The sequence below is a fragment of the Pseudomonas sp. ANT_J12 genome (genome assembly GCF_008370045.1).
In the GTDB taxonomy this organism is placed as follows: domain Bacteria; phylum Pseudomonadota; class Gammaproteobacteria; order Pseudomonadales; family Pseudomonadaceae; genus Aquipseudomonas.
Genome location: NZ_VOBN01000006.1, coordinates 1 through 56903, shown reverse-complemented (window position 1 = coordinate 56903; position 56903 = coordinate 1). Strand labels below are relative to the sequence as shown.

General features: G+C 60.8%; 53 protein-coding genes and 1 pseudogene (1 of these 54 running past the window's edge). 29 read left to right on the top strand and 25 right to left on the bottom strand.

What is annotated here, in order from left to right:
- The 4 genes in view from trkA to def are tightly spaced (at most 57 nt apart) and all read right to left on the bottom strand, a layout consistent with a single transcriptional unit that may run on beyond the window.
- On the bottom strand, positions 1-300 hold the beginning of the coding sequence (trkA, locus tag FQ192_RS15135) for a Trk system potassium transporter TrkA (RefSeq protein ID WP_149659324.1). The gene continues 1074 nt to the left of window position 1, outside the view; the window shows 300 of its 1374 coding nt (coding positions 1-300); its start codon is at positions 298-300; the stop codon falls past the left edge of the window.
- A 24-nt stretch (positions 301-324) separates the two neighbouring features.
- Positions 325-1635: a 16S rRNA (cytosine(967)-C(5))-methyltransferase RsmB gene (gene rsmB / locus FQ192_RS15130; protein ID WP_149659323.1), complete on the bottom strand. Its 1311-nt coding sequence runs from the start codon at positions 1633-1635 to the stop codon at positions 325-327.
- On the bottom strand, positions 1632-2591 hold the full coding sequence (gene fmt, locus FQ192_RS15125) for a methionyl-tRNA formyltransferase (RefSeq protein ID WP_149659322.1): 960 nt from the start codon (positions 2589-2591) through the stop codon (positions 1632-1634). The genes rsmB and fmt overlap by 4 nt, the downstream gene beginning before the upstream one ends.
- 57 nt (positions 2592-2648) lie before the next feature.
- Positions 2649-3155: a peptide deformylase gene (def, locus tag FQ192_RS15120; RefSeq protein ID WP_074872237.1), complete on the bottom strand. Its 507-nt coding sequence runs from the start codon at positions 3153-3155 to the stop codon at positions 2649-2651.
- 167 nt (positions 3156-3322) lie between these two features.
- Here def and FQ192_RS15115 point away from each other — a divergent pair, with 167 nt between their 5' ends.
- From FQ192_RS15115 to FQ192_RS15105, 3 genes are all read left to right on the top strand, one after another.
- Entirely contained in the window at positions 3323-4348 is a 1026-nt protein-coding gene (locus tag FQ192_RS15115) for a LysM peptidoglycan-binding domain-containing protein (protein ID WP_149659321.1), read from the top strand.
- Positions 4349-4427: 79 nt separating this feature from the next.
- Positions 4428-5528, top strand: a complete 1101-nt coding sequence (dprA, locus tag FQ192_RS15110; RefSeq protein WP_149659320.1) for a DNA-processing protein DprA — start codon at positions 4428-4430, stop codon at positions 5526-5528.
- Positions 5529-5583: 55 nt separating this feature from the next.
- On the top strand, positions 5584-6141 hold the full coding sequence (locus FQ192_RS15105) for an L-threonylcarbamoyladenylate synthase (RefSeq protein WP_149659319.1): 558 nt from the start codon (positions 5584-5586) through the stop codon (positions 6139-6141).
- A 126-nt stretch (positions 6142-6267) separates the two neighbouring features.
- Here the strand turns inward: FQ192_RS15105 and FQ192_RS15100 are convergent, their stop codons facing one another.
- Entirely contained in the window at positions 6268-7245 is a 978-nt protein-coding gene (locus tag FQ192_RS15100) for an NADPH:quinone reductase (protein WP_149659318.1), read from the bottom strand.
- Positions 7246-7409: 164 nt separating this feature from the next.
- Here FQ192_RS15100 and hemF point away from each other — a divergent pair, with 164 nt between their 5' ends.
- Together hemF and aroE are read left to right on the top strand one after the other, a co-directional pair.
- A complete protein-coding gene (hemF, locus tag FQ192_RS15095) occupies positions 7410-8324 on the top strand; it encodes an oxygen-dependent coproporphyrinogen oxidase (protein WP_149659317.1) in 915 nt (304 codons plus the stop codon).
- Positions 8325-8337: 13 nt separating this feature from the next.
- On the top strand, positions 8338-9159 hold the full coding sequence (aroE, locus tag FQ192_RS15090) for a shikimate dehydrogenase (RefSeq protein WP_149659316.1): 822 nt from the start codon (positions 8338-8340) through the stop codon (positions 9157-9159).
- A gap of 95 nt (positions 9160-9254) precedes the next feature.
- Here aroE and FQ192_RS15085 read toward each other — a convergent pair whose 3' ends face one another.
- The 3 genes from FQ192_RS15085 to betC form a co-directional block, all read right to left on the bottom strand.
- Entirely contained in the window at positions 9255-10823 is a 1569-nt protein-coding gene (locus FQ192_RS15085) for a SulP family inorganic anion transporter (RefSeq protein WP_149659315.1), read from the bottom strand.
- Positions 10824-10993: 170 nt separating this feature from the next.
- Positions 10994-11911: a choline ABC transporter substrate-binding protein gene (gene choX / locus FQ192_RS15080; RefSeq protein WP_149659314.1), complete on the bottom strand. Its 918-nt coding sequence runs from the start codon at positions 11909-11911 to the stop codon at positions 10994-10996.
- Positions 11912-11927: 16 nt separating this feature from the next.
- Positions 11928-13442 (bottom strand): choline-sulfatase, encoded by a 1515-nt coding sequence (betC, locus tag FQ192_RS15075; RefSeq protein WP_149659313.1) that lies wholly within the window; start codon positions 13440-13442, stop codon positions 11928-11930.
- A gap of 114 nt (positions 13443-13556) precedes the next feature.
- Between betC and FQ192_RS15070 the strand changes: the two genes are divergently transcribed.
- Positions 13557-14507, top strand: coding sequence for a LysR family transcriptional regulator (locus tag FQ192_RS15070; protein ID WP_149659312.1), 951 nt, complete (start codon positions 13557-13559; stop codon positions 14505-14507).
- Between the two features lie 13 nt (positions 14508-14520).
- Here the strand turns inward: FQ192_RS15070 and FQ192_RS15065 are convergent, their stop codons facing one another.
- Positions 14521-15186, bottom strand: a complete 666-nt coding sequence (locus tag FQ192_RS15065; RefSeq protein WP_149659311.1) for an NAD(P)-dependent oxidoreductase — start codon at positions 15184-15186, stop codon at positions 14521-14523.
- An 84-nt stretch (positions 15187-15270) separates the two neighbouring features.
- Between FQ192_RS15065 and FQ192_RS15060 the strand changes: the two genes are divergently transcribed.
- Positions 15271-15597 (top strand): DOPA 4,5-dioxygenase family protein, encoded by a 327-nt coding sequence (locus FQ192_RS15060; RefSeq protein ID WP_149659310.1) that lies wholly within the window; start codon positions 15271-15273, stop codon positions 15595-15597.
- Here the strand turns inward: FQ192_RS15060 and FQ192_RS15055 are convergent, their stop codons facing one another.
- Positions 15598-15999: a GFA family protein gene (locus tag FQ192_RS15055; protein ID WP_149659309.1), complete on the bottom strand. Its 402-nt coding sequence runs from the start codon at positions 15997-15999 to the stop codon at positions 15598-15600. It abuts the gene before it with no gap.
- Between the two features lie 319 nt (positions 16000-16318).
- On the opposite strand from FQ192_RS15055, the gene FQ192_RS15050 reads away from it, so the two are divergent.
- The 10 genes and pseudogenes from FQ192_RS15050 to FQ192_RS35035 all read left to right on the top strand — a co-directional run.
- On the top strand, positions 16319-17626 hold the full coding sequence (locus FQ192_RS15050; RefSeq protein WP_149659308.1) for a CitMHS family transporter: 1308 nt from the start codon (positions 16319-16321) through the stop codon (positions 17624-17626).
- Positions 17627-17710: 84 nt separating this feature from the next.
- Positions 17711-18478 (top strand): TerC family protein, encoded by a 768-nt coding sequence (locus tag FQ192_RS15045; protein WP_149659307.1) that lies wholly within the window; start codon positions 17711-17713, stop codon positions 18476-18478.
- Positions 18479-18865: 387 nt separating this feature from the next.
- Complete coding sequence (locus FQ192_RS15035) at positions 18866-20524, top strand: Na/Pi cotransporter family protein (protein ID WP_149659306.1); 1659 nt, start codon at positions 18866-18868, stop codon at positions 20522-20524.
- Between the two features lie 52 nt (positions 20525-20576).
- Positions 20577-21953, top strand: a complete 1377-nt coding sequence (locus FQ192_RS15030) for a pitrilysin family protein (protein WP_149659305.1) — start codon at positions 20577-20579, stop codon at positions 21951-21953.
- Positions 21954-22198: 245 nt separating this feature from the next.
- On the top strand, positions 22199-23227 hold the full coding sequence (locus FQ192_RS15025; RefSeq protein ID WP_149659304.1) for a DUF5924 family protein: 1029 nt from the start codon (positions 22199-22201) through the stop codon (positions 23225-23227).
- A gap of 55 nt (positions 23228-23282) precedes the next feature.
- Complete coding sequence (locus FQ192_RS15020; RefSeq protein WP_149659303.1) at positions 23283-24431, top strand: ABC transporter permease; 1149 nt, start codon at positions 23283-23285, stop codon at positions 24429-24431.
- Positions 24428-25231 (top strand): ABC transporter ATP-binding protein, encoded by an 804-nt coding sequence (locus FQ192_RS15015; protein WP_123515405.1) that lies wholly within the window; start codon positions 24428-24430, stop codon positions 25229-25231. Before FQ192_RS15020 ends, FQ192_RS15015 begins: the two co-directional genes overlap by 4 nt.
- A 1-nt stretch (position 25232) precedes the next feature.
- On the top strand, positions 25233-26171 hold the full coding sequence (locus tag FQ192_RS15010; RefSeq protein ID WP_149659302.1) for an MlaD family protein: 939 nt from the start codon (positions 25233-25235) through the stop codon (positions 26169-26171).
- Positions 26168-26794 carry an ABC-type transport auxiliary lipoprotein family protein gene (locus FQ192_RS15005; RefSeq protein WP_149659301.1) on the top strand — a complete coding sequence of 209 codons (627 nt, stop codon included), beginning with the start codon at positions 26168-26170 and terminating at the stop codon, positions 26792-26794. The genes FQ192_RS15010 and FQ192_RS15005 overlap by 4 nt, the downstream gene beginning before the upstream one ends.
- 15 nt (positions 26795-26809) lie before the next feature.
- Positions 26810-26902: pseudogene (locus FQ192_RS35035) on the top strand (N-acetyltransferase); the annotation flags it as partial.
- Positions 26903-26930: 28 nt separating this feature from the next.
- On the opposite strand, the gene FQ192_RS15000 reads toward FQ192_RS35035, so the two are convergent.
- The 5 genes from FQ192_RS15000 to FQ192_RS14975 all read right to left on the bottom strand — a co-directional run bounded on the left by FQ192_RS15000 (position 26931) and on the right by FQ192_RS14975 (position 31407).
- On the bottom strand, positions 26931-28160 hold the full coding sequence (locus FQ192_RS15000; protein ID WP_149659300.1) for a nucleoside recognition domain-containing protein: 1230 nt from the start codon (positions 28158-28160) through the stop codon (positions 26931-26933).
- A 213-nt stretch (positions 28161-28373) separates the two neighbouring features.
- Positions 28374-29705 carry a glutamate/aspartate:proton symporter GltP gene (gltP, locus tag FQ192_RS14995; protein WP_123408509.1) on the bottom strand — a complete coding sequence of 444 codons (1332 nt, stop codon included), beginning with the start codon at positions 29703-29705 and terminating at the stop codon, positions 28374-28376.
- 701 nt (positions 29706-30406) lie between these two features.
- Positions 30407-30871, bottom strand: coding sequence for an inhibitor of vertebrate lysozyme family protein (locus tag FQ192_RS14985; RefSeq protein ID WP_149659299.1), 465 nt, complete (start codon positions 30869-30871; stop codon positions 30407-30409).
- Positions 30872-30873: 2 nt separating this feature from the next.
- Complete coding sequence (locus FQ192_RS14980; protein WP_003177151.1) at positions 30874-31038, bottom strand: DUF1328 domain-containing protein; 165 nt, start codon at positions 31036-31038, stop codon at positions 30874-30876.
- An 81-nt stretch (positions 31039-31119) separates the two neighbouring features.
- A complete protein-coding gene (locus FQ192_RS14975) occupies positions 31120-31407 on the bottom strand; it encodes a hypothetical protein (protein ID WP_149659298.1) in 288 nt (95 codons plus the stop codon).
- 439 nt (positions 31408-31846) lie between these two features.
- On the opposite strand from FQ192_RS14975, the gene algB reads away from it, so the two are divergent.
- Entirely contained in the window at positions 31847-33193 is a 1347-nt protein-coding gene (gene algB / locus FQ192_RS14970; protein ID WP_149659297.1) for a sigma-54-dependent response regulator transcription factor AlgB, read from the top strand.
- 7 nt (positions 33194-33200) lie between these two features.
- Positions 33201-34991 carry a KinB sensor domain-containing domain gene (locus tag FQ192_RS14965; protein WP_149659296.1) on the top strand — a complete coding sequence of 597 codons (1791 nt, stop codon included), beginning with the start codon at positions 33201-33203 and terminating at the stop codon, positions 34989-34991.
- A 7-nt stretch (positions 34992-34998) separates the two neighbouring features.
- Here the strand turns inward: FQ192_RS14965 and FQ192_RS14960 are convergent, their stop codons facing one another.
- The 7 genes from FQ192_RS14960 to FQ192_RS14930 form a co-directional block, all read right to left on the bottom strand.
- Positions 34999-36612, bottom strand: a complete 1614-nt coding sequence (locus FQ192_RS14960) for an EAL domain-containing protein (protein ID WP_149659295.1) — start codon at positions 36610-36612, stop codon at positions 34999-35001.
- A gap of 75 nt (positions 36613-36687) precedes the next feature.
- Positions 36688-37470: an N-acetylmuramoyl-L-alanine amidase gene (locus tag FQ192_RS14955; protein ID WP_149659294.1), complete on the bottom strand. Its 783-nt coding sequence runs from the start codon at positions 37468-37470 to the stop codon at positions 36688-36690.
- Positions 37471-37573: 103 nt separating this feature from the next.
- Positions 37574-39679, bottom strand: a complete 2106-nt coding sequence (locus tag FQ192_RS14950; protein ID WP_149659293.1) for a diguanylate cyclase — start codon at positions 39677-39679, stop codon at positions 37574-37576.
- Positions 39676-40554 (bottom strand): endonuclease/exonuclease/phosphatase family protein, encoded by an 879-nt coding sequence (locus tag FQ192_RS14945; protein ID WP_149659292.1) that lies wholly within the window; start codon positions 40552-40554, stop codon positions 39676-39678. The genes FQ192_RS14950 and FQ192_RS14945 overlap by 4 nt, the downstream gene beginning before the upstream one ends.
- 14 nt (positions 40555-40568) lie before the next feature.
- Entirely contained in the window at positions 40569-41213 is a 645-nt protein-coding gene (locus tag FQ192_RS14940) for a thiol:disulfide interchange protein DsbA/DsbL (protein WP_149659291.1), read from the bottom strand.
- A 200-nt stretch (positions 41214-41413) separates the two neighbouring features.
- Positions 41414-42025: a cytochrome c4 gene (locus tag FQ192_RS14935; protein WP_054617181.1), complete on the bottom strand. Its 612-nt coding sequence runs from the start codon at positions 42023-42025 to the stop codon at positions 41414-41416.
- 46 nt (positions 42026-42071) lie between these two features.
- Entirely contained in the window at positions 42072-42362 is a 291-nt protein-coding gene (locus tag FQ192_RS14930) for a cytochrome c5 family protein (protein WP_149659290.1), read from the bottom strand.
- A gap of 191 nt (positions 42363-42553) precedes the next feature.
- Here FQ192_RS14930 and yihA point away from each other — a divergent pair, with 191 nt between their 5' ends.
- A complete protein-coding gene (yihA, locus tag FQ192_RS14925; protein WP_149659289.1) occupies positions 42554-43204 on the top strand; it encodes a ribosome biogenesis GTP-binding protein YihA/YsxC in 651 nt (216 codons plus the stop codon).
- Between the two features lie 293 nt (positions 43205-43497).
- On the opposite strand, the gene polA is transcribed toward yihA, so the two are convergent.
- The gene (gene polA / locus FQ192_RS14920) at positions 43498-46272 is read right to left on the bottom strand and encodes a DNA polymerase I (protein WP_149659288.1); all 2775 of its coding nucleotides are present in this window, start codon (positions 46270-46272) and stop codon (positions 43498-43500) included.
- 74 nt (positions 46273-46346) lie between these two features.
- Here polA and FQ192_RS14915 point away from each other — a divergent pair, with 74 nt between their 5' ends.
- Positions 46347-46643 carry a DUF2782 domain-containing protein gene (locus tag FQ192_RS14915; RefSeq protein WP_123513297.1) on the top strand — a complete coding sequence of 99 codons (297 nt, stop codon included), beginning with the start codon at positions 46347-46349 and terminating at the stop codon, positions 46641-46643.
- Between the two features lie 60 nt (positions 46644-46703).
- Positions 46704-47654, top strand: a complete 951-nt coding sequence (locus FQ192_RS14910; RefSeq protein ID WP_149659287.1) for a homoserine kinase — start codon at positions 46704-46706, stop codon at positions 47652-47654.
- A 126-nt stretch (positions 47655-47780) separates the two neighbouring features.
- Here FQ192_RS14910 and znuA read toward each other — a convergent pair whose 3' ends face one another.
- Positions 47781-48701 (bottom strand): zinc ABC transporter substrate-binding protein ZnuA, encoded by a 921-nt coding sequence (gene znuA, locus FQ192_RS14905; protein WP_149659286.1) that lies wholly within the window; start codon positions 48699-48701, stop codon positions 47781-47783.
- Positions 48702-48767: 66 nt separating this feature from the next.
- Here znuA and zur point away from each other — a divergent pair, with 66 nt between their 5' ends.
- The 4 genes from zur to FQ192_RS14885 are packed head-to-tail and all read left to right on the top strand — an operon-like array spanning position 48768 to position 51570.
- Complete coding sequence (zur, locus tag FQ192_RS14900) at positions 48768-49250, top strand: zinc uptake transcriptional repressor Zur (protein ID WP_149659285.1); 483 nt, start codon at positions 48768-48770, stop codon at positions 49248-49250.
- Positions 49250-50035, top strand: coding sequence for a zinc ABC transporter ATP-binding protein ZnuC (znuC, locus tag FQ192_RS14895; RefSeq protein ID WP_149659284.1), 786 nt, complete (start codon positions 49250-49252; stop codon positions 50033-50035). Before zur ends, znuC begins: the two co-directional genes overlap by 1 nt.
- Positions 50028-50816 (top strand): zinc ABC transporter permease subunit ZnuB, encoded by a 789-nt coding sequence (znuB, locus tag FQ192_RS14890; protein ID WP_149659283.1) that lies wholly within the window; start codon positions 50028-50030, stop codon positions 50814-50816. Before znuC ends, znuB begins: the two co-directional genes overlap by 8 nt.
- Before the next feature lie 37 nt (positions 50817-50853).
- Positions 50854-51570, top strand: a complete 717-nt coding sequence (locus FQ192_RS14885; RefSeq protein WP_149659282.1) for a PA5502 family lipoprotein — start codon at positions 50854-50856, stop codon at positions 51568-51570.
- 129 nt (positions 51571-51699) lie between these two features.
- On the opposite strand, the gene katE is transcribed toward FQ192_RS14885, so the two are convergent.
- Positions 51700-53838: a catalase HPII gene (katE, locus tag FQ192_RS14880; RefSeq protein ID WP_149659281.1), complete on the bottom strand. Its 2139-nt coding sequence runs from the start codon at positions 53836-53838 to the stop codon at positions 51700-51702.
- A gap of 264 nt (positions 53839-54102) precedes the next feature.
- Between katE and FQ192_RS14875 the strand changes: the two genes are divergently transcribed.
- The 3 genes from FQ192_RS14875 (at position 54103) to FQ192_RS14865 (ending at position 56632) form a co-directional block, all read left to right on the top strand.
- Positions 54103-55110 carry a methionine ABC transporter ATP-binding protein gene (locus FQ192_RS14875; protein WP_133835171.1) on the top strand — a complete coding sequence of 336 codons (1008 nt, stop codon included), beginning with the start codon at positions 54103-54105 and terminating at the stop codon, positions 55108-55110.
- The gene (locus FQ192_RS14870) at positions 55110-55784 is read left to right on the top strand and encodes a methionine ABC transporter permease (RefSeq protein WP_149659280.1); all 675 of its coding nucleotides are present in this window, start codon (positions 55110-55112) and stop codon (positions 55782-55784) included. Before FQ192_RS14875 ends, FQ192_RS14870 begins: the two co-directional genes overlap by 1 nt.
- Before the next feature lie 77 nt (positions 55785-55861).
- A complete protein-coding gene (locus tag FQ192_RS14865) occupies positions 55862-56632 on the top strand; it encodes a MetQ/NlpA family ABC transporter substrate-binding protein (RefSeq protein ID WP_149659279.1) in 771 nt (256 codons plus the stop codon).
- Positions 56633-56903 lie beyond the last annotated feature (271 nt).

Below are 56903 nucleotides of genomic sequence, written 5' to 3'. Positions count from 1 at the left end.
GCGAACCCGAGCGATTTTGGTCGGGGTGTGGAACAGGGTGTGGGCGACCTGGCAGGCGACCATGTTGGTTTCGTCGCTGTTGGTCACGGCGACCAGCATGTCCGCGTCGTCGGCGCCGGCCTGACGCAGCACCGTCGGAAACGACGCGCGGCCCTGCACGGTGCGGATGTCGAGACGATCACCGAGGTCGCGCAGGCGTTCGCCATCGGTGTCGACCACGGTGATGTCGTTAGCTTCGCTGGCCAAGTGTTCCGCCAGCGAACCGCCGACCTGCCCCGCGCCGAGGATGATGATCTTCATCCAGTCACTCCCTTGAAAATCCGGTTAACCGCGTGCGGCGGCAATCTTGATCAGCTTGGCGTAGTAGAACCCGTCGTGACCGCCCTGCTGGGCCAGCAATTGGCGACCATGGGGCTGCTTGATCCCGGCTGTGGTGGCGAGGTCCAGTTCACGGGCACCCGGCGTGCGGGCGAGGAAGGCTTCGATGACTTCGGTGTTCTCGGTCGGCAGCGTCGAGCAGGTGGCGTAAAGCAGAATCCCGCCCACTTCCAGAGTTATCCACATGGCGTCGAGCAATTCGCCTTGCAGCACCGCGAGTGCGGCGATGTCGTCCGGTTGGCGGGTCAGCTTGATGTCCGGGTGGCGACGGATCACGCCGGTGGCCGAGCACGGCGCGTCGAGCAGGATGCGCTGGAATGGCTTGCCGTCCCACCAGGTCGCGGTGTCGCGGCCGTCGGCGGCGATCAGTTCGGCGCTCAGGCCCAGACGCGCGAGGTTTTCCCTCACCCGCACCAGACGCTTGGCTTCCAGGTCCACCGCCACCACGCCGGCCAGTGCCGGCTCGGCTTCGAGGATGTGGCAGGTCTTGCCGCCGGGGGCGCAGCAGGCGTCGAGTACCCGTTGGCCCGGCGCCAAGTCAAGTAGATCGGCGGCCAGTTGCGCGGCTTCGTCCTGCACGCTAATCCAGCCTTCGGCGAAACCCGGCAGGCTGCGTACGTCGGCGGCGGCGTCGAGAATGATGCCGTCGCGGCTGTAAACGCATGGCGTGGCGGCGATGCCCGCGTCACTCAGCAAGCCGAGGTACGCATCGCGCGTCTGATGGCGACGGTTGACCCGCAGAATCATCGGCGGATGCGCGTTGTTCGCCGCGCAGATGGCTTCCCACTGCTCAGGCCAGAACGCTTTCAGGGATTTTTGCAGCCAGCGAGGATGGGCGGTGCGCACTACCGGGTCGTGTTCCAGCTCGGCCAGCAGCGCTTCGCTTTCCCGTTGGGCGCGGCGCAGCACGGCGTTGAGCAAGGCCTTGGCCCAGGGCTTCTTGAGCTTGTCGGCACAACCGACGGTTTCGCCAATGGCGGCGTGGGCCGGGACGCGGGTGTAAAGCAATTGATAGAGGCCGACCAGCAACAACGCCTCGACATCGGCATCCGCCGCTTTGAACGGCTTCTGCAACAACTTGGCCGCCAGCGCCGACAAGCGTGGCTGCCAGCGCGCAGTGCCGAACGCCAGGTCCTGGGTGAAGCCACGATCGCGGTCTTCGACCTTGTCCATCTGCGTCGGCAGGGAACTGTTGAGCGAAGCTTTTCCGTTCAGGACAGCGGCAAGTGCCTTGGCGGCGGCCAGACGCGGGTTCATTGAGCGTCCACCACTTGGCCGAGCACGGTGCCGACGGCGAATTTCTCACGGCGGCTGTTGAACAAGTCGCTGAAGTTCAGCGCCTTGCCGCCGGGCAATTGCAGACGGGTCAGGCACAGCGCCTGTTCACCGCAGGCGACGATCAGGCCGTCCTTGCTGGCGCCGAGGATTTCCCCCGGATTGCCCTGCCCTTCGGCGAGATTGGCGGCCAATACTTTCAGCGCTTCGCCATTCAGCGTGCTGTGGGTGATCGGCCACGGGTTGAAGGCGCGGACCAGGCGTTCCAGCTCAACCGCCGGACGGCTCCAGTCGATGCGTGCTTCGTCTTTGTTCAATTTGTGAGCATAAGTGGCGAGGCTGTCGTCCTGCACTTCGCCTTCCAGCGTTCCGGCAGCGAGGCCGGCAATCGCTTGAATCACGGCGGGCGGGCCCATTTCGGCCAGACGGTCGTGGAGGCTGCCGCCGGTGTCTTCGCCAGTGATCGGCGTGGTGACTTTCAGCAGCATCGGGCCGGTATCCAGGCCCAGTTCCATGCGCATCACCGTCACGCCGCTTTCGGCATCGCCCGCTTCAACGGCGCGCTGGATCGGCGCCGCCCCACGCCAGCGTGGCAGCAGCGAGGCGTGGCTGTTGATGCAACCCAGGCGCGGAATATCCAGCACCACTTGCGGCAGGATAAGACCGTAGGCGACCACCACCAGCAAGTCGGGCTTGAGTGCGGCCAGTTCAGCCTGGGCGTCTTCGTTGCGCAGGGTCGGCGGTTGCAGCACCGGGATGTTGTTTTCCAGAGCCAGCTGCTTGACCGGGCTCGGCATCAGTTTTTGCCCGCGGCCCGCCGGACGGTCCGGTTGGGTGTAGACCGCGACGATCTCGTAAGGGCTGGCGAGCAGGGCCTTGAGGTGTTCGGCGGCGAATTCCGGGGTGCCGGCAAAGACGATGCGCAGTGGCTCAGTCATGGGAGCAATCTCTGAAAAGAAAAAGGCTTGCCGCAGCAAGCCTTTGAAAGGAGGGCATCAAGCGTTCTGGCGATGGAGCTTTTCCAGTTTCTTCTTGATTCGGTCGCGTTTGAGGTTCGACAGGTAATCGACGAACAACTTGCCGTTGAGGTGGTCGCATTCATGCTGGATGCACACGGCGAGCAGGCCTTCGGCGATCAGTTCGTAGGGTTGGCCATCGCGGTCCAGGGCTTTGATCCTGACCTTTTGCGGGCGATCGACGTTTTCGTAGAAGCCCGGCACCGAGAGGCAGCCTTCCTGGTATTGCTCCATCTCGTCGGTCAGGGTTTCGAACTCGGGGTTGATGAACACCCGCGGTTCGCTGCGGTCTTCGGAGAGGTCCATCACGACGATACGTTTGTGCACGTTGACCTGGGTCGCGGCGAGGCCGATGCCTGGCGCTTCATACATTGTTTCAAACATGTCATCGACCAACTGACGCACTTCGTCGTCCACTACGGCCACGGGTTTGGCGATAGTGCGCAGGCGCGAGTCGGGAAATTCGAGGATGTCTAAAATGGCCATAAGCTTAATTGCTGCACATGTGAGGTAAAGTCGGGTCGATGGCCTGGCGGGTCCGAAGATGCAGGCTACCGTTGTAAAACGTAGCTCCTTTCTTTGTGAAGAGCCAGGAGCGAGCCACGGGGGCTCTGGCGTTTTACGCGAACGCACATAATAAAGGGATTCACCGCATGAGGAAATCACTACTCGCCTTGCTCCTTCTGGCCTCGGCCGGTTTGGCGCACGGGCAAGTGCAGCTCAAGGAAGGTTTTCCGCAGCAATACACAGTGGTAAGGGGCGACACACTTTGGGACATCTCCGGCAAATTCCTGCGTGAGCCGTGGAAATGGCCCGAACTCTGGCAGGTCAATCCGCAAATCCAGAATCCCAATCTGATCTATCCCGGCGACTTGCTGACGCTCACTTACGTCAACGGCCAGCCGCGCCTGACCCTTAATCGCGGCGAGTCCCGCGGCACCATCAAGCTCTCGCCACGGATCCGCAGCAGCCCGGTGGCCGACGCGATACCGAGCATTCCGCTGCAATCGATCAACAGCTTTCTGTTGAGCAACCGCATCGTCGACAAGGCCGAGGACTTCGACAAGGCGCCTTACATCGTCGCCGGCGATGCCGAACGCGTCCTCAGCGGCACCGGCGACCGCATCTTCGCCCGCGGCCACTTCGACCCGAACCAGCCGGTGTACGGCATCTTCCGCCAGGGCAAGGTCTACACCGATCCGCAGAGCAAGGAGTTCCTGGGGATCAACGCCGACGACATCGGCGGCGGCGAGATTGTCGCGACCGAGGGCGATGTCGCCACCCTGGCGCTGCAACGCACCACCCAGGAAGTGCGCCTCGGCGACCGCTTGTTCAGCGGCGAAGAACGGGCGATCAATTCGACCTTCATGCCCAGCGCGCCGAAGAACGACATCAACGGCTTGATCATCGATGTGCCGCGCGGGGTCACGCAGATTGGCGCGATGGACGTGGTCACGCTGAACAAGGGGCAACGGGACGGCCTGGTCGAAGGCAATGTGCTGGTGGTGATGAAAACCGGCGAAACCGTGCGTGATCGCGTGACCGGCCAACCGCTGAAAATTCCCGATGAACGCGCCGGTTTGCTGATGGTTTTCCGCACCTACGACAAACTTAGTTACGGGTTGGTCCTTAATGCATCGCGCTCGCTGGCGGTGATGGATAAGGTGCGAAATCCTTAGCCTGCTCCACAAGTTACCAACAGAGTTATCCACAGCTTATTCCCGATTAAACGGGGCTCATAACGATCAAGGATGATCCATGTCGCTCACTGCTTTTACCCCGGTTTCTCCTGCGGAACTGGAAGCCCGACTACGCCTGCATCGCCTTCCCGAACTCGGACCGGCGCGATTTAAAAAACTCCTCGAAGCCTTTGGTTCGGCCTCAAAAGCCATTAGCGCGCCCGCCAGTGCCTGGCGTGCGTTGGGGTTGCCGGCGGCCAGCGCCGAGGCTCGACGCTCCAGTGAAATCCGCGACGGCGCCAGCCACGCATTGGCCTGGCTAGAGCGTCCGGCCCAGCATTTACTGATGTGGGACCAACCCGAGTACCCGGCGTTACTGGCGGAAATCAGCGATGCACCGCCGCTGTTATTTGTCGCCGGCGATCCGGGCATCCTCGAAAAACCGCAACTGGCGATGGTCGGCAGCCGCCGTGCTTCACGGCCGGGGATGGACACGGCCGCTGCGTTTTCCCGCAGCCTGGCCGGTGCCGGATTCGTCATCACCAGCGGCCTGGCTCTGGGCATCGATGCTGCCGCACATCAGGCGGCTTTGGACGTGGGCGGGCGAACGGTCGGGGTACTTGGCACGGGACTTGAAAAGTTTTATCCACAGCGCAACCGTCGACTGGCGGACGCCATGATTGCCTCGGGCAGCGCGGTGCTTTCCGAGTTCCCGCTGGACGCCGGCCCGAGCGCCAGCAACTTCCCCCGGCGCAACCGGATCATCAGCGGTTTATCCCTCGGCGTGTTGGTGGTCGAGGCCAGTGTCGCCAGCGGTTCGTTGATTACGGCCAGGCTTGCGGCGGAACAGGGGCGCGAGGTGTATGCGATTCCGGGATCGATTCATCACCCCGGCGCCAAGGGCTGCCATCAACTGATCCGCGACGGCGCGATGCTGGTGGAAACCATCGACCACATTCTCGAAGCCCTACGCGGCTGGCAACAATTGCCGTTATCCACAGAAACTCCGCAGGCGACCCATCCGTTGCTGATGTTGCTGCACGCGGCGCCGCACACCAGTGAAGCGTTGGCCCACAGTAGCGGGTGGGCCCTGCCCAAAGTGCTGGCGGCGTTGACGGAACTGGAAATGGACGGCCGGGCCGTGTGCGAAAGCGGACGCTGGTTTGCGCGGGTGAGCTAGGTTTTATAAGGAAGATCGGTAAACTGCGCAGAGCCTTATTCCGGAGAGTTTTTTCATGGTCAACAGTTGGCGTGTGCAACAAGCCGCGCAAGCCGTTCGCGCAGGGGCGGTGATTGCCTATCCAACCGAAGCCGTCTGGGGCCTGGGTTGTGATCCGTGGAACGAAGAAGCGGTCAGCCGTTTGTTGATGATCAAGGGCCGGGCCATGGGTAAAGGCCTGATCCTGGTGGCCGACAATATTCGGCAGTTCGACTTCCTGTTCGAAGATTTCCCTGAACTGTGGATGGACCGTATGGCCAGCACTTGGCCGGGGCCAAACACTTGGTTGGTGCCACACCAGAATCTGTTGCCGCAATGGATTACCGGCGTGCATGAAACCGTGGCGCTGCGGGTCAGCGATCACCCGTTGGTGCGGGATTTGTGCGCAGCAGTGGGGCCGCTGGTGTCGACGTCTGCCAACCCGCAGGGCCGGCCGGCGGCGCGCACGCGGATTCGCGTCGAGCAGTATTTCCGTGGGCAAATCGATGGCGTGCTGGGCGGTAATCTCGGTGGGCGCAAGAACCCGAGTGTGATTCGGGATGTGGCGACCGGGCATGTGGTGCGCCCGGGCTAACACCTGAGTGACTTGTGGCGAGGGAGCTTGCTCCCGTTGGACTGCGCAGCAGTCCCCTTCTTTTTAGGGAGAAGCGGGGCCGCTTCGCAGCCCAGCGGGAGCAAGCTCCCTCGCCACAGTGCGGCGTTACGGCAACAACACCGTAGAACCCGTCGTGCGCCGCGCCGACAACTCGGTCTGCGCCTTCGCCGCTTGCGCCAATGGGTACTTCTGGCTGATATCGACCTTCAACTTGCCGCTGATGATCATCTCGAACAGTTCATCGGCCATGCGCTGCAAGTTCTCGGCGTTGTTGGCGTAAGTCGCCAGGGTTGGCCGGGTCACGTACAGCGAACCCTTCGCCGACAGAATCCCCAGGTTCACCCCGTCCACCGCGCCCGACGCATTGCCGAAGCTCACCACCAATCCCCTAGGCTGCACGCTATCGAGCGACGTCAGCCAAGTGTCCTTGCCCACGCCGTCGTACACCACCGGGACTTTTTTCCCGTCAGTCAATTCCAGCACGCGTTTTGCGACATCTTCGTGGCTGTAATCGATCGTCGCCCAGGCGCCGTTGGCCTTGGCCAGCGCGGCTTTCTCCGCTGAGCTGACGGTGCCGATCAGCTTCACGCCCAGAGCCTTGGCCCACTGGCAGGCCAGGGAACCGACACCACCCGCTGCTGCATGGAACAGGATGGTTTCGCCACCCTTGAGTTCATACGTCTGACGCAACAGGTACTGCACGGTGAGGCCCTTGAGCATCACGCCGGCGGCCTGCTCGAAGCTGATCGCATCCGGCAGGCTCACCAGATTGGCTTCCGGCAGCACATGGACTTCGCTATATGCACCCAGCGGTCCGCTGCCATACGCCACGCGATCACCGACTTTGAAGCGGGTGACTTCACTGCCCACGGCTTCGACGATGCCGGCGCCTTCCGAACCCAGACCGGACGGCAACGCTGGCAGCGGATAGAGGCCGCTGCGGTAGTAGGTGTCGATGAAGTTCAGGCCGATCGCCTTGTTGGTGACGCGCACTTGCTGCGGGCCGGGCTCGGCGGGCTGGTAATCGACATACTCAAGCACTTCGGGGCCGCCATGGGCGCGGAATTGAATACGCTTTGCCATCAGAACTCTCCTTAGGTCGCATTACGAAGCTCCCTATCGGACTCCTATGCTTGATCTTCGTCAACTGCGGCAGGTGTATCGGCGATGTTATGCTACGCGCCCATTTGCGCCGGCCCCCGCTCCCGTGGCGCGCCGCGTAGTTTTGCCCGATTCAAGGTGATGACATGACGACCCGCACCGAGGCCGTAAAAGCCTACCTGCTCGACCTGCAAGACCGCATTTGCGCCGCCCTGGAAACCGAGGACGGCGGCACGCGCTTCGTCGAAGACGCCTGGACCCGCCCGGCCGGCGGTGGCGGTCGCACCCGGGTGATCGAAAACGGCGCCGTGATCGAAAAGGGCGGCGTCAACTTTTCCCACGTCTTTGGCAGCGGTCTCCCACCGTCCGCCAGCGCTCATCGGCCGGAACTGGCCGGGCGCGGCTTCGAAGCACTGGGCGTGTCGTTGGTGATTCACCCGCACAACCCCCATGTGCCGACGTCCCACGCCAATGTGCGCTTTTTCATCGCCGAAAAAGAAGGCGAAGAACCGGTCTGGTGGTTCGGCGGCGGCTTCGACCTGACCCCTTACTACGGCAATGAAGAAGACTGCGTGCACTGGCACCGCATCGCCGAGCAGGCCTGCGCGCCGTTCGGGGCGGACGTCTACCCGCGCTACAAGGCCTGGTGCGACACGTACTTCCACATCAAGCATCGTCACGAACCTCGGGGCATCGGCGGTCTGTTTTTTGATGACCTGAACGAATGGGACTTCGACACCAGTTTCGCCTTCATGCGCGCCATCGGTGATGCGTTCATCGACGCCTACCTGCCGATCGTGCAGCGGCGCAAGAACGATGCGTTCACTGAGAAACAGCGTGAGTTCCAGGAATTCCGCCGGGGTCGTTATGTCGAGTTCAACCTGGTTTACGACCGTGGCACGTTGTTCGGCCTGCAATCGGGTGGGCGTACCGAATCGATCCTCATGTCTCTGCCGCCGCAAGTGCGCTGGGGCTATGACTGGAAGGTCGAACCGGGCAGCGAGGAAGCGCGGTTGACCGAGTATTTCCTGCAAGATCGTGATTGGTTGGCCAAGGCTTGAACGAGGAATCCTGATGGATCGTTATGTCGTATTCGGTAACCCGATTGGCCACAGCAAGTCGCCGTTGATCCATCGCCTGTTTGCCGAGCAGACCGGTGAGCAATTGGACTACAGCACGTCGCTGGCGCCACTCGACGACTTTTCCGACTTTGCCCGGGCATTTTTCGCTGAAGGGCGTGGGGCGAATGTCACCGTGCCGTTCAAGGAAGACGCCTTTCGCCTGGCCGACAGCCTGACCGAGCGTGCGCAACGGGCCGGTGCGGTGAACACCCTGTGCAAACTGGCTGACGGCACGTTGTTGGGCGACAACACCGACGGCGCCGGGCTGGTGCGGGACCTGACGGTCAACGCCGGTTTCAGCCTCAAGGGCAAACGCATCCTGCTGCTGGGTGCTGGCGGCGCGGTGCGCGGTGCGCTGGAGCCTTTGCTGGCCGAGCAACCGGCGTCGCTGATCATCGCCAACCGCACCGTGGAAAAAGCCGAGTTGCTGGCGCATTTGTTTGCCGATTTGGGGCCGGTATCCGCCAGTGGTTTCGACTGGTTGCAAGAGCCGGTGGACCTGATCATCAACGCCACCTCCGCCAGCCTGTCAGGCGATGTACCACCGGTTGCCGCAAGTTTGATCGAACCGGGCAGGACGCTGTGCTACGACATGATGTACGGCAAGGAACCGACCTCGTTCTGCCGCTGGGCCAGCGAACACGGCGCGGCAATGGCGATGGACGGCTTGGGGATGCTGGCCGAGCAGGCGGCGGAAGCCTTCTACCTGTGGCGCGGCGTGCGGCCGGATACGGCGCCAGTGTTGGCCGAACTACGCCGCCAACTCGGCGCCTAACCCCGCCCTTGTAGGAGCGAGGCTTGCCCGCGAAGCTTTTGGCGTACCTGAGGACGCCTTCGCGGGCAAGCCTCGCTCCTACAGGGGGTCGTGTTTCAATCTTCGAATCGGATCGGGCATTTCTCCGCCCCTTCGAGTTTCCGCAACTCCTCCACCACCGGTGGCCGCGCCCCGCGCAACGTCAGGCTGCGATCCTGTTTAAGCAACCGCCGCGCCTCCTGGTGCAGCATCTCCACGCCTGAATAGTCGATGAAGTTTATGTGCTGCGCCTCGATCACCACCCGCGCACCATGCATCCGTTGCAGACGCACTTGCAGGTAATGGCTGGCGCCAAAGAAGATCGAGCCGCCGACCCGCAGGATGTCTTCATCGCCATCACGCCAATGCTGCACCCGCGGTTGCGAGGTGCGTTTGAGGTAGAAGAACAGCGAGGCCAGCACCCCGGCATAGATTGCGGTTTGCAATTCCAGCAGCAAAGTCGCGACACAGGTCAGGGCCATGACCACGAATTCGGCACGACTGACCCGCAGCAACGCACGAATACCGCGATGGTCCACCAGCCCCCAGGCGATCAACAAAATGCTGCCGGCCATGGCCGGGATCGGAATGTGCGCGATCAACCCGGCACCGAAGATCGCGAACAACGCCACCCACAACGCCGAGAACACCCCGGCCAGCGGTGAGCAGGCGCCCGCTTCATAACTCAGCCCCGAGCGAGTGAATGAACCGGCGGACAGCGACCCGGAAAAAAACGCCCCGACGATGTTGGATAACCCTTGGGCGCGGACTTCCTGGTTGGCGTCGAGCAATTGCTGCGAACGTGCCGACAGGGAACGGGCGATCGACAGGCTCGTCACCAACCCGAGCATGCCCACGGCGACCGCGCTCGGCAGCAGACGCAGGATCAATTCGAGGTCCAACGGCAGCGCGCTGAAGGGCGGCAACCGTCCGAAAAACGCACTGACCAATTTCACATGGCCGAACATCGACGGCCACAGCCACACCAGCAAACCGCTCAGGACCAGGGCGATCAGCAGCGTCGGCCAGCGCGGCAGTAACAGTTTCAACACGATACCGACCACCACCGTGGCCAGGCCCAGCACCAGCGAAGGTTTATCCACAGCCCCGAGATGCGTGATCAAGGTCATCAGGCTGTTGAGCGCCGTGGCCTGATTGGGCAATTCCAATCCCAGCAGGTTCGGCATCTGCCCGATGGCAATCACCACTGCCGCACCGAGGGTGAACCCCAGCACCACCGAGTGCGAGACGAAATTCACCAGCGCGCCGAAACGCAGCATCCCCAGCAACCACTGGAAAATCCCGGCCAGGAGTGTCAGAAGCAGGATCAGCGTGATGTAGTCCTGGGACGCGGGCACGGCCAGAGGACTGACGCTGGCGTACAGGACGATGGAAATGGCCGCCGTAGGACCGCAGATCAAATGCCACGACGAACCCCACAAACAGGCGATCAGCACCGGGATGATCGCGGCATACAAGCCGTATTCCGGTGGGAGACCGGCAATCAGCGCGTAGGCAATGGATTGCGGCAGCGCGAGAATCGCACCGCTGAGGCCGACGATCAGGTCACGCCCGACGCTGGCGCGGGTCTGCCGGGGCAGCCAACTGAGAAACGGGAAGAGTGAATGGCGGCTGGGGAAGGCCATGGGTCCTCTCGGGTGGGAGTTTGCGCAAAGGGTAACAGGACAGACGCTGATCGTTCCCACGCTCTGCGTGGGAATGCCGCCATGGACGCTCCGCGTCCGCTTCGGGAGGTGACGCGGAGCGTCACGGGGTGCATTCCCACGCAGAGCGTGGGAACGATCAGTGGAGAGTGTTAAAGCTTGGCTTTGACCGCCCCCAACGCCTCCTTGCCATCCACGGTCTTCACCCCATCCAGCCACTTATCCAGCACCGCCGGATTGGCCTTGATCCACGCCTTCACCGCCTCGGCATTGCTGACTTTCTTGTTCACCACCTCAGCCATGATGCTGTTTTCCATTTCCTGGGTAAAACTCAGGTTGGTCAGCAGCTTGCCCACGTTCGGGCAGGCCTGTGCATAACCTTTGCGGGTCAGTGTATAAACCGCGCCGGTGTCGCCGAAGTACTTCTCGCCGCCCTTGAGGTAATGCATTTTCAGCTGCACGTTCATCGGGTGCGGGGTCCAGCCGAGGAAGGTCACGAACTTCTGTTTCTTCACTGCGCGGGACACTTCGGCCAGCATCGCCTGCTCGCTGGACTCGATCAGCTTCCACTGACCCAGCTCAAAGTCGTTCTTCTTGATGATGTCCTGCAACGAGATGTTCGCCGGGGCGCCGGAGCCGATGCCGTAGATCTTTTTCTCGAACTTGTCGGCGTATTTGTTCAGGTCGGCAAAGTTATGCACACCCGCGTCCCACACATAGTCCGGGACCGCCAACGTGAATTCGGTGCCATCAAGGTTTTTCGCCAGTTGCGTGACATCGCCCGTGGCTACGAACTTGTCATAGAAGCCCTGCTGCGCTGGCATCCAGTTACCCAGGAACACATCCACCTGGCCGTCCTTCAAACCGCCAAAGGTAATCGGCACCGCGAGGGTGTCGACCTTGGCCTTGTAGCCCATGCCGTCCAGCAGAAACCCGGTGATGGCGTTAGTGGCGGCGATGTCGCTCCAGCCAGGATCGGCCATTTTCACCGTGTCGCATTGATCGGCGTAAACCGATGCACTGCCCAGAGCCAGAAGCCCGACCGTCAGTACTGTGGATAACCTTTGCATGGACTTCCCCTTCACATTATTGGTTTTGGCAGGGTTGTGGATAACGTGCTTTGCGCTCCAGATCATCGAGGTCGATGTGGTTGCGCATGTACTGCTGACTGGCGTCCACCAGCGGCTGGTGATCCCAGCTCTTCAGCTTGCCGATGGTCAGGGCGTCGGCGACGAAACGCCGGCGCCGTTGGCTGTCGAGCACCTGTTGGTGGATCGCCGGAATATTCCATTTGGCCCGGGCTTCGGCGAGAAAATCGTCGAACAGCTGGCGATGTTGCGGCGATTTGCTCAGTTCTTCCTGCTCGCGCGGGTCGTTGTGTACGTCGAAGAGTAGACAAGGGTCGTCTTCGCTGTAGATGAATTTGTAGGCGCCACGGCGGATCATCATCAACGGACTGATGGTGCCTTCGGCCATGTATTCGCCGAACACTTCGTCGTGACCGCCCTGCCCTTGCAGATGTGAAACCAGCGAGCGGCCGTCCAGCGGCAGATTGGCTTCCAGCGTTCCGCCCGCCAGTTCGACGAAGGTTGGCAGTAGATCCGCCGTGGAAACCGCCGCGCTGACCCGACCTGCCCCGAATTGTCCCGGCGCACTGATCAACAGTGGCACGCGGGCGGCCATTTCGAACCAGTGCATTTTGTACCAGAGGCCACGCTCGCCGAGCATGTCGCCATGGTCGCCGGAGAACACGATGATGGTGTCATCGATCAGGCCGGTTTCTTCGAGTGTTTGCAGGAGTTTGCCGACGTTGCTGTCGATATAGCTGCATGCTCCGAAGTACGCCCGACGTGCGTCGCGAATCTTATCCACAGGCAAAGGCTTGTTCCACAGGTCGTAGACCTTGAGCAAACGCTGGGAATGCGGGTCGAGTTCAGTCTGGGCCGGCGTTGTAGGCAACGGGATGTCGGCGTCGTCGTACATATCCCAAAACGCCTTGGGAATGGTGTACGGGTCGTGTGGGTGAGTCATCGACACGGTCAGGCAGAACGGCTGGTCGCCATCCTCGCGGATGTGGTCGAACAGGTATTGCTGGGCCTTGAACACCACCTCTTCGTCGAAATCCAGCTGATTGGTACGCACGCATGGCCCGGCTTGCAGCACCGACGACATGTTGTGATACCAGGTCGGGCGCACGTCCGGTTCGTCCCAGTTCACTGACCAGCCGTAATCGGCCGGATAGATGTCGCTGGTCAGGCGTTCTTCATAACCATGAAGCTGGTCCGGGCCGCAGAAATGCATCTTGCCCGACAGCGCCGTGCGGTAACCGAGACGCCGCAGGTAGTGGGCGTAGGTCGGAACATCGGCGGGGAAATCGGCCGCGTTGTCGTAGGCGCCGATCTTGCTCGGCAACTGACCGCTGACCAGGGTAAACCGCGACGGCGCGCACAACGGGCTGTTGCAATACGCGGCGTCGAACACCACGCCTTCGGCGGCGAGGCGGCTCAGATTCGGGAGTTTGATCGGCGAAGGCCCGTAGAACGGCAACATTGGCGCGGCCATCTGATCGGCCATGATGAAAAGAATATTCTTGCGCTTCATGTGATCGCGGCATTCCATAGTGAATATTTATGCGAGAGTGCTGCGATCGAGCATGGAGTCCATGCGTTTTACGGTAAAGCCCATGCACGGCAATGACTAGGATAAGCACAGCTTATGTATGACGCCCTTGGTGATTTGTCTCTGGACCTGCTGCGCGCCTTCGAGTCAGCGGCCCGTCAGCACAGCTTTACCGCGGCTGCGGTTGAGCTCGGCACCACGCAGCCTGCGATCAGTCAGCAGATCAAGCGGTTGGAGGAACAGCTCGGCACGCGGCTGTTCGATCGCATCTATCGCGGTATCGAATTGACCGAAACCGGGATGATCCTTTTCGAGCAGGTTCAGCTCGGTTTGCAGAATATCGATGCAGGGTTGACCGCAATCAGCGCTCAGCAATCACATGAAGTGCTGCAAGTCGCCACCGATTTCGCCTTCGCGGCGTATTGGCTGATGCCGCGCCTGCACCGCTTCCATGAAGCCAATCCGCAGGTCGATGTCAGCCTGGTTACCAGCGAGCGCAATCACAACATGCTGCGCACCGATATCGACGTGGCGATCCTGTTTGGCGATGGCCGCTTTAAACAGGGCGAAAGCCATTGGCTGTTCAGCGAGGAAGTGTTCCCGGTGTGCAGTCCGCTGTTGTTGAAGGAGCGCGCCCTGCCCTTGCCGATCCAGTCGCTGCTGGAGTTGCCGCTGCTGCACCTTCGCGGTGAAAACAGCGCCAATTGGTTCGACTGGAGCGGCGTATTCCGTGAGCTGGGGTTAACGTCCGCACCGGCACCGGGGCAGCTGCGTTTCGACAATTACACCTTGTTGATCCAGGCGGCGATCGGCGGCCAGGGCGTGGCCATCGGTTGGCGGCACCTTGTGGATAACTTGCTGGCCCAGGGTTTGTTGTGCCGGCCGATTGCCGACACGATTATTTCCCGGTTGGGTTATTACGTGGTGTTGCCCCAGCGCAAACGCCGTGGGGTGTTGATTAAACAGTTTGTGGATTGGTTGATGGCGGAGCAGGCCAGCAGTGCGCAGTCGTTGAACGGTTTGCCGTTACCGTCGATTGCGGTGTGAAAGGCTGGAATCTTTACGGTCCGGAAGCCGCCACAAAACTCACATGCTCCCCTAGGTGCAGGTTCAACCGCAGCTCATCGGCAATACCGACGGCCACCCGATTCAATCGCTCAAGCGCTTCGCCCAACCCCGGCTCCAGGCTGCTGCTGACCTGGCTGAAATGCTCGATGGTCAGCCCGGCAGCCCCGCGCGGCGCATCCACCAATGTCCAGTGCAGGCCGCTGCTTTGCAGGGCTTCGAGGATTTCTTCGGCGGCATGATGCTGAAGGTCGTCCTCGACTTCCGCTTCATCGAGTTCGGCAAAATCCCCCACTACGAACAACCGGCCAATGCCGGCGGCTTGCATGCCGTCAATCAGCGCATCCACCGCCAGCACCTGCTCGACCGGACCCGGCACGATGGTTTTTTCCACATGTTCGCTGTTGATCGGCAGGCCCGTTGCGTCCAGCAGACAGATCACCGCCGAACACCCGGCCACGCTTTGCTTGACCCGCTCGGCGTCGAACAGATCACCGTTCTTGGTGCGCAGGCCCGGACGTGGCGCCAGCGCGGTCAGGTCATCGAGAATCGCGATCACTTCATGCTGGCGCCGCAGCATTTCAGCCATCAGCGCACTGCCCAGGCTACTCATGGCACCATAGAGCACCACTTTCACCACCGGGGTTTCGGCATTTTTCATGGCTGAGTTCCTTGTTTCCTAACTATATGGTGTGTGACCTGTAGGAAACGGCAACGGTTCGACCGGGTTTTTCGAGAGGTTCAAATGCAGCAAATCACGGGCTATCACGCCCACGTCTATTTCGACGCCAGTACGATCGACCAGGCAAGGGCCTTGTGTGAACAGGCCGCAACCTTATTCCCGTTGAAGATGGGCCGCGTGCATGAGCGCCCGGTCGGTCCGCACCCGGACTGGAGCTGCCAGTTGGCGTTCGGGCCGGAACTCCTTGGCGAGGTGCTGCCGTGGCTGGTGTTAAACCGCAACGGTCTGGTGGTATTCCTGCACCCGGACACTGGCGATGACCTGCTCGATCACACCGAACACGCCGTGTGGATGGGCGCGATCCGGCCGTTGAACCTGTCTATTTTCTGATCAGATGTTTTCCTCGGCTTCACTGGGCAGGTGTTCGTCCAGGTGCAGCCAGGGCAAGCGGCTGTCGGTCCAGATGTGCCGGTCGGCCGGGGCCTGCTCCGGGTGATCGAGGGTGGCGATCGTCAGGTCAATGCTCTCGGGGCTGAGCTGCGTGATCAGGGCCACCTGTGCCCCACAGGTCGGGCAGAAATATCGCGCGCAGTGTTCAGAAGAGTCGTACCGCGCCGGTGTCCCACCTTTCCATTCAAACGCTGAGGCGGGCACGGTGATCCAGGTGGTCACGATCCCGCCGCTGACCCGCCGACAGATCGAGCAATGGCAGTGGGCGATGTCGTGCAGCGGCCCGCTGAATTGATAGCGCAGATGTCCGCAGTGGCAGCCGCCGGTATGAATTTTGTCCATTTTTTGCCTCCTGCCCCGTGTTTCGGGACGTTGAGCCCGTCCGACGGCCGGTTGCCCATCCGGTCAATGCTTTCACCAGCGAAAGCTGGCTGAAAGCTTTCCCCATTAGGATCGCCCCCACTACCGGCAACAGACCGGTTGGCCAATGCCTGTGTTTTATCGCTCGCACGGCCCAATTAACAACAACAATGGTGATTCTGATGTCTTCTGCTACCCGCCGCTTTGCCGCAACTCCCCCCGTACGCCTCGTGCTTCCCGTTCTGCGCTGACCCCACCCGGTTCGCCCATTCCCTAGCCGCGCTACGCCTGGAGTATTCCCATGCTGACTTTCCTTGGCTTTGCCATGGTCATCACGTTCATGTTCCTGATCATGACCAAGCGCCTGTCCGCGCTGATCGCCCTGATTATTATTCCAATCGTCTTTGCCCTGTTCGGCGGTTTTGCGCCGAAGATCGGCCCGATGATGCTCGAAGGCATCACCAAGCTTGCGCCGACCGGCGTGATGCTGATGTTCGCCATTCTGTACTTCGCCCTGATGATCGACTCCGGCCTGTTTGACCCGGCCGTGCGCAAGATCCTCAAACTGGTCAAGGGCGACCCGTTGAAAGTTTCGGTCGGTACCGCCGTTCTGGCGCTCGTTGTCTCCCTCGATGGTGACGGCGCGACCACTTATATGATCTGCGTGGCCGCCATGCTGCCGCTCTACAGCCGCATCGGCATGAGCCCGCGGATCATGGCCGGCCTGATCATCCTGGCCGGCGGCGTGATGAACATGACCCCGTGGGGCGGCCCGACCGCTCGTGCGGCGAGTGCGCTGCATGTGGACCCGTCGGACATTTTCGTGCCGATGATTCCGGCGATGCTGGCCGGTGTGGTGGCGATCCTGGCGATTGCCTACTTCTACGGCAAACGCGAGCGCGCGCGCCTGGGTGAATTGCACCTGGCGGGCGACGAAGTGGACCACAGCGAAATCAGCGTTTCGCAGTTCCCGGACGCCCGTCGTCCGAAGCTGATCTGGTTCAACGGCGCACTGACCCTGGCCCTGATGGGTACCTTGATCGCCGGCCTGTTGCCGCTGCCGGTGCTGTTCATGGTGGCCTTCAGTATCGCGATGATCGTCAATTATCCATGCCTGCAACAGCAGAAGGACCGTGTCGCGGCCCACGCTGGCAGCGTGTTGGCGGTGGTCGGTTTGATCTTCGCGGCCGGTATCTTCACCGGTATTCTGTCGGGCACCGGCATGGTCGATGCCATGTCGAAAAGTCTGTTGGCGGTTATCCCGGATTTCCTCGGCCCGTACCTGGCGGTGATCACGGCGCTGGTGAGCATGCCGTTCACGTTCTTCATGTCCAACGATGCATTTTATTACGGCGTGTTACCGGTTCTTGCCGAAGCCGCCAGCCATTACGGCATCACCGCCGTGGAAATGGCCCGTGCCTCGATTGTCGGCCAGCCCGTCCACCTGCTTAGCCCGCTGGTTCCATCGACTTATCTGTTGGTGGCCCTGGCCGGTATTGAATTTGGTGACCACCAGCGCTTCACTCTGAAATGGGCCGTTCTGGTGTGCCTCTGCATATTGGTTGCGGCGTTGCTGATGGGGATTTTTCCGGTTTTCAGCACTCTATAAATCAAAGACTCACCCCGACGGGGCCGCGCTTCGCTGGTTGAAGCCCGGCTCTTCTGGGTTTAACACTCGCTCAAAGGAATACACATGGAATGGCTGACCAACCCTGAAATCTGGGTTGCCTTCTTTACCCTGACTGCCCTGGAGATCGTCCTGGGCATCGACAACATCATCATGATTTCGATCCTGGTCAGCCGCATGCCCAAGCACATGCAAAAGCGCACCCGGCTGTTCGGCCTGGCCCTGGCCATGGTCACGCGGATCCTGTTGCTGCTGTCGATCACCTGGGTCATGCGCCTCACCGCCGACCTGTTCGAAGTGTTCGGCCAGGGCATTTCCGGGCGTGACCTGATTCTGTTCTTCGGTGGTCTGTTCCTGCTGTGGAAGAGCTCGCAAGAGATGTACCACGCGCTGGAAGGCGAAGACGAAACCAACGAAGAGCCCAGCGGCAAGGGCGGCAACTTCCTCTACACCATCATCCAGATCGCGATCATCGACATCGTGTTCTCGCTGGATTCGGTGATCACCGCCGTCGGCATGGTTTCCCACGTACCGGTCATGATCGCGGCGATCATCGTCGCCGTGCTGGTGATGATGTGGGCGTCCGGCACCATCAGCGAGTTCATCGACAAGCACCCGTCGCTGAAGATGCTGGCGCTGTCGTTCCTGCTGATCGTCGGTACCGTGCTGATTGCCGAATCCTTCGACGTGCACGTGCCAAAAGGCTACGTCTACTTCGCCATGGCGTTCTCGCTGGCCGTGGAAGCGATCAACATCAAGATGCGCACCGCGATTGCGAAAAAGAAGAAACAGCAGGATCCGGTGAAACTGCGCAAGGACATCCCGGGGCAGTAATCTGCTGTGATGGAGCCGGTGTGGCAAAGCTGCTTTTGTGGCGAGGGAGCTTGCTCCCGCTGGGCCGCGAAGCGGCCCCCATATCGGCGACGCGGTTTATCAGACGAACCGCATTCGCCGGTTTTACGACTGCTGCGCAGCCGAACGGGAGCAAGCTCCCTCGCCACAGTCATGCGGTGACTCCAAATATTGCGCAGGGGCCTTCGGGCCCCTTTTTCATCTCTGCATCAAGCTGTTTTTATGACAGTTTTGTTTCAAACACTTCTTTAGCTATGCGATGCTGGCGCCCAGACCGTTAGCCAACTACAGCTTAAGTACAGAACGTAGAACGTCGCGCGGTACCGTCAACTTGTCCCTTTGGGACGCTACCACCACAGGGGGCCCAGCATGCTGACCCTGCTCAATTTGCTTTCCGCCGTGACCTTGCTGATCTGGGGCACGCACATCGTCCGAACCGGCATCCTGCGGGTCTACGGTTCCAATCTGCGCCATGTGATTGGCCAGAACATGTCCAAGCGTGGCCTGGCGTTCATCGCCGGTATCGTCGTGACCGCCATGGTCCAGAGCAGCAACGCCACGGCCATGCTGGTCACTTCCTTTGTCGGGCAGGGCCTGATGGCGCTGACCCCGGCGCTGGCGACCATGCTCGGCGCCGACGTCGGTACGGCGCTGATGGCGCGGGTGCTGACGTTCGACCTGTCGTGGCTGTCGCCGCTGCTGATCTTCCTCGGGGTGATTTTCTTCCTGTCGCGCAAACAGACCCGCGTCGGACAAATGGGCCGGGTCGCCATCGGCCTGGGCCTGATCATCCTCGCGCTGCAACTGATCGTCGAAGCCGCCGCCCCGATCACACACGCCCAAGGGGTGAAGGTGATCTTCGCCTCCCTGACCGGCGACATCCTGCTCGATGCCCTGATTGGCGCGCTGTTCGCGATGATTTCCTACTCCAGCCTGGCCGCCGTCCTGCTGACCGCGACCCTGGCCGGTGCCGGTGTGATCAGCCTGCCGGTGGCCATCGGCCTGGTGATCGGCGCCAACATCGGCAGCGGTGTACTGGCGTTCATGAGCACCAGCATGCAGAACGCCGCCGGGCGCCAGGTGGCGCTGGGCAGCCTGTTGTACAAACTGATTGGGCTGTTGCTGATCATCCCGGTGCTCGACCCGCTGGTGCACTGGATCGACAGCCTGGATTTCAGCCCGCAGGAAATGGTCATTGGCTTCCACTTGCTCTACAACACCGCGCGTTGCCTGATCCTGTTGCCCAGCGTCGGGCCGATGGCCAGGCTCTGCGCCTGGTTGTTGCCGGAGCGCCCGGAACTCAACGGCATGGCCAAGCCCCGGCATCTGGACGCGACCGCGCTGGTCACCCCGAGCCTGGCGCTGGCCAACGCCGCCCGGGAAACCCTGCGCATTGGCGATCTGATCGACAACATGCTCGAAGCCATGCTCGACGTGTTGCACGGCAAACAGACCGCCGTCACCCAGGAAATGCGTCGCCACACCGATGACGTCGAAGCGCTCTACAGCGCGATCAAGCTCTACCTGGCGCAGATGCCCCGGGAAGACCTCAGCGATCAGGACAGTCGGCGCTGGGCGGAAATCATCGAGCTGGCGATCAACCTCAAACTCGCCAGCGACTTGATCGAACGCATGCTGCGCAAGGTCCAGCAGCAGAAGACTTCGCAGCGCCGGTCCTTTTCCGACGTCGGCCTGGAAGAGTTGGCGGGGTTGCACAGTCAGTTGATCTCCAATTTGCGCCTGGGGCTGTCGGTGTTCCTCAGCAGCGATCCGGAAAGCGCCCGGCAGTTGCTGCGCGAGAAACGTCGCTTTCGCGCACAGGAACGCCGCCTGGCCCATGCTCATGTCAGCCGTTTGCAACGTAAGATCGTGCAAAGTATCGAAACCAGTTCGTTGCACCTGGAGTTGATCGCCGACATGAAACGCTTGAATTCGCTGTTTTGCAGCAGTGCCTACGCGGTATTGGAAACGTCCGACACCGGTGCGCTGGCGGCTGACGATTTGGCGGACATCACGCATTCACCTTGAACGTCTGACGGTGTGGCCAGTCAGTAACAATGGTTCAGCCTGGAAGCTCGTTATGCGTTGTCTGTTGTTCGCCTGTCTGTTGCTCGGTTCATTCCCTTCGTTTGCCCTGGATCGTTTCCAGGTCGAAGGCTATGCGCTGCCCAACGGCCTGCAATTGCTGCTCAAGCCCGGCAATGACCGTGGGCATGTGGCGATTCGGCTGGTGGTCGGCGTCGGCATCGATGACTTCAAGTGCGATGAAAAGGAACTGCCGCACCTGCTCGAACACCTGCTGTTCAGCGGCATCGACGCCAGCGGTGAAGGGGGGCTGGAAGAACGCATGCAGGCCCTCGGCGGTGAATGGAACGCCTTCACGAGCAACGCCGATACCACCTTCGTGATCGAAGCCCCGGCGAAAAACCAGCGCAAGGTCCTCGACCTGTTGTTGGCGCTGCTGACCCAGACCCGATTCGACGACAACGCGATCAACGCCGCCAAGCAAGTGGTCGAGCGTGAAGACGGCGGCCACTATTCGCACCTGCAGCGCTGGATGGATCGTCAGGACCTGGGCCACACCGCCAGTAATCAACTGGCGGTGGAGCTGGGCCTCAAATGCCCCGAGCGGGCCGAAGTCGATCACCTGACCCGCGAGCAACTGGATAAGGTGCGCAAGGCCTGGTACGCCCCCAACAACATGACCCTGATCGTGGTCGGCGACCTCGACAAGCTGCTGCCGGCCTATCTGGAACGGGCCTGGGGGCCGCTTGAGGCGGTCGATCCGTCCGAGCATTTGCCGTTGCCGGACATCAAGACCAGCGCGGCCCATGAACGCAGCCTGATCCACGGTTTCGTCGGCGGTGGTGCGAAGTTGCACTGGCTGGTGCCGGAGCCGGTGCTGGAAGACATCCCCGATCAAGCCTTTGACCTGCTCAAGGATTACCTGGATTGGGCGCTCTATCGGCAGATGCGCCTGGCCCATGGTTTGTCCTACGGCCCGTGGGCCGAGCGCGAGTTGTTCGGCAGCGTCGGTTTCATGAGCCTGAATGCCGACCTTGAGCGCGAAAACGTCGACGAAGCCAAGCAAGTGCTGGAAGACATGAAGGCCGAGCTGCTCAAGAACGGCCTCGACGCCGAGACCTTCGACCGCCTCAAGCAAGCCGCTATCGCTCGCCAGTCCTGGGCCGTGCAAGGCAACAGCGCCCTGGCCGATTACTACTGGAGCGCCCTGGGGGATTACGAGGACGGACGCTTCACCAACCCGGCCAAGGAACTGCAAGGGGTGACGCTGGAAGAAGCGAACAAGGCCATGCGCGAGTTGCTGCTGCAGCCTGGGTATTTGCGGATCGAGAAGCCGTTGATCAGTGATGATCAGTTGTTGTGGGTGTTGGCAGGGGTGTTTGGGTTGCTGGTGCTGGGTGTGCTGGGCTGGCGCTTGCATCGCAAACACTAACTACCCTGTGGCGAGGGAGCTTGCTCCCGCTCGGCTGCGCAGCAGTCGTAAAACCAGCCAGGAAGATTTACCTGAAGAAATGCAGTGAATGGTTTTGGGGGCGCTTCGCACCCCAGCGGGAGCAAGCTCCCTCGCCACAGGTCATCATTCACTCTGGTTTTGTGGTTGCCTGAATGTGATCGCCACAAAAGCTCCTCGGCGTTACCCTGTCGAGGATTTTTCCTACGACTAATGTGAACCGCCGAATGCCTACCCTGCCCCTTATCGTCCAGCGCGGTCTTGAATTGATGAAGCGCTATCCGGGGGTGATTGCGCTCGGTGGTTTTATCTCCGGCGTCGGCAGTTTCATGCTGGTGGATCGCCAACAGGGTCTGGCGACCTGGATCACTACGATCATGCTGGTCAGCTGGGTGTGGCTGATGCTGGAAAACAGCCTCACGCAGCTGTTTACCCGGGTGTTCAAGCGAGAAATCCCCCAGCCGCTGCTGCGTTACGCGACGCAGATGATCCACCAGGAAAGCCTGTTTTTCGTCCTGCCGTTCTTCTTCATCACCACCACCTGGAACAGCGGCCAACTGTTTTTCACCGGGCTGCTGAGCATCTCGGCGCTGATTTCCATCATCGACCCGCTCTATTACAAATGGCTGGCCCCACGGCGCTGGGCGTTCCTCGCGTTGCACACCCTGACCCTGTTCGCCGCCCTGCTCACCGCCCTGCCCGTGATCCTGCACCTGACCACGTCCCAGAGTTTCAAACTGGCCCTGGGCATCGCCATGTTGTTGTCGTTCCCGAGCCTGGCGTCGATTTTCCCGATCCGCACCGTGCGCAACGCCCTGGCGATCCTGAGCATCACCCTCGGCATCGGCGCCCTCGGCTGGGTCCTGCGTTCGTGGGTGCCGCCGGCGACGCTGTGGATGACCGACGTCGCCATCAGCACGCAAATGCAGGACCGCACCCCCGGCGAGAGCCTGGACGAAGTCAGCGCCGAGCAGATTCGCGGCGGCGGACTCTACGCCTACACCGCGATCAATGCGCCGCGCGGGCTGGATGAGCGGATTTATCACGTGTGGCAGTTCAACGGCCAAGAAGTCGACCGCATCCCGCTGGACATCCACGGCGGGCGCAAGGAAGGCTACCGGGCCTGGACCCACAAGCAGAACTTCCCCGGCAACCCGGCGGGCAAATGGCAGGTTCGGGTGCTGACCGAAGACGGCCAAGTGATCGGCGTATTGCGCTTCGTGGTCAAGGACAGCACACCGATCAAAGAAAAGTAATCCGGTTCGTGCTATTACGTTAGACCTGCGTAACAACCGAACAAGCACGGAGCTTATGACCAGCAGCACATTGCCCGGCAGTGCCCAACTGGACACCTCCCACACCCCTGCACAGTTGCGGGTCACAGGTGACTGGACGCTTGCCCATTACGCTGACCTCAAGCGCCTGGGCGACAAACTGCGCGGCCAGTACGACGACAACACCCACATCGACCTCAATGGCCTCGGCGCGCTCGACACCGCCGGCGCCTCGCTGCTGGTGGAGCTGCTGGGTTCCGAGCGTCTGGGCCGATCGGCCGAACACCCCGAGTGCACAATCTCCAGCGCCGATCGCGCGTTGCTGCACACCGTCTATTGCTCGCTGACCGATTTCTGCGTGCCGCTCAAGGAACCGGAAACCAGCACCGGTATTCAACTGCTGACCCGCATCGGCCGCGCCGTCGACGCGGTCTGGCAGGACACTCTGCAACTGCTCGGCTTTGTCGGCCTGATCCTCGAAACCATCGCCCGTGGGCTGTTCCGCCCCAAGCGCTGGCGCATTACGCCGATGGTCGCGCACATCGAGCAGACCGGCCTCGATGCCGCGCCCATCGTCGCCCTGCTGACCTTTCTGGTCGGCGCAGTGGTGGCGTTTCTCGGGGCGACGGTGCTGGCGAGTTTCGGCGCGAGTATTTTCACCGTCGACCTGGTGGCGTTCTCCTTCCTGCGTGAGTTCGGCGTGTTGTTGACGGCGATCCTGATGGCCGGCCGCACCGCCAGTGCCTTTACCGCGCAGATCGGCTCGATGAAGGCCAACGAAGAAATTGACGCGATCCGCACCCTCGGTCTCGATCCGATGGAATTGCTCGTGGTCCCGCGTGTATTGGCGTTGCTGGTGGCGCTGCCGATGCTGACCTTCCTGGCGATGATCTCCGGGATTATCGGTGGCGGCGTGGTTTGCGCGGTGTCGCTGGGGATTTCCCCGGCGATGTTCCTGTCGCTGCTGCAAACCGACATTGGCGTTCAGCATTTTCTGGTGGGGATCGTCAAAGCGCCGATCTTCGCGTTTCTGATCGCGGCCATCGGTTGCCTGGAAGGCTTCAAGGTCAGCGGCAGCGCCGAATCCGTCGGTGCCCACACCACGTCCAGCGTGGTCCAGTCGATTTTCGTGGTGATCGTGCTTGATGCCGTGGCCGCGTTGTTTTTCATGGAGATGGGCTGGTGAGTCGACAACCCCGAGCGCCTTCCGAGGCGGTGATCGAAGTCCGTGGGTTGTGCAATCGCTTCGGCAGCCAGAGCGTGCACGAAAACCTCGACCTGGATTTGTACAAAGGTGAAATCCTCGCGGTGGTCGGCGGCTCCGGCAGCGGCAAGTCGGTGTTGCTGCGCAGCATTGTCGGCTTGCGCCAGCCCAGCGAAGGGGTGGTGAAGGTCTTCGGCAAGAACCTGCCGACGCTCTCCGAACACGAGCGCTCGATGGTTGAGCGGCGCTTCGGTGTGCTGTTCCAGAAAGGCGCGCTGTTCTCCTCGCTGACCGTGACCGAGAACGTCGCCCTGCCCTTGATCGAACACGCCGGCCTCAGCCGTGCCGATGCCGAGCACCTGGCGGCGGTGAAACTGGCGTTGGCCGGGTTGCCGCTGTCGGCGGCAGACAAATACCCGGCGTCCCTGTCCGGCGGCATGATCAAGCGTGCGGCGCTGGCCCGTGCCCTGGCGCTGGACCCGGACATCCTGTTTCTCGACGAACCCACCGCCGGCCTCGATCCGATTGGCGCCGCCGCGTTTGATCAACTGATTCTGACCCTGCGCGATGCCCTGGGCCTGAGCGTGTTCCTGGTGACTCACGACCTCGACACGCTCTACACCATCACCGACCGGGTGGCAGTGCTGGCGCAGAAGAAAGTGCTAGTGGCAGACGCCATCGACAAGGTCTCGGAAACCGACGACCCGTGGATTCACGAATACTTCCATGGCCCACGGGGCCGCGCGGCGCTGACGGCCGCTCAACAGCTTAACGAGGTCTGACATGGAAACCCGAGCCCATCATGTATTGATCGGCCTGTTCACCGTGATTGTGGTGGCGGGCGCCCTGCTCTTCGGTTTGTGGCTGGCCAAGTCCAGCGTCGACACCGAGTTCAAGGATTACGAAATCGTCTTCAATGAGGCGGTCAGCGGTCTGTCCAAGGGCAGCGCCGTGCAGTACAGCGGGATCAAGGTCGGTGACGTAGTGACCCTGCGCCTGGACCCGAAAGACCCGCGTCGGGTGCTGGCACGGATTCGACTTGGCGGCGACACGCCGATCAAGGAGGACACCGAGGCCAAACTGGCGCTGACCGGGATCACCGGCACCTCGATCATCCAGCTCAGTGGCGGCACGCCGCAAAGTCCCAAGCTGCGGGGCAAGGACGGCGAGTTGCCGACGATTGTCGCGGCGCCCTCGCCCATCGCCCGCCTGCTGAACGACAGTAACGACTTGATGGCCGGGGTGAACGTGTTGATGCACAACGCCAATCAGATGTTTTCGTCGGAGAACGTCGAGCGCATCAGCAAGACTCTTGAGCACCTGGAGCAAACCACCGGGACCATCGCCGAGCAGCGCGGCGATATTCGTCAGACGATGCAGCAACTGGCGTCGGTCGGCAAACAGGCCAACACCATGATGGAACAGACCTCGGCGCTGATGCGCAACGCCAATGGCCTGCTCAACGATCAGGGCAAGCAGATATTCGGCAGTGCCGAGCAGGCGATGAAGTCGCTGGAGCAGAGCAGCGCGACCATCAACAAGTTGCTGACCAACAATCAGGACTCCCTCAACAGCGGCATGCAGGGCCTCAATGGCCTGGCCCCGGCGGTGCGTGAATTGCGCGACACCCTGACCTCGCTGCGAGCCATTTCCCAGCGCCTGGAAGCCAACCCCAGCGGTTACCTGCTGGGCAGCGACAAGAACAAGGAATTCACGCCATGAAGCTGACTCACCTCGCCCTCCTCGCCGGTTTTGTGTTGGTCAGCGCCTGCTCGATCCTGCCCAAGGCCGAGCCGTCGGATGTCTATCGCTTACCGTCGGCTCAGAGCAGCGCAACGGTCAGCCACGGCACGCCGCAACGCTGGTCGCTGCGCCTGGCCAAGCCCCAGGCCAGCGAAGTGTTGAACAGCCCGAAAATCGCTGTAATCCCTCAAGGGGATCTGATCAGCAGCTACAAGGCGTCGCGCTGGAGCGATCCGGCACCGGTGCTGCTGCGTAATCGATTGCTGGACGGGTTTCAGCGCGATGGTCGGGTGTCGTTGTTGAGCACCGATGACAGCAATTTCCAGGCGGACCTGGAGTTGGGCGGGAGTCTGCAAGCGTTCCAGACGGAGTACCAGGGCCCGAACGCGAGTGTGGTCGTGCGCCTGGATGCGTTGTTGGTGCGTGGGTATGACCAGCGCATCCTCGCGAGCCGGCGCTTTGAAGTGCGTCAGCCGCTGAGCGATATGAAGGTGCCGGCGGTGGTGGCCGGGTTTGGCCAGGCCAGCGATCAGTTGACGGCGCAGGTGGTGGCTTGGGCGGTGGAGCAAGGGCAGAAGCTGGCGCCATCGCCAAGGCCCTGAAGGTCAGGCGTCTCATTGTGGCGAGGGAGCTTGCTCCCGCTGGGTCGCGAAGCGGCCCCAAAAGATGGGACTGCTGTGCAGTCCAACGGGAGCAAGCTCCCTCGCCACACAAGCCTTCTCCCATAAGGTGGTGTGGTTAGCCGAAGAACCAATAACAAACCCCGATCGCACCAACCACCCCGGCAAATTCCGCCAGCAACGCACACCCCACCGCGTGCCGCGCCCGCTGGATCCCCACTGCACCGAAGTACACCGCCAGTACATAGAACGTGGTTTCGGTACTGCCCTGGATCGTCGCCGCCACCAGCGCCGGGAAGCTGTCGACCCCGGAGGTCTTCATGGTTTCGATCAGCATCGCCCGGGCGGCGCTGCCGGAGAACGGTTTGACCATCGCCGTCGGCAAGGCGTCGACGAAGCGTGTGTCCCAACCGGCCCACTCCACCAGGTGCCGAATCCCGTCCAGCCCGAAGTCCAACGCCCCGGACGCGCGCAATACGCCCACCGCACACAGCATCGCCACCAGGTACGGCAGCAGGTTCTTCGCCACGTCGAAGCCTTCCTTCGCACCTTCGACGAACGCTTCGTAGACCTTCACTTTGCGCAACGCGCCAATGATCAGGAACAGCATGATCAGGCCGAACAGCGTCAGGTTGCCGAGGATCGAGGACAGCCCCGCCAACGCAGTCGCTGAGAGCGTCCCCAGCAGCGCCATGAAGGCACCCAGTGCCAACGCACCGGGAATCAGATACGCAAGCACCACCGGGTCCCACAGGCGCAGGCGTTGCATGAATGCCACGGACAACAGGCCGACGATGGTCGAGCAACTGGTGGCGAGCAGAATCGGCAGGAACACCAGCGTCGGGTCCGGCGCGCCTTGCTGGGCGCGGTACATGAAGATCGTCACCGGCAGCAGGGTCAGGGACGAGGCGTTGAGCACCAGGAACAGGATCTGCGCGTTGCTGGCAACCGTGGCGCTGGGGTTGAGTTCTTGCAGCGCCTTCATGGCCTTGAGGCCGATCGGCGTGGCGGCATTGTCCAGGCCCAGGCCATTGGCGGCGAAGTTGAGGGTGATCAGGCCGATGGCCGGGTGACCGGGCGGCACTTCCGGCATCAGGCGCAGGAACAACGGGCCCAGGGCCTTGGCCAGCCAGTCGACGATGCCAGCCTTCTCGGCAATCCGCAGAAAGCCCAGCCACAGGGTCAGAGTGCCGAACAACAGGACCATGACCTCCACCGACAGCTTGGCCATGGCGAAGATGCTTTCCACCATCGCCGCGAAGATCCCGGCATTGCCGCCGATCAGCCACTGCGCCAGCGCCGACACGGCGGCGACGATGAAGAAGCCAAGCCACAGGCCATTGAGCATCAGTTAAATCCCCCGAAGAATGCGGCGAATGATAGCGGGGTCGCCAGAAACGACAAACCCCGGATTTCTCCGGGGTTTGGTTTGGCACTGCGCCGATCACACCTATCCCCTGTAGGAGCGAGGCTTGCCCGCGAAGAGGCCGGTACATTCAACATCTGTGTTGACTGACACACCGCCTTCGCGGGCAAGCCTCGCTCCTACAAGGGCAACGCATCAGCTCTTGGAAATTTCACCTGCCGGCAATTTTTCCTTGCTGCGCCAGTGCGGCAGGGAGTTCCAGTAGCGCTCGCCCTTGGCGTCGTCGTACATGCCTTCCCAGCGCGAGATAACCAATACGGCCAGGGCATTGCCGATCACGTTCAACGCGGTACGGGCCATGTCCATGATGCGGTCGACACCGGCGATGAACGCCAGGCCTTCCAGCGGAATGCCGACGCTGCCCAGGGTGGCCAGCAGCACCACGAAGGACACGCCCGGTACACCGGCGATGCCTTTGGAGGTGACCATCAGGGTCAGCACCAGCAGCAATTGCTGGCTGATCGACAGGTCGATGCCGTAGAGCTGGGCAATGAAGATGGCCGCGATGCTCTGGTACAGGGTCGAACCGTCGAGGTTGAACGAATAACCGGTCGGCACCACGAAGCTGCAAATGGCTTTCGGCGCGCCGTAGGCTTCCATCTTCTCGATCACGCGCGGCAGCACGGTTTCGGAGCTGGCGGTGGAGTAAGCCAGTACCAGCTCATCCTTGAAGATGCGCATCAGCTTGATCACAGAGAAGCCGAACAGCTTGGCGATCAGGCCCAGCACCACGAAGGCGAAGAAGGCAATGGCGAAGTAAACCAGTACCACCAGCTTGGCCAGCGGCAGCAAGGAGGCGAAACCGAAGTTGGCCACGGTCACCGCGATCAGGGCGAACACGCCGATGGGCGCGTAGTTCATGATCATGTGGGTGACTTTGAACATGCTCTCGGACACGCCCTGGAACATCTTCACCAGCGGCTCACGCAGGTCCGATTGCAGGCTCGACAGGCCGAGACCGAACAACACGGAGAAGAAGATGATCGGCAGCATCTCGCCGCGGGCCATGGCCGCGAAGATGTTCGACGGGATCAGGTTGAGGATGGTTTCGATGAACGCGTGTTCATGCTGAACCTCGGCGGCAGTCGCCTGGTACTTGGAAATATCCACCGTACCCAGGGTGCTCATGTCGATGCCGGTGCCCGGATGGACCACGTTGGCCAGCACCAGACCGACCAGGATGGCGATGGTGGTGACGACTTCGAAGTAAAGGATGGTTTTGAGGCCGATGCGCCCGAGTTTCTTCGCATCACCCACGCCGGCAATACCCACCACCAGCGAGGAGATCACGATCGGGATCACGATCATCTTGATCAGACGGATAAAGATATCGCCCGCAGGTTGCAGGACGTTACTGATCCACCAGGCTTTTTCGGCGCTGAAATGGTTGAGCAGCGCACCGATTGCTATCCCCAATACCAGACCGATGAGGATCTGCCAGGCGAGGCTAAGCTTTGCCTTCTTCATATCATTACCCTTACTTCAGTTTGACTCGGGCAGATGCGCGAACTGGAACGCTCAGTAGCGGAAAAGTCTGTGCATCTGCCCCCGTATAAGGTGCCCCGAAGCGCGTATTTACGGCTCTTCGGCAGGCGAAAAAAGGCGCAACTATTCCGATGCAAGTAAGCGACGTCTAATGCCGTAAACGCCTACCCTATGCCGAATCGGCATGAGCTTTTTCAAATGAAACTGGCGTCTCAACCGGTTCGAATACGACATTTCGGCAGGCATAAGTGCCGTGAACCGGCCATTTCAGAGCAGCTTGGTTGTTTTTTAAACAGGATGATTCAGGTTAAAACTTGGGAAAAATCCTACGTTTAGCGACGAAATGTCATCGCACGAAAGGCGCAGGTTTCTCGATATACGGTCGCGAAGAAACACCGCGAAACGGTTTTGCGGGGAATATGCAGCAGAAGGGAATGAGCGAAATGCTCTAGATCAACGTTTTGCGCGTTTAAGCTCTTCGCAAGTCCGTCGAGCCACTCGGGGCCGGCGAACTTGCGTCGCAGCTTTTAATACCTGACCCGGCCCTTGCGCAGGCACTCCATGTGCCCGTAGGTCACTCCGACCCTGAAACAGTCAGAACGTCCCGACCCCTTGGTCATGCGCCGGCCTTCCTCGGGTGGCGCACTGGAGAGAAGCAAGGCTGCTCCTCTCGTGTTTCAAACTCAGTACCAGTTCGGATCTTTTTTCAGCGTTTCCATCAACAGCTTCTGCATGCCTTCATCAGGCTTCCCGAGGAAGCGGTAATCGGCATGGCGCGTCGGCGACTTGTCGGCGGGCAGACCCGCTGGCACTTGGATCCACATCGCGTACGCATCTTTCTTATCGAGACTGAATGCAACGATCAAGCGATTGCTCAGGCAGGTGTCCTGTTTCTCACACAACGGCCCGACCAGATACCCATCGCCATCTTCAGTAACGGCATTCATTTGGTCAGAGGTACCGGTCAGGTTCATCACCCATTCCGGCAGACGCTCTTCCTTCTTGACGACCTTTGTCCATGTTTCACGGTACTGCGGGTCCGAGCTCAACAGCTCATTGACCCGCGCTTGGCCATCATTGGCCGCCATCGCCATGGCACTACCGCCCAGAAGCAGGGCGGCTGCCAGTGTCTTGAACAAAACGCTCATATTCAGCCTCGACCGCGACGGCCAAAGAAGAACGATGCGATGAACATCACCAGGAACACGACAAAGAGAATCTTGGCGATACCCGTGGCGGTGCCCGCGATACCACCGAAGCCCAGTACGGCGGCGATGATGGCAATGATCAGGAATGTGATTGCCCAACTCAACATGGTGATTCTCCTTACGCTTCTATTTAGAGGTGATGCAGGTGGTGCTTTTCCCGGCGCAGCCATCGCGCCAAGTCCGGTTCTTTAGAACACCCAACGTTCCTGACGGGGCATCTGATCCACAGGCTGAGCCTGGTCGACGTCCATCATTCGCATTGGAGCGCTGTCAGCCAGGTTGCTGCTGACGGCGCTGAAGTGGGTCTGGGTAGCGTGTTGAATCGACAGGCGCGGCGCCTCTGGCTGCTGGCTCTGTTCCCAACGGACAAACTGCTGGCCGCCGATCAAGGTGATCGTGAGGGCGAGCATCGCGAACAAGCCCTGCTGGATATGCAGAGGCGAGATACGCAATTGGGCGGCACGTTGGCGATTCATCCTGTAGCTCCTCCACCTGAGTGGTCATCTTGTTGAAGGCGCTCATTCCGTGAATGCCTTGCGTTAACAAGACTATTGCAGCCTGCATGCCAGCTTTTTTATTAAAAAAATATCAATAAAATCAATTAGTTATGAATTAGTCGAAAATCGTTTCGCACGCATCCTGCACGATGGGGTCGTGGCAGTCGTGCGTAATGCACGAAAGATTTGTAGGAACTTTCAAAAAATTTGAATTGCGAGGAGGGCGCGGATGTCAGACGTTCACGTAGGCAATCGCTGAAAGACTGGTTTTTTTATAAAAAACCAACGAAATCAGGCTATTAATGAGTAGAGCAGCAGATATCTACCCTGCCGGTGCTGGAATGGACCAGAATCAACCATGCAACTTGCCCGATTTCTCCGGGACTAACCAAAATCATTCAGAAAGGAGCGTAGGAAAATGGAATCAGCCACTGAGCATCAAGGCCGCATTCTGCTGGTAGACGACGAGTCCGCCATCCTTCGTACCTTCCGCTATTGCCTCGAAGACGAAGGTTATACCGTCGCCACCGCCAACAGTGCGGCCCAGGCTGATGCCCTGTTGCAGCGCCAGGTATTTGATCTGTGTTTCCTGGATTTGCGCCTGGGCGAGGACAACGGCCTCGATGTCCTGGCGCAGATGCGTATTCAGGCGCCGTGGATGCGCGTGGTGATTGTGACCGCGCATTCCGCCGTCGACACCGCCGTCGATGCGATTCAGGCCGGCGCCGCCGATTACCTGGTCAAACCGTGCAGCCCGGATCAATTGCGCCTGGCCACCGCCAAGCAACTGGAAGTGCGCCAACTCTCGGCGCGCCTGGAAGCCCTCGAAGGTGAAGTGCGCAAGACCAAGGATGGCCTGGATTCCCACAGCCCGGCCATGAAAGTCGTACTGGAAACCGCCCGCCAGGTGGCCGGGACCGACGCCAACATCCTGATCCTCGGCGAGTCCGGGACCGGTAAAGGTGAGCTGGCCCGGGCCATTCACGGCTGGAGCAAGCGCGAGAAAAAATCCTGTGTCACCATCAACTGCCCGTCACTGACCGCCGAACTGATGGAAAGCGAACTGTTCGGCCATAGTCGTGGTGCGTTTACCGGGGCCAGCGAAAGCACCTTGGGTCGCGTCAATCAGGCGGATGGCGGCACGCTGTTTCTCGACGAGATCGGCGACTTTCCCCTGACGTTGCAACCCAAGTTGCTGCGTTTTATCCAGGACAAGGAATACGAGCGGGTGGGCGATCCGGTGACCCGTCGCGCCGATGTGCGGATTCTTGCCGCGACTAACCTCAACCTTGAAGACATGGTCCGCGACGGTCGTTTCCGTGAAGACTTGCTCTATCGCCTGAACGTCATCACCTTGCACCTGCCGCCGTTGCGCGAACGCAGCGAAGACATCCTGAACCTGGCGGATCGCTTCCTCGCGCGCTTCGTCAAGGAATATGCGCGCCCGGCCCGAGGCTTCAGCGATGAGGCTCGGGAAGCGCTGCTCAGCTATCGATGGCCGGGCAACATTCGGGAGCTGCGCAACGTGGTGGAGCGGGCGAGCATCATTTGCCCGCAGGAGCGCGTGGAAATCAGCCACTTGGGCATGGCAGAGCAACCGGCCAACAACTCGCCACGGGTAGGCGCCGCGTTGAGTCTGGATGAACTGGAAAAAGCCCATATCGGCGCCGTTCTCGCCACCGCCGGAACCCTGGACCAGGCGGCCAAGACCTTGGGCATCGACGCCTCGACCCTGTACCGCAAACGCAAGCAGTACAACCTGTGAGCACCTTATGAAACTGGCGATGAAGTTGCGGACCCGGCTATTCCTGAGCATTTCCGCACTCATCACCGTGGCGCTGCTCGGGCTGTTGCTCGGGCTGGTCAGCGTGATGCAGATGGCTGGCAGCCAGGAAGCGTTGGTGCGCAATAACTTCGTGACCCTCGACCTGGGCCTGAAGCTGCGCCAGACCCTCGGCGATCAATTGATCATCATGCTGAGCGAGAAACCGGATCCGGCGGCATTCGAGGCCTCCAAGCAGCACTACTTTCAATTGCTCGATGAAGGCATCGCCCATGAGCAACCTGGCGATGATGCCCACTACGGTTTCACTCAAGCCAAGACCGATTACCTGAGTTTTCTCCAGGCATACAGCGAGTCCCGCGACCCGACCCACGTGCTGAGTGGCAATGAAGCGCTCACGGAAAAATTTAATGCGTTGCGTAACGGTTTGATCGCCGAACACAAACGCTCGCTGGATAACATCAACGATACCCAGCGCAAGGCCCGTGACCGGGCGCTGCTGATCGCCGGCCTGCTCGGGTTGGTGGGGCTGGCGGTGCTGATCATCGGTTTCATCACGGCCCATGCAATTGCCCGGCGTTTCGGCGCGCCCATCGAGGCGCTGGCCCAGGCGGCGGACAATATTGGCCAAGGCAACTTCGAGGTGACCCTGCCGATTTCCTCGGCGGTGGAGATGAACCAGCTGACCAAGCGCTTCGGGATCATGGCCGAGGCCCTGCGTGAGCATCAGGCGACCAATGTCGACGAATTGCTGGCCGGTCAGCAACGCTTGCAGGCGGTGCTCGACAGCATCGACGACGGTTTGCTGATGATCGACCGTGAAGGGTATCTGGAGCACTTAAACCCAGTGGCGCAACGGCAACTGGGTTGGGACACCGACCGCCTCGGCCAGGGTTTGGGTTCGGCGCTCGAACGGCCGGAGCTGGATGAACAACTGCAATTGGTCTTGCGTGGTGGCACGCTGGAACGGGCGCCGGAAGACCTGGCCGTCGAAGTCGATGGTGAGTCGCGGTTGTTGACCTACAGCCTGACCCCGGTGAGCCATACCCAAGGGCATATCCTCGGCGCGGTGATGGTGTTGCATGACGTCACCGAACAGCGGGCGTTCGAACGGGTGCGCAGTGAATTCGTCTTGCGTGCCTCCCACGAGTTGCGCACGCCGGTCACCGGGATGCACATGGCATTCGGCCTGTTTCGCGAGCGAGCCAAGTTCCCGCCGGATTCCCGCGAAGCTGACTTGCTGGATACAGTGAACGAAGAAATGCAGCGCTTGATGCAGCTGATCAACGACTTGCTGAATTTCTCCCGCTACCAGAACGGCTTGCAGAAACTCACCCTGGGGCCGTGCTCCATCGAAGACTTGCTGGAGCAGGCCCAAGGGCGGTTTGCGGCGTCGGCCGCTGAAAGAGGCATCGACCTGTTGGTGGAAGTGCAGGGGCCGTTGCCGCGCTTGCAGGCCGATCAGGCGCAACTGGATCGAGTGCTGGACAACTTGATCGACAACGCCCTGCGCCATACCGCCGAGAAGGGGCAGATCCGCTTGCAGGCCCGGCGCCACGGCGAGCGGGTGATCATCAGTGTCGAAGATAACGGCGAAGGCATTGCCTATGGTCAGCAGGGGCGGATTTTCGAACCGTTCGTGCAGGTCGGGCGCAAGAAGGGTGGTGCTGGACTGGGCCTGGCGTTGTGCAAGGAAATCGTGCAATTGCACGGCGGGCGAATGGGCGTTTATTCGCGGCCGGGGCAGGGCACGCAGTTCTATATGGCGCTGGCGGTGTAGGGCGCAGTTACGCTTCGTCATCCAGGCGCCGGCCTGTCACCCGGCGACCACGGGTAATCAGTTCGATGAACTGCACGGCGCTCAACGCATGGGCAAACAGCCAGCCCTGCCCGAACTTCACCCCTTCACTGCTCAGGAACTCCGCCTGGGCTTCATGCTCGATGCCCTCGGCGATCACCTTGAGTTGCAGGGCCTGGGCCATGTGAATGATGTACGGGGCCACGCCACTGCTGGCGGCGTCATGGCCCAGGGCATCGATAAAGGCCTTGTCGATTTTCAGGCAGTCCACCGGCAGGGTTTGCAGGTACGCCAGGCTGCAATAGCCGGTGCCAAAGTCGTCGATCAGCACCTGATGCCCGACATCGCGCAAGGCTTGCAGGTTTTCCCGCGCCACCACCACGTCGATCAAGCCGCGCTCCGTCACCTCGAAGGCAATCTGTTTGGCCGCCACCCGGTGCAAGGTCAGCAGCCGCGCCATCACCTGGCCGATACGCGGCACCATCACATCGCAGGCCGCCAGGTTGACCGAGATGTACAGCTGCGGATTAGCCCGCAGCAGCTGACCTAACTGTTCCAGCAAGCGCTGCAAGACGAAGTCGGTCATCTGGCGAATCTGACCGGTGTTCTCCGCCATCGGGATAAACAGATCGGGACTGGTCAGCGTGCCATCGGGTCTACGCCAGCGCAGCAGGGCTTCGGCACCGACGCAGTTGCGACTGGCGAGGTCGAAGATCGGTTGATACAGCACCTGCAACTCGCCTCGGCGTATGGCGCCTTGCAGCTCGGCATCCAGCGACTGACGCTGGCGCACCAGCAGAAATACCAGGAAGCCGACGATAATCCCCAGCACCAGGCTCGTCGGCAGCAGCCACCACCAGATCGCCGGCACATGCATGGCTGTACGCGGGGTGATCAGTACCAACTGATATTCCGGATTACTGGTGGGCATGCGGTAAATCAGGCGAGTTTGAGTCACTTGCAGGGCATCTAGGCTTTTCGGTGGCCAGGGCTCGGTGGGCGGCCAGGCCTGTTCGACGCCCAGCACCGGGATCGCTCGCTTACCGTGGTCGAGCACCACCAGAAGGCTGCTGCCAGGGGAGAGGTCGACCATATCGGTCAGATGCCCGCGCGAAGTTGCCACCCGGAAATTGCCGCGACTGAGCATCAGCGCGGCGCGGTTTTCATCGGGTTCGGTGGTGGTGTTCAGCCAATAACTGTAGATCGGGCCTTTGATGTCCGACGGCCGGATCATCGACACGCCTTCCTGGCGGGGGCGGTTGGAGCAAATCCGGGTGCCGTCCATATAGGCGGCTTCGTAGACGAAGCGATAACTGAAGCTGATTTGCTGCAAGGTGGCGATCATTTCGTCGTCGCACCTTCGCAGCGGTTGGGCTTCCAGATCATCCAGGCTTTCGCGCAACTGCCCGAACATCTGCTCCAGGCGAGCGAGGAAGCGCTCACCCTGGGCGTTCATTTCCTGGCTTTCGTTTTGCTCGACCTGATTCATGGCGATGAACAGACTGCCGGCCATCAACAGGGTTGCGCTCAAGGCAGCAGCCAGCATCGCCAAAAACCAGGGGCGATAGAACCAACTACGCAACCTCTCTCGAGCAGCAGGCATATGGAAATATCCGAAGAATTACCAATGAGTTATAGCTGCTGATTGAGAAAAAGCCCGGACCGTCGGGCGGCGTCATTATTTTGTCTGATTCAACACCAGCAGCATGGCAGCGGTTTGCGCATCCGGCATGCCGTCGAAGCGGGAAGGGCGGTAATGCATCTGGAAGGCCGCCAACACATGGTGTGTCGCCACATCCAGTTCGCCGGTTTGCGGCGTCGCGTAACCCAGGCGCGCCAGTTGTTCCTGGAACCAGCCGATGCTCGGCAGCTCTACCTCGAATTGCACTTGCCGACGGGCGACCGCCTGCTCGTCCGGCCAGATGCCCAGGCCTTCGGCGGCCAGGCGCTTCCAGGGAAACAACGGACCCGGATCCAGCTTGCGCAGCGGGGCGATGTCGCTATGACCGATGATGTGCCGAGGGCTGATGCCATTGCGTTTGCTGATGTCCTTGAGCAGGACGATCAGGGATTGGACCTGGGCTTCGCTGTAGGGGTACCAGAACCGGCCGCCAGTCGGCGTTTCGCGGAAGCCCGGATTGACGATTTCGATGCCGATGGAGCTTGAGTTCAGCCACGTCCGGCCTTGCCATTCGCTTTCCCCGGCGTGCCAGGCGCGCAGGTTTTCATCCACCAGTTTGTAGATGGTCGCGCCTTGATCGTCACCGATCAGGTAATGGCTGCTGACCTCGCCGTGGGTCAGCAACTGCAGCGAGCGCTCCAGCGAGGCGGAGGTGTAATGCACGACCACGAACTGCACGCGGCTGTCGAAGTTGGCGGAAGGGTGGCTGGTGTCGAAGCGCGGACCGCTGGCACAACCGGCCAGCAGTAGAAGCGACAGAGCGAGAGCAAGATATTTCATGGCAGAAGGCAATACACGCAGGACTGTAATGCAACAGTGTAACGTAATGCCTTGCGCCACGAAGGCCGAAGAGCCGCTTTAAACAAAATGGAACAATTGGCGCTTAGCCCAGTTCCACCCGGTTGCGCCCGGCATTTTTGGCTCTATAGAGCGCCTGATCGGCTCTTTTAAGCACCATATCGCTATGTTCTCCGGGTTTGAACGCGGTCAGCCCCATGGAAATGGTGATGGTTACCCGCTCGCCCTTGAAGTGAAACGGGCAGGCTTCAATCGACGCGCGCAGGGTTTCCAGCAGTTTTGCGCCGGCTGCCGGCACCGTCGCGGGCATCAACAGCACAAACTCTTCGCCACCAAAGCGGGCAATGAAATCCGAACCGCGCAGGCGTTTGCGCAACACGCTGGCGATGATCTTCAGTACTTTGTCGCCCGCCAGGTGGCCGTAGTTGTCGTTGATGCGTTTGAAGTGGTCGAGATCGAGCATCGCCAGCATCAGCGTATTGCCATGCTGCTGCCATTCGCCGATTTCGTGGTCCAGCCTTTCGCCCCAGGCGGCGCGGTTGGGCAGGCCGGTCAGCGGGTCGATCAGGGCTTTTTGCCGCTGTTCTTCAAGGTGTTCGCGGTAGCCCATGGCTTCCTGCTCCATGTGCGCCACCCGTTCGGCCAGGCCTTGCAGGCGCGCCGCGACTTCCTGCTCGCGTTCGTCGCGCTGCTTCTGATGCTGGTCCATGGTGCCCAGCAGGCCTTCGAGATGGTTTTCCAGTACGTGCTTGAGGTCTTCCAGATCGGCGGCGTCCTGCATGCTGGTTTGCAAACCGTCGACTTGTTCGCGGATCTGCGTGTCCATCTCTCGCGCCGCGGAACGGGTATCGGCATGGCCGGCACTGGCGGCTTGCAGGTTGCTCTGGAACGACTCAAGGCGCTCATTGAGCTGCTGCAAGTAGGCTTCGAACTCATGCTGGCCGCTGTCGGTGATCGCCAGCATCAAAGTCGCCAGATCGTCGAGAATCGGCAGCAGTTCATACCAGTTCAAACCATTTTGCAGGCGTTCGCGCATGGCTTCGGCCTGCGGGCGATGGCGTTCTGGCAGGGTCAAGTCATCGAGCAGGCCCAGCAACGTCTCTTCGATGTGCGTGGCCACGGAGCTGTAGGACGGCTCGGGTGAATCCGGCAGCGCGTAAAGGATGTCTTGCTCGGGGTGCTCAGGATCGATGGCGGCCAATGCCTGAGCCATCACGGAAGGCAAGGGCAGGCTGTCGAGGAAAACGGGTGTTTCGGGGGTGGCCGTTGGAGTCAGTTCGTCCGGATTAAAGGCCGGTTGAGTGTGGACGGCGGGTGTGATGATCGGTGGCGTTGGTGCTTGGGGCTGTTCAGCTTCTGGTTGTGGCGCGGGCGGTTGGGCGCGGGTAACTTGCGGCTCCAGAACTGGCGGGACAAATGCCACGATTTCCGGTGATGGTACGGGTGTCGACTGCGGTGCTGGTGGTTCGGGAATGACGGCGGCGATTGGCGCGGCTTGGACTGTTGGCGGCACCGGCACCGGCACCGACTCCGACACAGTGGCGACTGGCGTGATGTCGGCCTTGGTCTGCGGTTCCTCAGTAAGGGGGGCAGAAAGCGGCGCGGGAGAGGGCGGGGCCGGCGCCTGCACCACTGGAGCCGCGACCTGTGCCACGGCTTCTTCCGCTTCGCGACTGCCAAACAATCGCTGGAGCAAACCCGGGCGGCCAGGTTCGGCAGGGTTTTCCAATTGGTTCAGGGCTTTGCCTTGCAAGCCACTCAGTTCGCTGAGCAGCAAGGGAATCTCGCGGGCCTGACCCACGCGCCCATCCAGTTGCTTGGCGAAGGTCTTGAGCGGCCGGCTGACTTCCCGGGGCAGCGGCAATGCCTGGAGCTGCGCAACCAGCGCGTTCAGTGCCGCGCTGACCTGATCGACCCGGGTTTCGCGGCGTTGCTCGGAGTCGAGCACGGCTTTTTCCAGGCGTGGCAGCAGCGCGGCGAGGCCGGCGTCCATGTCATCGGTGCGCACGACTTCGCGCATTTCCTTCATGCACAGGTCAACGGCGCGGTCGGTGCCCTCGGCCGCCAGGGTGCTGCGTACCAGGCCGCGGCGCAGCAGGTCGAGCCGGGCGTCCCAGCGCCGCTCGAGTTTTTCCTGTTGTTCGATGCTTTTGAGGTACTTCTCTTTCCAGCGCTGTGCTTCGTCGCTCATTCATGGGATCCGCGAGGGTCAGGACTCAACGCGGGGAATGCATCGGCCGTGAGCGAACCCGGCAAACGAATCTCTACCGCGACCGGCAGGTGATCGGAAATCGGTTGTGCCAGCACTTGGACTCTTTCCAGGGTCAGGGTCGGGCTGAGCAGAATGTGGTCCAGGCAGCGTTGCGGGCGCCAGCTGGGGAACGTCGCTTCCAGTTGCGGCGCCAATAGGCCGAGGTCGCGCAACGGGGAGTTTTGCAGCAAGTCGCTGGCGTGGGTGTTCATGTCACCCATCAGCACCTGGTGTTTGTAGCCGCCGATCAATTCGCGGATGTAGGCCAGTTGCAGGCTGCGCACGCGGGCGCCGAGGGCCAGGTGCATCATCACGACCACCAGCGCCTCCGGACCTTCGCCGAAGCGCACCAGGATTGCCCCGCGGCCCTTGGGCCCCGGTAGCGGGTGATCTTCAATCGCCCATGGGCGCAAGCGGCTGAGCACGCCATTGCTGTGCTGGCCGAGGCGACCGAGGTTGCGATTGAGTTGTTGATACCAGTAGGGGAAGGCCCCGAGTTGGGCCAGGTGTTCGACTTGATTGACGTAGCCTGATCGCAGGCTGCCGCCATCGGCTTCCTGCAAGGCGACCAGATCGAAGTCGCCCAACAGGTTGCCGATCTTTTGCAGGTTGTCGGCACGCCCGGTGTGCGGCAACAGGTGTTGCCAGCCACGGGTCAGGTAGTGCCGATAGCGTTCGGTACTGATGCCGACCTGGATGTTGAAGCTGAGCAAGCGGAGACGGCTGTCTGCGGGCAGGCCCGTCGTTTCCAGGTGATGCGTGTTGATCTGCGGTTCATGCAGGCCAACGACGCGTTCAGTACCCCAGCGGCGCATGGCAGGGGCCGCGCTTAGTTGGCGGCAGCCTTGTTAGCCGCTCGCTCTTTGTCGACCAGTTTGTCGGCCAGTTTCAGGGCTTGTTCGGCACCGCCGGCAGAGCCCACGTCAAAGCGGTATTTGCCGTTGACGATCATGGTTGGAACACCGGAGATCTCATATTTCTTGGCCAGTTCTTTGGCCTGGACGATCTTGCCCTTGATGGCGAAGGAGTCGAAGGTGGCCAGGAACTTGTCCTTGTCTACGCCTTGGGTGGCCAGGAAGTCAGCCATGTCGTTCTTGTCGGTCAGTTTCTTGTGTTCTTTCTGGATGGCTTCAAATACTGCCTTGTGCACTTTGCTCTCGACGCCCATGGCTTCCAGGGTCAGGAACATTTGCCCGTGAGCGTCCCAAGGGCCGCCGAACATGGCAGGGATGCGGACGAAGTTGACGTCGGAAGGCAGTTTCTCAACCCATGGATTGATCACTGGCTCGAATGCGTAGCAATGCGGGCAGCCGTACCAGAACAGCTCCACCACTTCGATCTTGCCAGGGACAGCCACCGGAACAGCATTGGCTAGTTCGACGTAAGGGGCAGCAGGTGCTTCGGCGGCTTGGGCGGCGTTCATGCCGAACAGGCTGGCAGCGACGAGTGCGGCGCTGATGATCAGATTACGCATGCTTTACTCCTGGACAAATTGGGTCGCCTCGCGCGACCTGTTTTCAGACAGGTCCTGGCGGGCTTGAGTTCTGTAGTGTAACGGCAGCGGCCACAAAAAAGGGCGGCCAAAGCCACCCTTTTTATGCTTGCATCGACGGATTAATCGAGCGTTAACGTTGCAGGGGATGTCCATCCCGCGCAACGCTCGATCCGCAGGCCTTAGTGCAGGCCCTGGATGTAGCTGGACACCGCGGCGATGTCTTCGTCGCTCAGCCGTTTGGCGATGGTCTGCATGGTTTTGGTGTCGCCGTCGTTGTTGCGCCCGCCTTCTTCCTTGCGGAAGTCGGTCAGTTGCTTGGCCACGTATTGAGCGTGCTGGCCACCCAGGTGCGGGAAACCGGCGGCGGCGTTGCCTGCGCCATTGGGCGAATGGCAGCCGGTGCAGGCTGGCAGGCCCTTGGCCAGGTCACCACCGCGGAACAGTGCTTCACCGCGAGCCACGACTTTAGGGTCGGCGGCGCCAACGCTGCCTTTCTGGCTGGCGAAGTAGGCGGCGATATCGGCCAGGTCCTGATCGCTCAGGTTGGTCAGCAGGCCGGTCATTTCCAGTACCGTGCGTTTGCCGGACTTGATGTCGTGCAACTGCTTGTTCAGATAACGCTCGCCCTGACCTGCCAGTTTCGGAAAGTTAGGCGCCATGCTATTGCCATCCGGGCCATGACAGGCGCCACACACTGCGGCTTTCGCCTGGCCAGCGGTTGCGTCACCTGCAGCATGGGCTATGCCGGAGATCCCCACGGTCAACAGCAGACTCACGATCAATTTGTTCATCAGCTAATCCAACTACGGCTAAGGGTTAAAGAGTTATGGGCCGGGTTTACTCGCTCATCCAGTGGATGATGGCTTGGTAATCCTCGGCACTGCAGTCCATGCACAAACCACGCGGCGGCATCGCCTTGAAACCCTGGGTCACGTGTTGCACCAGCGTCTCCATACCTTTCGCCAACCTCGGCGTCCAAGCTTCCTGATCGCCCTTCTGAGGCGCCAAGGGTAGTTGGCCGGAATGACAGGCACCACAAACACGGTTGTACACAGCTTCCGGATCCTGTGTAGCCTGAGCGCTGTAAAGCGGCATCAAGACACCGGCAGCTAGCAGCCATTTCGTCATAAAACGACCTTTTCAGGGTAGAGAGCATTCTGCGTTCTAGTGCGCAATCAAGGTCTTTCGCTCTCGTGAACTTCATCCTACGCTGGGACAAAGCGCACACAAAATCTGCGGCATTATATACTGGCGCTACTGAAACGGAAACGACACTGCTCGCCGCGTCCATTCCCGGCGCCGCCCACATCGGAAATCCCATGCAACTCAAGAACCCCATCCTCGGCCTGTGCCAACAGTCCACCTTCATGCTCAGCGCTGCCAAAGTCGACCAATGCCCGGACGACGAGGGCTTTGAAGTAGCCTTCGCCGGGCGTTCTAACGCCGGCAAATCCAGCGCGCTGAACACCCTGACTCACGCCAGCCTGGCGCGGACCTCGAAAACGCCGGGTCGCACGCAGTTGTTGAACTTCTTCAAGCTAGACGATGATCGGCGTCTGGTCGACCTTCCGGGCTACGGTTACGCAAAAGTACCTATCCCATTGAAGCTGCACTGGCAGCGTCACCTGGAAGCTTATCTGGGCGGTCGCGAGAGTTTGAAGGGTCTGATCCTGATGATGGACATCCGTCATCCAATGACCGACTTCGATTTGCTGATGCTCGATTGGGCAGTCGCCAGCGGCATGCCGATGCACATTTTGCTGACCAAAGCCGACAAGCTGACCTACGGCGCGGCGAAAAACGTCCTGCTCAAGGTTCAGGCCGACATTCGCAAGGGCTGGGGTGATGCGATCACCATCCAATTGTTCTCGGCGCCAAAACGCCTGGGCCTGGAAGACGCCTACACTGTATTGGCGGGCTGGATGGAATTGGCGGACAAAGGCACCGAGATTGCCCAGATTGCCGAGTAGAACTTTTCTACAGGCAAAAAAAACCCCGGACTTCTTATGGGGAGGGGGAAGTTCCGGGGTTCAAGTTCCGGACCGCTAGGGCGGGGTCCAGATTATCTGCCAACACTTAACACAACATAGGAGCATCGAAGGGCTTCACCAGCCATTCAGTAACTCTGAGTGGCGATTTGGAAGATTAGTTCAGAATATTTTCAAATGCCTTTGGAATAACCCGGCGCATTTTTCGAACTAAGCACCCTTCGATCCTTTTCCGCCGCGGCACTATGCCGCGGCACAAACCCCGGTTCAGGCGCTCAGTGAGCCTCATCCCAGTTATTACCCACGCCCACCTCGACCAACAGCGGTACATCGAGCTTCACGGCGTTGCTCATGTGCGCACGAATTTCTTCACGCACCTGATCGACCAGGTCTTCGCGCACCTCAAGCACCAATTCATCGTGTACCTGCAGGATGACTTTGGCGTCCAGGCCTGACGACGTCAGCCAGTTATCCACCGCCACCATGGCCTTCTTGATAATGTCCGCCGCCGTGCCTTGCATCGGGGCGTTGATCGCCGTGCGTTCGGCGCCTTTGCGTAAAGCCGGGTTTTTCGCATTGATGTCCGGCAAGTACAGGCGACGACCGAAGATGGTTTCGACGAAGCCCTGCTCGGCAGCCTGGGTACGGGTGCGCTCCATGTACTCCAGAACACCGGGGTAGCGGGCGAAGTAACGGTCGATGTACGCCTGGGATTGCTTGCGATCCACACCGATCTGCTTGGCCAGGCCAAACGCGCTCATGCCGTAGATCAGGCCGAAGTTGATCGCCTTGGCGCTGCGACGCTGATCGGTGGTGACCTCCGTCAGCTCAACGCCGAAGACTTCCGCCGCCGTGGCCTTGTGCACGTCCAGGTCGTTGCGGAAGGCGTGCAGCAAGCCTGCGTCCTTGGCCAGGTGCGCCATGATTCGCAGTTCAATCTGCGAGTAGTCCGCCGCCAACAGTTTGTAGCCCGGTGGCGCGATGAACGCCTGGCGAATCCGCCGGCCTTCAGCCGTGCGGATCGGGATGTTCTGCAGGTTTGGATCGCTGGAGGATAAGCGCCCGGTCGCGGCAACGGCTTGGTGATAAGAGGTGTGAATCCGCCCGGTGCGCGGGTTGATCTGCTCCGGCAAGCGGTCGGTGTAGGTGCTTTTCAGCTTGCTCATCGAGCGGTACTGCATCAGTACCTTGGGCAGCGGGAAATCCTGGTCGGCCAGTTCCGCCAGCACGGCTTCGGCGGTGGAAGCCTGGCCCTTGGCGGTTTTGCTGAGGACTGGCAGGCCGAGTTTTTCGTACAGGATCGCGCCCAATTGCTTCGGCGAGCCGAGGTTGAATTCTTCGCCGGCGATGGCGTAGGCCTCACGCTCCAGCTCGACCATTTTCGTGCCCAGCTCAACGCTCTGGATCCCCAGCAACGCGGCATCGACCAGCGCGCCCTGGCGCTCGATCCGTGCCAGCACCGGCACCAGCGGCATTTCGATCTCGCTCAAGACCTTGCTCAGGCTCGGAATCGCATTGAGCTTGGCCTGCAAGGTTTGATGCAGGCGCAGGGTCACGTCGGCGTCTTCGGCGGCGTAAGGCCCGGCCAGTTCCAGGGCAATCTGATCGAATGTCAGCTGCTTGGCACCCTTGCCGGCGATATCGGTAAAACCGGTGGTGGTGTGATTCAGGTACTTGAGCGCCAGGCTGTCCATGTCGTGGCGGGTCGCGGTGGAGTCCAGCACGTAGGATTCGAGCATGGTGTCGAAGGCGATGCCTTGCACGGTGATGCCGCAGCTCTGATCGCCACCGATGGCGCAGTTGGCCAGGATGTTCATGTCGAATTTGGCGTGCTGGCCGACCTTGAGCTTGCTCGGGTCTTCGAGGATCGGTTTCAGGGCGCGCAGAACGGTGTCGCGATCCAGCTGCTCCGGCGCGCCCATGTAGGAGTGGGTCAGCGGAATGTAGGCTGCTTCGTTGGCTTGTACCGCGAACGACAGGCCGACCAGTTGGGCCTTTTGCGCATCAATCCCGGTGGTTTCGGTATCGAAGGCGAAGAGCTTGGCGTCGTTCAACTTCTTCAACCAGAGATCGAAATCGGCCTGGGTGAGGATCGTCGTGTACTTGAGTTCAACAGCTGCGGCGACCTCTTCTTCAGCCACTGGCGCGACCACTTCCTGGCCGGAACGCTTGGCATCGCGCTGGTTGTCTTCGAACCAGCTCCTGAATTCGAGCAGGGTGTAGAGCTCGGCGAGTTTGTCGTGATCCGGTTGGCCCATTTGCAGGTCGTCGAGGCCGATGTCCAGCGGTACATCAATCTTGATGGTCGCCAGGCGATAGGAGAGGAACGCCATCTCCTTGTGTTCTTCGAGCTTGGCCGGGAGGGTCTTGGCCCCGCGAATCGGCAGGGTCGGGACGATGTCGAGTTGCGCGTAGAGCTCGGTCAGGCCGCCATTCACGCCGACCAGCAGGCCGGAAGCGGTTTTTGGGCCGATGCCCGGAACGCCCGGGATGTTGTCGGACGAATCGCCCATCAGTGCCAGGTAATCGATGATCTGCTCGGGAGCGACGCCGAATTTCTCCTTCACGCCCTCCACGTCCATGCTGCTACCGGTCATGGTATTGACCAAGGTAATGTGCCCGTCGACCAGTTGCGCCATGTCCTTGTCGCCGGTGGAGATCACCACTGGACGGTCGGCGGCCGCGCTGCTGCGGGCCAGGGTGCCGATCACGTCATCGGCTTCTACGCCTTCGACGCACAGCAGCGGGAAGCCGAGGGCGATCACGCTCTGGTGCAGCGGTTCGATTTGTACGCGCATGTCATCGGGCATGCTCGGGCGATTGGCCTTGTACTCGGCGAACATCTCGTCGCGGAACGTCCCGCCCTTGGCGTCGAACACCACGGCGAACGGACTGTCCGGGTACTGCTTGCGCAGACTCTTGAGCATGTTCAACACACCCTTGACCGCGCCCGTCGGCAGGCCTTTGGAAGTGGTCAGCGGTGGCAGCGCGTGAAAGGCGCGGTACAGGTAAGAAGAACCGTCCACCAGGACGAGGGGGGCTTGGCTCATGAGCAGGATCAACCTTTTCGGCGGGTCCGGGGCTAGAATAGCGGGACCATTGACGACAAAGGGACAAGGTTATCATGCGCACACTAAATCGCCTGTTGCTGGCTGGGTTGTTTGCAACCGTTCCATTGGCCGTCATGGCGGCGGATGACGCGCCGTCGGCAGAGCCGGAAGTTACTATTAGCACGCACAAGGAAGGCGATAAGGTCATTCAGGAGTACAAGAAGGGCGGGTTTACCTACGCCATCAAGGTGACGCCGAGCGTTGGGAAGCCGTATTTCCTGGTGCGTGCGGACGGGACTGATGCCAATTACATCCGTTCGGACCAGCCGGATATGCTGATTCCCGCGTGGGAAATCTTTACCTGGAAGTAGTTTCTTAACTTTAATCGGCGCCGCTTTAATAGCGGCGCCCGAACTGAGCAGTTTTTAACCATGTCTGTGTTCACCCCCCTGGCTCGGCCCGAGCTGGAAACCTTTCTCGCCCCATACGGGCTCGGCCGCCTGCTTGATTTCCAGGGGATTGCCGCCGGTAGCGAAAACACCAATTTCTTTATCAGTCTGGAACAGGGCGAATTTGTCCTGACCCTGGTTGAACGCGGCCCGGTTCAGGAAATGCCGTTCTTCATCGAACTGCTCGACGTGTTGCACGACGCCGACCTGCCGGTGCCCTACGCGCTGCGCACCACTGACGGCGTGGCTCTACGTGAACTGGCCGGCAAACCGGCGCTGTTGCAGCCGCGCCTGGCCGGCAAACACATCAAGGATGCCAATGCCCAGCATTGCTCTCAGGTCGGCGAGCTGCTCGGCCACCTGCATCTGGCGACCCAGGCCAACATGATCAAGCGCAAGACCGATCGCGGCCTGGACTGGATGCTGGAGGAGGGCACGCAGTTGCTCTCGCACCTGAATGCCGAGCAGAGCGAACTGCTGCAACGGGCATTGGACGAAATCACTCAACAGAAGACGAAAATTCTGGCGTTGCCCCGAGCCAACATCCACGCCGACCTGTTCCGCGATAATGCGATGTTCGAAGGCACACACCTGACCGGGTTGATCGACTTCTACAACGCCTGTTCCGGGCCGATGTTGTACGACGTGGCGATTGCCTTGAATGACTGGTGCTCGGACGAGCAAGGCGTGATCGACGGGCCGCGCGCCCGGGCGCTATTGGGCGCCTATGCGGCGCTGCGACCCTTTACGGCGGCCGAAGCTGAGCTGTGGCCGACCCTGCTGCGGGTCGCATGTGTGCGGTTCTGGTTGTCGCGGCTGATTGCTGCTGAGTCGTTCGCCGGGCAGGACGTGTTGATTCACGATCCGATGGAGTTTCAGCAGCGCTTGGCGCAGCGGCAGAAAGTTAATACGCCGTTGCCTTTCGCCCTTTAAATTGTGGCGAGGGGGCTTGCCCCCGTTGGAGCGCGAAGCGTTCCCCCTGCGATTTCCAATTTGAAAAATCAGGGGCTGCTTCGCAGCCCAACGGGGGCAAGCCCCCGCGCCACAGGTATTGTGGGGTTACAACGACTCCAGACACCCCGCCAAATCATTCCCCAACTTCTCCAGCACCTGCTCATACCCCTGAGCGGTCGCCGGCGTGTACCCGCCCAACGCATCCAGTTCCGCCAGTTTCACCGGCAGGCCGGCCACCAGGGTTTCGGCCAGGCGAGGGCGCAGTGGCGGCTCGCTGAACACGCAGGTTTTGCCGACTTCCTGCAATCGCGTACGCATCGCCGCGACATGCTGGGCGCCGGGCTGCACTTCGGCGGCCACGCTGAATACGCCCGTGTGCTTGAGGCCGTAAGCGTCTTCGAAGTAGTCGAACGCTTCGTGGAACACGAAGTACGGCTTACCGGCAATGCCTGCCAGGCGAGCCTTCAAGCGCAGGTCCAACGCATCCAGGCGCTCATCGAAGGCCTTGAGGTTGTTCTGATAACGCGCCGCGTTGGCGGGATCGGCAGCACTCAGGTCGGCGGCCATTTTTGTGGCGATCACCCGGGCATTCACTGGCGATAACCACAAATGCGCGTCCAGGGTACCCGGACGGTGATCGTGGTCATGTTCGTCGGAATCTTCGGCATGAGACTGACTATCTTCGGCGAAGTGTCGCAGTTTCAAATCAGGCAAATCCTGCACGGCCACGGTTGGCAATGTGCGACCTTTCAGCACGCGGGGCAGGAAACCTTCCATGTCCGGGCCGATCCAGTACACCAGATCCACCGACTGCACCTTCCGTACGTCGGAAGGGCGCAAGGCGTAGTTATGCGGCGAGGCACCCGGTGGCAGCAACACTTCCGGAATCGCCACACCGTCCTGCACCGCCGCAGCAATCAGCTGTAGCGGCTTGATGCTGGTCAGCACTTTGACCTCGGCGTGGGCCGAACCGATCAGCAGGAAACTTGCGATGAATGCGACAAAGATAGAAAAAAGTCGGGACACGATGACCACTCGAAGAGGCGAGAACGGGTAACATAATAACGTCTCTCACAAAATGCGTCGCCGCTCATGCCTAAAACACCGATTGCCAGCCGTCCCCACGACCACTCTCATTGCGTTCACAGCGCATTGTCTGAGGCCGATGCCCTGTGCGCACGTCAAGGCTTGCGCCTGACCGCCTTGCGTCGGCGGGTGCTGGAGCTGGTGTGGCAAAGCCATAAACCGCTGGGTGCCTACGACATCCTGGCGGTGCTCAGCGAGCAGGATGGCCGCCGCGCCGCGCCGCCGACGGTGTACCGCGCGCTGGATTTCCTGCTGGAAAACGGCCTCGTGCACCGCATCTCCTCGCTGAACGCCTTCGTCGGCTGCAATCACCCGGAACATGCGCACCAGGGCCAGTTCCTGATTTGCCGCACCTGTCACGCCGCCATCGAGCTTGAACAGAAATCCATCAGCGACGCGATTGTCATCAGCGCCAAAGACGTCGGCTTTATCGTCGAAGCCCAGACCGTTGAAGTCATCGGGCTCTGCTCCGGTTGCCAGGGGGCTTGATGAGCAATGCGTTGATCCGTCTTGAGCAGGTCGCCGTCACGTTTGCCGGGCAAAACGTGCTGGAAAACATCGATCTGAGCGTCGAGCCGGGGCAGATTGTGACCCTGATCGGCCCCAATGGCGCGGGCAAAACCACGTTGGTGCGCGCCGTGCTCGGTCTATTGAAGCCGGACAGCGGCAGCGTCTGGCGCAAGCCGAAATTGCGCGTTGGCTATATGCCGCAAAAACTTCACGTCGATCCGACCCTGCCGCTCTCAGTGCTGCGCTTCTTGCGTTTGGTCCCGGGTGTGGACCGGGCGCGGGCGTTGGCGGCACTCAAGGAAGTCGGCGCCGAGCAGGTCATCGACAGCCCGGTACAAAGTGTTTCCGGTGGCGAAATGCAGCGCGTGCTGCTGGCCCGGGCGCTGTTGCGTGAGCCGGAATTGCTGGTGCTCGACGAACCGGTGCAAGGCGTCGACGTGGCCGGCCAGGCCGAGCTGTACAGCCTGATCACACGCCTGCGCGACCGTCATGGTTGCGGCGTGTTGATGGTTTCCCACGATTTGCACCTGGTGATGAGCACCACCGACCAGGTGGTGTGCCTGAATCGCCACGTTTGCTGTTCCGGGCATCCGGAACACGTCAGCGGCGATCCCGCGTTCGTCGAGCTGTTCGGCAAGAACGCACAAAGCCTGGCGATTTATCACCACCATCACGACCACGCCCATGACCTGCATGGCGCGGTGGTCAGCGCGGCCCCGTCGGCCAAACCCCACGTTCACGGAGATAGCTGCAAGCATGGCTGATTTTCTGCTCTACGCCCTGCTTGCAGGTCTGGCCCTGGCGTTGGTCGCGGGCCCGCTGGGTTCGTTCGTGGTCTGGCGCCGCATGGCGTATTTCGGCGACACCTTGTCCCACGCCGCGTTGCTCGGCGTGGCCCTGGGCTTCCTGCTGGATGTCAGCCCTGCCGTGGCCGTCACCGTTGGCTGCCTGTTGTTGGCGGTGTTGCTGGTGACGTTGCAACAGCGTCAGCCGCTGGCGTCCGACACCCTTTTGGGAATTCTCGCACCGAGCACGCTCTCTCTGGGCCTGGTGGTACTAAGCTTCATGCACGAAGTGCGGATCGACCTGATGGCCTATCTGTTCGGCGACCTGCTGGCGATCAGTCCGACCGATCTGGCCTGGATCCTCGGCGGCAGCGCGGCGGTGCTGGGGCTGCTGGTGACGTTGTGGCGGCCGTTGCTGGCGATCACCGTGCACGAAGAGTTGGCCACGGTGGAAGGTTTGCCCGTGGCGGCGTTGCGTTTGACCCTGATGCTGCTGATCGCCGTAGTAATTGCCGTGGCGATGAAAATCGTCGGTGTGTTGCTGATTACGTCGCTGTTGATCATCCCGGCGGCTGCGGCACAACGTCACGCCCGCTCGCCGGAGCAGATGGCACTGGGCGCGAGCCTGCTGGGTATGCTCGCGGTGTGTGGCGGGCTCGCGTTGTCATGGTTCAAGGACACCCCGGCGGGCCCGTCGATTGTGGTGACGGCCGCCGCGCTGTTTCTGCTGAGTTTTGTCCTGCCCCGTCGAGGGGTGTAGACTTGCTCGTTTTTTGCGCAAATAGAGAGTCGCAGGAATGAAGCCGTTCGCCTCCCGTTATCTGCTCCTTGTCGCATTTTCTCTGCTGCTGGGCGCTTGCCAAAGCACGCCACCGGCGGCCACCGAGGCCCCCGATGCGCGGGCTACGGCCATCGCACAGCTGGAACAAAACCTGGCCAGCAGCGAACTGGCCACCGCCGAAGATCAATTGGCAACCTTGCAGGCCCAGTCGCCCGACGACCCAAGCCTCGTGCAATATCAACGGCAGCTGGCCGAAGCCTATCTGCGCCGCAGCCAGATCGTGCTGCAAAAAGGTGACGTTAACGCGGCCGCTACCGCCCTGAGTCGTGCCCGGGCGTTGATGCCCAAGGCCCCGGCGCTGACGGGCGGGGTGAACAACGCCATTGTCAATGCACGCAAGGCAGAGCTGGACCGGGCCGAAGCGGCGCTGATGGCGGCCGAGGCCAAGCCGAAAGCGAAAGTGATCGATCCAACGGCTGAAAGCACCACGGTGGCGCTGAACCTCACCGATATGAGCAAACTGCGTCGCCAACTGGACGCTATCGCCGCCGATGTGGTGAATTATGAATGTGCCGTGAGCATTCAGGCGCCGCGTACCCAGGATTACCCTTGGTTAGCCACGTTGCTGACCAAGCGGGTGAAGAAGCTGGATTCTGGGTTCGACCTGAAGCTGGAGAAGCAGATCTTGCGCAACATTCCGGCGCAGATGGTGTTGAGTCCGCGTAAGCCCTGAAAAGCTTCGCGGGCAAGTCGAATCGTCGCACCGCTCGCTCCTACAGGGTTCGTGTGGTGTTCTGAATGACACGAGACCTGTAGGAGCGAGGCTTGCCCGCGAAGGCGTCCTCACTCGCAATGCATCTCTTTAAGCCGGAATCGCCTTAGCCTTAGGCTCCCGATCCCAAACCCGATGCTGTCCGATCGCCGCAAAAAACGGCTTGATCAACTTCGCATCCGCGCCAACCACCAGCCCCGCATCCACCTCCAGCTTCAACACATCCAGCAACTGCTTGGCCTCGCCATGCAGCGCAATCGCCTTCAAGTGTTTGTATGCCTCGAGCAGGTAATGCAGCGCCACGCCATCGGTGCTCAACGCCTTGATCGACGCCGCGCCACCCGGCACGAACACCGCATCGAAGGCCACGGACGGCAGGCCTTCCATCGATGCATCCACCGGCAATGATTTGCCATCGGCGGTCGTCACCGGCGCGGACGTCGGGCCGAGCAGTTTGGCGTGGGCTCCCTCTGCCGCCAATGCCTTCTTCATTGCATCAATCGCGGCACCATCGACGCCGTTGGCTGCAAGAATCGCCACTTTCCGCGTTTTGATGTTCTCTGGCAGCAAGTTGGCCTGGCTCAGGGCCGGCGAGCGATCCAGCGAGATTTTCGGCACGTCCACGGTCCCCGCCTTCGGCGCCGGCAGACCCAGGTTTTGGGCAACACGCTTGGCCAGTTCCAGATCAATATTGGCCAGGATCTCATTGACCTGACGTTCACGAATCCACAACCGATCCACCTTGCCCAGCTCAAAGCTGTAAGCCGAGATGATGTGTTCCTGCTCATGCTTGCTCATGCTGTGGAAAAACAGCCGGGCCTGGGAGAAGTGATCGCCGAACGACTCGCTACGCTGACGGATCTTGTTGGCGTCGATGCGCTCCGGATACGTCTCGAACCCGCCATCCTGCGCGGCCGGTGGGGTTTCCTTCGGCCAGCCGCCATCAATCGAATTCGGCTCGTAGGACGCGCGACCCTTGTCGATGGTCATGCGGTGCAGACCGTCACGCTGGCCGTTATGGAACGGCGCTACCGGACGGTTGATCGGGATCTCGTGAAAATTCGGCCCGCCGAGTCGGCTGATTTGCGTATCGGTGTAGGAAAACAACCGACCTTGCAGCAGCGGATCGTTGGAGAAATCGATCCCCGGCACGATATGCCCCGGGCAGAACGCGACCTGTTCGGTTTCGGCGAAGAAATTGTCCGGGTTGCGGTTGAGGGTCATTTTGCCCAGCGGCGTGATCGGCACGATTTCTTCGGGAATGATTTTGGTCGGATCCAGCAGGTCGAAATCGAAGTCGTGTTCGTTTTCTTCCTCGACGATCTGTACACCCAGTTCCCATTCCGGGTAGTCCCCGATCTCGATGGACTCCCAGAGATCGCGACGGTGGTAGTCAGTATCTTTACCGGCGAGCTTCTGCGCCTCATCCCACACCAGCGAACAGGTGCCGGCGGTAGGGCGCCAGTGGAATTTGACGAAGCGCGATTTGCCCTCGGCGTTCACCAGGCGGAAGGTGTGCACGCCAAAGCCCTGCATGCTGCGCAGGCTTTTCGGGATCGCCCGGTCGGACATGGCCCAAATCACCATGTGCGCCGATTCGGGTTGCAGCGACACGAAGTCCCAGAACGTATCGTGCGCCGAGCCGCCGGTAGGCATCTCGTTGTGTGGCTCAGGTTTTACCGCGTGCACGAAGTCGGGAAACTTGATCGCGTCCTGGATGAAGAACACCGGCATGTTATTGCCCACCAGGTCGAAGTTGCCTTCGTCGGTGAAGAACTTCACGGCGAAACCGCGTACGTCCCGCACGGTATCGCCTGACCCCCGTGGGCCCTGCACCGTGGAAAAGCGCACGAACACCGGAGTTTTCTGGCTCGGGTCTTGTAGGAATCCAGCCTTGGTCAGTACCGAATGGTTCTCGTACGTCTGGAAGAAACCATGGGCGCCGGTGCCACGGGCGTGGACGATGCGCTCCGGGATACGCTCATGGTCAAAGTGCGTGATTTTTTCACGCATGATGAAGTCTTCCAGCAGCGACGGCCCGCGCGCGCCGACCTTCAAGGTGTTCTGGTTATCCGAGACTTTCACGCCCTGGTTGGTGCGCAGGGCTTGCTCGGTGGCGTCAGAGCGAAACTTTTCCAGGCTGTCGAGCTTGGCGTTGGTGTTGCCGCGGTCCAGGGTATCGGTCCCGGCCAGTGCGCTTTTGGGGGCGACAGGCTTTTTAGTACTCATCAGTCGTAAACTCCTCGTGGCGATTCCTGCCTTAGCCAGGACGCTTATTCATTCCCCTGGCACGGCACCGGGGGTGTTTTCGAGTTGCCTTATTAGTGACTGATGGGATTTTTTGCCGTTCCTTTTTTATGACCTTTGATCGCGTTATTGCCAAATGAAAGGTTGAATGCCGAATAAATGCTAATAACCTCTATACGGACAGGCTAAAATGCGCGCCCGGCTAACCGCTGATCCCATTCCAACGCGCCCCACAAGGTTCGCTACGTGATCGAGTTTCAAAACGTCCATAAGACTTACCGCGTCGCCGGTAAGGATATTCCCGCCCTGCATCCGACCAGTCTGACGATTGAGAATGGTCAGGTCTTCGGTCTGATCGGTCATTCCGGCGCGGGAAAAAGTACCCTGCTGCGTCTGATCAATCGCCTGGAAGAGTCCAGTGGCGGCAAGATCTTCGTCGATGGCGAAGAAGTCACCGCGCTCGACGCCAACAGCCTGCGGCGCTTCCGTCAGCAGGTCGGGATGATTTTCCAGCACTTCAACCTGCTGGCCTCCAAGACCGTGGCCGACAACGTCGCGTTGCCGCTGACCCTGGCCGGCGAACTGTCCCGCAGCGATATCGACCGGCGTGTGGCCGAGTTGCTCAAGCGTGTCGGCCTGTCCGATCACGCCAAGAAGTACCCGGCGCAGTTGTCCGGTGGCCAGAAGCAGCGCGTCGGCATCGCCCGCGCCCTGGCGACCAAGCCGAAAATCCTGCTGTGCGACGAAGCCACCAGCGCCCTGGACCCGCAGACCACCGCGTCGGTCCTGCAATTGCTGGCCGAAATCAACCGCGAACTGAAACTGACCATCGTTCTGATCACCCACGAGATGGACGTGATCCGTCGGGTCTGCGACCAGGTGGCGGTGATGGATGCCGGCGTGATCGTCGAGCAAGGTTCGGTTGCCGATGTATTCCTGCATCCCAAGCACCCGACTACCAAACGCTTCGTGCAGGAAAGCGAGCAGATTGACGAAAGCGAACAGCGCGATGACTTCGCTCACGTGCCGGGTCGTATCGTGCGTCTGACCTTCCAGGGCGAAGCGACCTACGCACCGTTGCTGGGTACCGTCGCTCGGGAAACCGGTGTGGACTACAGCATCCTGGCCGGTCGTATCGACCGCATCAAAGACGTCCCTTACGGGCAACTGACCCTGGCCGTCACCGGCGGTGACATGGAGGCGGCGTTCGCCCTCTTCACCGCGGCTGATGTCCACATGGAGGTCCTGCGCTGATGGAAGCCTTGATGAGTTTCTTCGCCAATATCGACTGGTTCGAAATCTGGCTGGCCACGGGCGACACGCTGTTGATGCTCGGCGGTTCGCTGTTGTTCACGATTTTGCTGGGCCTGCCGCTGGGCGTGTTGTTGTTCCTGTGCAGCCCGCGTCAGTTGCTCGAATCCCGGGGCGTCTACGCCGTGCTGTCGCTGGTGGTGAACATCCTGCGTTCGCTGCCATTCATCATTCTGCTGATCGTGATGATCCCGTTCACGGTGCTGATCACTGGCACGTCGCTCGGCGTCGCTGGCGCGATTCCACCGCTGGTCGTGGGCGCTACGCCGTTCTTCGGTCGTCTGGTGGAAACCGCATTGCGTGAAGTCGATCGCGGCATCATCGAAGCGACCCAGGCCATGGGCGCGACCACCCGGCAGATCATCACCAACGCCTTGTTGCCAGAAGCCCGCCCGGGCATCTACGCGGCGATTACGGTGACGGCGATTACACTGGTGTCCTACACCGCCATGGCCGGTGTGGTCGGCGCCGGTGGTTTGGGCGACCTGGCGATCCGTTTCGGCTACCAGCGTTTCCAGACCGACGTGATGATCGTCACCGTGGTGCTGTTGCTGGTGCTGGTGCAGGTCCTGCAGATGGTTGGCGACAAACTGGTCGTACACTTTTCCAGAAAATAAATGGTTCGCGTAACCAAGACATGAGCCGGCCATTCGCTGGCAGGCGCCACACGGGCGCCTCACAAGGAGTTAGCTGAATGAAAAAACTACTCGTCGCATTGGCCGCTGTAGCGGCGTTTTCCGCCCAGGCCGACGAACTGACCGTTGCCGCCACCCCAGTCCCGCATGCGGAGATTCTGGAGTTCGTGAAACCGGCCCTGGCCAAAGAAGGCGTGGACCTGAAGATCAAGGTCTTCACCGACTACATCCAACCGAACGTGCAGGTCGCCGAGAAGCGCTTGGACGCCAACTTCTTCCAGCACCAGCCGTACCTGGATGAGTTCAACAAGGCCAAGGGCACCAACCTGGTGGCCGTTGCCGGTGTGCACCTGGAACCCCTGGGCGCTTACTCCAGCAAGTACAAGGCGCTGACCGAACTGCCTGGCGGCGCCAACGTGGTGATCCCGAACGACGCCACCAACGGCGGCCGTGCGCTGTTGCTGCTGCAGAAGGCCGGCCTGATCAAGTTGAAGGAGCCGAACAACATCCTGTCGACCGTCAAGGACATCACCGAAAACTCGAAGGACCTGAAATTCCGCGAACTGGAAGCCGCGACGATCCCGCGTGTGCTGACCCAGGTCGACCTGGCGCTGATCAACACCAACTACGCGCTGGAAGCCAAGCTGGATCCGTCCAAGGATGCGCTGGTGATCGAAGGCAACGACTCGCCTTACGTGAACATCCTCGTGGCCCGTCCGGACGACAAGGACAGCGAGGCGATGAAGAAACTGGTTGCTGCGCTGCACAGCCCGGAAGTGAAAGCGTTCATTCTCGAGAAGTACAAAGGCGCGGTATTGCCGGCGTTCTGATCTGAACCGTTACACGATCACACCGCTCACACCGCTCACACCACTCACACCGATCGTTCCCACGCTCCGCGTGGGAATGCCTCAACGGACGCTCCGCGTTCGGCTCTTGAAGGGACGCGGAGCGTCCCGGGCTGCATGCCCACGCAGAGCGTGGGAACGATCAAACGAAAAAGGGGACGCCATGAGCGTCCCCTTTTTTGTGCCTGAAGCACCGGTCCCTGTAGGAGCCAGGCTTGCCGGCGAAGGCGATTGCACGGACGCCTTCGCCGGC

Coding starts and splice junctions, on each gene's coding strand:
- rsmB (WP_149659323.1), bottom strand. CDS start 1,635: ATGAACCCGCGTCTGGCCGCCGCCAAGGCACTTGCCGCTGTCCTGAAC.
- fmt (WP_149659322.1), bottom strand. CDS start 2,591: ATGACTGAGCCACTGCGCATCGTCTTTGCCGGCACCCCGGAATTCGCC.
- def (WP_074872237.1), bottom strand. CDS start 3,155: ATGGCCATTTTAGACATCCTCGAATTTCCCGACTCGCGCCTGCGCACT.
- FQ192_RS15115 (WP_149659321.1), top strand. CDS start 3,323: ATGAGGAAATCACTACTCGCCTTGCTCCTTCTGGCCTCGGCCGGTTTG.
- dprA (WP_149659320.1), top strand. CDS start 4,428: ATGTCGCTCACTGCTTTTACCCCGGTTTCTCCTGCGGAACTGGAAGCC.
- FQ192_RS15105 (WP_149659319.1), top strand. CDS start 5,584: ATGGTCAACAGTTGGCGTGTGCAACAAGCCGCGCAAGCCGTTCGCGCA.
- FQ192_RS15100 (WP_149659318.1), bottom strand. CDS start 7,245: ATGGCAAAGCGTATTCAATTCCGCGCCCATGGCGGCCCCGAAGTGCTT.
- hemF (WP_149659317.1), top strand. CDS start 7,410: ATGACGACCCGCACCGAGGCCGTAAAAGCCTACCTGCTCGACCTGCAA.
- aroE (WP_149659316.1), top strand. CDS start 8,338: ATGGATCGTTATGTCGTATTCGGTAACCCGATTGGCCACAGCAAGTCG.
- FQ192_RS15085 (WP_149659315.1), bottom strand. CDS start 10,823: ATGGCCTTCCCCAGCCGCCATTCACTCTTCCCGTTTCTCAGTTGGCTG.
- choX (WP_149659314.1), bottom strand. CDS start 11,911: ATGCAAAGGTTATCCACAGTACTGACGGTCGGGCTTCTGGCTCTGGGC.
- betC (WP_149659313.1), bottom strand. CDS start 13,442: ATGAAGCGCAAGAATATTCTTTTCATCATGGCCGATCAGATGGCCGCG.
- FQ192_RS15070 (WP_149659312.1), top strand. CDS start 13,557: ATGTATGACGCCCTTGGTGATTTGTCTCTGGACCTGCTGCGCGCCTTC.
- FQ192_RS15065 (WP_149659311.1), bottom strand. CDS start 15,186: ATGAAAAATGCCGAAACCCCGGTGGTGAAAGTGGTGCTCTATGGTGCC.
- FQ192_RS15060 (WP_149659310.1), top strand. CDS start 15,271: ATGCAGCAAATCACGGGCTATCACGCCCACGTCTATTTCGACGCCAGT.
- FQ192_RS15055 (WP_149659309.1), bottom strand. CDS start 15,999: ATGGACAAAATTCATACCGGCGGCTGCCACTGCGGACATCTGCGCTAT.
- FQ192_RS15050 (WP_149659308.1), top strand. CDS start 16,319: ATGCTGACTTTCCTTGGCTTTGCCATGGTCATCACGTTCATGTTCCTG.
- FQ192_RS15045 (WP_149659307.1), top strand. CDS start 17,711: ATGGAATGGCTGACCAACCCTGAAATCTGGGTTGCCTTCTTTACCCTG.
- FQ192_RS15035 (WP_149659306.1), top strand. CDS start 18,866: ATGCTGACCCTGCTCAATTTGCTTTCCGCCGTGACCTTGCTGATCTGG.
- FQ192_RS15030 (WP_149659305.1), top strand. CDS start 20,577: ATGCGTTGTCTGTTGTTCGCCTGTCTGTTGCTCGGTTCATTCCCTTCG.
- FQ192_RS15025 (WP_149659304.1), top strand. CDS start 22,199: ATGCCTACCCTGCCCCTTATCGTCCAGCGCGGTCTTGAATTGATGAAG.
- FQ192_RS15020 (WP_149659303.1), top strand. CDS start 23,283: ATGACCAGCAGCACATTGCCCGGCAGTGCCCAACTGGACACCTCCCAC.
- FQ192_RS15010 (WP_149659302.1), top strand. CDS start 25,233: ATGGAAACCCGAGCCCATCATGTATTGATCGGCCTGTTCACCGTGATT.
- FQ192_RS15005 (WP_149659301.1), top strand. CDS start 26,168: ATGAAGCTGACTCACCTCGCCCTCCTCGCCGGTTTTGTGTTGGTCAGC.
- FQ192_RS15000 (WP_149659300.1), bottom strand. CDS start 28,160: ATGCTCAATGGCCTGTGGCTTGGCTTCTTCATCGTCGCCGCCGTGTCG.
- gltP (WP_123408509.1), bottom strand. CDS start 29,705: ATGAAGAAGGCAAAGCTTAGCCTCGCCTGGCAGATCCTCATCGGTCTG.
- FQ192_RS14985 (WP_149659299.1), bottom strand. CDS start 30,871: ATGAGCGTTTTGTTCAAGACACTGGCAGCCGCCCTGCTTCTGGGCGGT.
- FQ192_RS14980 (WP_003177151.1), bottom strand. CDS start 31,038: ATGTTGAGTTGGGCAATCACATTCCTGATCATTGCCATCATCGCCGCC.
- FQ192_RS14975 (WP_149659298.1), bottom strand. CDS start 31,407: ATGAATCGCCAACGTGCCGCCCAATTGCGTATCTCGCCTCTGCATATC.
- algB (WP_149659297.1), top strand. CDS start 31,847: ATGGAATCAGCCACTGAGCATCAAGGCCGCATTCTGCTGGTAGACGAC.
- FQ192_RS14965 (WP_149659296.1), top strand. CDS start 33,201: ATGAAACTGGCGATGAAGTTGCGGACCCGGCTATTCCTGAGCATTTCC.
- FQ192_RS14960 (WP_149659295.1), bottom strand. CDS start 36,612: ATGCCTGCTGCTCGAGAGAGGTTGCGTAGTTGGTTCTATCGCCCCTGG.
- FQ192_RS14955 (WP_149659294.1), bottom strand. CDS start 37,470: ATGAAATATCTTGCTCTCGCTCTGTCGCTTCTACTGCTGGCCGGTTGT.
- FQ192_RS14950 (WP_149659293.1), bottom strand. CDS start 39,679: ATGAGCGACGAAGCACAGCGCTGGAAAGAGAAGTACCTCAAAAGCATC.
- FQ192_RS14945 (WP_149659292.1), bottom strand. CDS start 40,554: ATGCGCCGCTGGGGTACTGAACGCGTCGTTGGCCTGCATGAACCGCAG.
- FQ192_RS14940 (WP_149659291.1), bottom strand. CDS start 41,213: ATGCGTAATCTGATCATCAGCGCCGCACTCGTCGCTGCCAGCCTGTTC.
- FQ192_RS14935 (WP_054617181.1), bottom strand. CDS start 42,025: ATGAACAAATTGATCGTGAGTCTGCTGTTGACCGTGGGGATCTCCGGC.
- FQ192_RS14930 (WP_149659290.1), bottom strand. CDS start 42,362: ATGACGAAATGGCTGCTAGCTGCCGGTGTCTTGATGCCGCTTTACAGC.
- yihA (WP_149659289.1), top strand. CDS start 42,554: ATGCAACTCAAGAACCCCATCCTCGGCCTGTGCCAACAGTCCACCTTC.
- polA (WP_149659288.1), bottom strand. CDS start 46,272: ATGAGCCAAGCCCCCCTCGTCCTGGTGGACGGTTCTTCTTACCTGTAC.
- FQ192_RS14915 (WP_123513297.1), top strand. CDS start 46,347: ATGCGCACACTAAATCGCCTGTTGCTGGCTGGGTTGTTTGCAACCGTT.
- FQ192_RS14910 (WP_149659287.1), top strand. CDS start 46,704: ATGTCTGTGTTCACCCCCCTGGCTCGGCCCGAGCTGGAAACCTTTCTC.
- zur (WP_149659285.1), top strand. CDS start 48,768: ATGCCTAAAACACCGATTGCCAGCCGTCCCCACGACCACTCTCATTGC.
- znuC (WP_149659284.1), top strand. CDS start 49,250: ATGAGCAATGCGTTGATCCGTCTTGAGCAGGTCGCCGTCACGTTTGCC.
- znuB (WP_149659283.1), top strand. CDS start 50,028: ATGGCTGATTTTCTGCTCTACGCCCTGCTTGCAGGTCTGGCCCTGGCG.
- FQ192_RS14885 (WP_149659282.1), top strand. CDS start 50,854: ATGAAGCCGTTCGCCTCCCGTTATCTGCTCCTTGTCGCATTTTCTCTG.
- katE (WP_149659281.1), bottom strand. CDS start 53,838: ATGAGTACTAAAAAGCCTGTCGCCCCCAAAAGCGCACTGGCCGGGACC.
- FQ192_RS14870 (WP_149659280.1), top strand. CDS start 55,110: ATGGAAGCCTTGATGAGTTTCTTCGCCAATATCGACTGGTTCGAAATC.
- FQ192_RS14865 (WP_149659279.1), top strand. CDS start 55,862: ATGAAAAAACTACTCGTCGCATTGGCCGCTGTAGCGGCGTTTTCCGCC.